The sequence below is a fragment of the Xanthomonas sp. JAI131 genome (assembly GCF_013410075.1).
Lineage (GTDB): Bacteria > Pseudomonadota > Gammaproteobacteria > Xanthomonadales > Xanthomonadaceae > Xanthomonas_A > Xanthomonas_A bonasiae.
Genome location: NZ_JACCCN010000004.1, coordinates 648,840 through 705,885, shown reverse-complemented (window position 1 = coordinate 705,885; position 57,046 = coordinate 648,840). Strand labels below are relative to the sequence as shown.

The following is a 57,046-nucleotide window of genomic DNA, read 5'->3' as shown; positions in this document are numbered from 1 at the left end:
GGTCGTAGCCGATCAGCGTGCGCAGGCTCTTGGCCGCGCGCTGGCAGGCTTCGTCGATGCTGTTGTCGGTCTCGAGCCGGCGCAGCAACGGCAATGCCTCGCGCAAGGTGGCGTCGGCCAGCGGCGCATCGCGCGGCTCCAGTTCCAGCAGCCATTGCTCCGGGTACAGATGCCAGGCGCCGACCCAGCGCTGGCGCGGAGCCGTGGCGCGGCGCGGGAAACCGACGTCGACGTACGCGAGCTGGGTGCGTTCGGAGGCGTCCGCCGACAGGCGCGGTTCCTGCAGCGTCAGCAGCGCGTCGTAGCGCTGTCCGAGCAGGTCCGCCAGCGGCACGCCGAGCAGGTCGGCGGCGCTGGTGCTGGCCTGCACGATGCGGCGGTCGCCGGGTTCGATCACCAGCAGCGCGCCGTGCGGCTGGATCGATCCGGGAATATGGATCGGCTCGCGCGCGCAGGCGTCCATGTCCAAGGGCACGGCGGTCTCGCTCATGCGACTGTCTCCAGGGCGAAGTGGGTGTGGAAGTGCGCGAACATCGCGCGTGCGCCAGCGACGGCGGCCTGCCGCGATTGCGGCGTCGGCAGGGCCTGCTCCAGGCGTTGCTGGAAACGCCGCCAGCAGGCCGGATCGGCATGGCCGAGCTCGAAATAGGTCAGCGCCGGGGCGGCGGCGGCCAGGCTCTGCCGCAGTTGCCGGGCGATCAGGCGCCCGCCCAGGCGCGAGCCTTCGACCACGTACAGCATCCCCCAGCGGCTGTCGGCGTCGGGCGCTGGCGGCACTGGCGCCGGCAGCGGCGGCGTAGCCCGCAGCGCGGCCAGGTCCTGTTCCAGCAGCGGACTGCGCGGCTGGTAGCGCCAGGTGGCGTCGCCAATGGCGTGCAGCCAGGCGCCCTCGCACTGCTCCCAGCCGGCCAGCGCGGCGTGATGGCGGCGCAGCACCTGGACGTAGTCGTGCACGGACAGGGAATCGCGCATCAGCGCGCGCATCGCCGGCAATTGTTCGACGGCCAGATGCTGTTGCGCGGTGGCTTCGCGCAACAGGCGCGAGGCGGTGAGGGGCGCGGCGGAACCGTCGGGGGGCGACATCATGGAGGGCGTGCGGTCTACAGCAGCCGGACCGGCCGCGACGGCGGAGAGGCCGCACAGCGTAGCATCGTGGGCGCACAGCGCCCGGCGCAGCGGCGGCCGCGCCGCGCGCCGCGCCGGCTCAAGCTGAGCAATTCATCCGCCGCCAGTGGTCCGCGCCCGCCATGCGGGCAGCGGTCCGCCGCAACGCGGTTCGGCGTGCTAAGCGGTGGCGCTGTCGGGCAGGCGCGCACGGCGCCAGGCCACGACCCAGCCGGCAGCCAGCAACAGCGCGGCCAGCAGCCACGGCGCGCCGGGCAGATGCGCCGGTGCGTGCGTGCCGATGAACAGCGCGAACACCCACGTGTACAGCAGCGGCCCGACGATGCCGGCCAGGCTGACCAGGCTCATCAGCGCGCCCTGCACGCGGCCTTGCGCATCGGCGCCGACGTGGCGGGTGACGATGGCCTGCGCGGACGGCGACGCCACCGCCCACAGCGCGCTGACCGGCACCCCGAGCAGGAACATCGCGCCGCTGCCGGCGACGCTGTAGATGGCGAAGCCGGCCACGCCGCAGCCCAGCCCGAACAGCAGCGCCCCGCGTTCGCCGAGCCGGCGCACCACGCGCGCGACCAGCAAGGCGTTGACCACGATGCTGCACACCCCGACCAGGGCCAGCACCCAGCTGACCTGCTTCGGTCCCCACTGGTACTGGTACTCGGCGAACAGCACGAAGATGCTCGGATACACGTAGTGCGCCAGGTTGGCCAGGAAGATCACCGCGGCCAGCGCGAATACCTGCGGGTAGCTGCGCAGCAGCCGCAGCGCGCCGAACGGATTGGCGTGCTTCCAGTCCAGGCGCGGGGTGCGCCGCTCCGGCGCCAGCGATTCGGGCAGCACCCACAGGCCATAAAGGAAATTGAGCAGCGCCAGCGCCGCGGCGAACCAGAACGGCGCGCGCAGGTGGTAGCTACCGAGCCAGCCGCCGAGCAGCGGCCCGATCACGAAGCCGAGCCCGAACGCGGCGCCGATCATGCCGTAGGCCTGGGCGCGCTTGTCCGGCGTGGTGATGTCGGCGATGTAGGCGTTGGCGGTGGTGAAGCTGGCCGAGAACACGCCCGACACCACCCGCGCCAGCAGCAGCAACGGCAGGCTCTGCGCCAGCGCCATCACCACGAAGTCCACGCCCAGGCCCAGGCACGAGGCCAGGATCACCGGGCGCCGGCCGTAGCGGTCGGACAGCGCGCCCTGCAGCGGCGAGCTGACGAACTGCAGCGCGGCGAACAGGAAGCCGAACCAGCCGACCCACTTCGCCGCCGCGGCGAAATCGCCGCCGGTGAAGCCGCGCACCAGCCCCGGCAGCACCGGAATGATGACGCCGAAGGCCAGCACGTCGATCAGCAGGGTGATGAAGATGAAGACCAGGGCGGCATTGCGCGTGCGCGCGGCAGGGGGCGAGGAATGCACGGCATGGTCTCCCGGTGGAGGCGGCAGTGTAATCGGCAGGGGTGGGATTTCGGGATGGGGCTGGACCTGTGGCGGCGCGAATGGCGGCGGTGGCGACCGGGAGACGGGTGATGGCCCGGCGCCAGGGCCTTGGACCGGCGCCGATGGCGCAGGGCTCACTGATCCCGATGGTGTCAGCCGTCGTTGCCGCGGACCCGCAGGCGCAGGCGTGCGAAGAACGCAGTTGCTGCGGGAAGGTTCGGTCCCGACGCAGCGTCGGTAGAGCGCGTCGGGACTGAAGTCCCTCCCACAGGTGGGTCGAGGCGGCCTGATGCCTGGTCGATAGAGCGGCTGGAGCCGATGGCCTGAAACCGTCGAAGCCCCTGACTGGACGCGCCGCCCGCAGAGCGTCTTTGCGAAGGGTGCGAGCGCGGCGGCGAAGATGGGTTCCGACGCATTGTCGGTACAGCGCGTCGGGACTGAAGTCCCTCCCACAGGGGGGTCGAGGCGGCCTGATGCCTGGTCGATAGAGCGGCTGGGGCCGATGGCCTGAAAACCGCCGAAGCCCCCGCCTGGACGCGCCGCCCGCAGAGCGTCTTTGCGAAGGGTGCGAGCGCGACGGCGAAGATGGGTTCCGACGCATTGTCGGTACAGCGCGTCGGGACTGAAGTCCCTCCCACAAGGGAGCGAATCGGCCTGGGCCGGTCTATTCCTTCTAGTGCCGGTCGATCTGGTACCGGTCGATGACGCGGTTGCGGCTGATGGCCTGGGGCCGCCGCCTATCCGCGGCGAACCCTCGCGGCAGCGCGCGCCGTTACAGCGGCGCGACCGCGATGGTCTGCTGCAGCACGTGCTGCGCGCCGGCGGCCAGTTCGATCACCTCGGGGCCGGCGTTGGCCGCTTCCAGGCACACGAACTGGCGCCAGTGGGCGCCGACGTCGACCATCTTCTGCGCGCCGGCTTCGCCCGGATTCCAGGCCACCAGGGTGCGGCTGCCGGCGGTGGCGATCTCGATGCGGCGCTGCAGGCCGGGATCGAGCAGCGTGTAGCGGCCGCCGGCGCCGGTGTAGATGCGGTCGCTGCGGCCGGGATCGCGCGGGTCCTGCAGGCTCCAGTCGCCGTGCTGGCGGTGCGGCGTGGCGTAGTTTTCGAACTTGTCCAGGTAGTCGAGCCCGTCCAGGCCCTGCACCCGCACCCGGGTGGCGTCGGCGACGTGGAAATAGTTGTGCAGCGCCTGGGTGAAGCGCGCCGGTTCGCGGCCGACGTTGTCGGTGATCAGGCGCTGCTCCAGGGTCGCGCCGATGCGCAGCTGCATGCGCAGGCGCAGCGGCAGGTCGTCGAAGTCCGGCGGCGCCAGGGTCAGCAGCATGCTGCCGTCGGCCTCGCGGCGCGCGTCCTGCAGCTGCCACGGCACGGTGCGCACGAAGCCGTGCGCCGGCACGTCGGCGCTCTGGTCCTGGCGGCCGAAGTACGGCCAGCACACCGGGGTGCCGCCGCGGATCGGGGTGGGCGTGGGCTGCGCGCTCGGCGACAGCCACATCACCTCGGTGCCGCCCTTGGGCACGAACGACAGCAACTGGCCGCCGAACAGGCTGATCGCGGCGGTGGAGTGCGGAGTCTCCACCAACAGCGAGGGGTAACCGTGGAAATCGCCTGTGCTCAGGCCGGGGATCTCGGACATGGGGGTGATGCTCCGTGGCGCGGGGGATTGGACGAAGGCCGGATAGCGCGCCGGCACGCGGAACGCGGTCGCGGGCTTGCCGCCGAACGGCGTGGATGGCGCAGGTGCCGGCGTGGTCGGCGTGGCGGGTGCAGCGGCGGGTGCGCCGGATGCTTCGCGGCGCAAGGCATCGAGGATGCGCTGCCCGGCACGGCCGTCGGCCGGCTGCAGGCCCAGGCGCAGCTGCTCGGCCTGGATCGCGCGGCGGCTGGCGCTGCCGATCATGCCGTCGGCCTGGCCGATGTCGTGGCCGCGCGCCAGCAGCAGGGTCTGCAGTTCGCGCCGCTCCGGACGGCCCAGGCCGGGATCGTCGGTGGGCCAGGCGGTGACCAGGCCGGGCTTGCCGCGCAGCTGGTCGGACAGCAGCGCGATCGCCAGCGCATAGCTTTCGGCGGCGTTGTAGGCGTAGATCGCGTCGTAGTTGCGGAACACCAGGAACGCCGGGCCGTTGGTGCCGGCCGGGATCAGCACCGCGGCCGGCGTCTGCGGCGCCAGCGCAGGCAGGTCGAGCGCGCTGCCGTCGATGGCGGTCACGCCGCGCGTGCGCCAGTCGGACAGCGGCCGGCGCTGGGTGCGGCCGGCCAGGGCCGGGTCGAAGCCGACCGGCAATTTGACCTCCATGCCCCACGGCTGCCCGCTCTGCCAGCCAGCCAGCTTCAGGTAGTTGGCGGTGGAGGCCAGCGCATCGGGAATGCTGGCGACCAGATCGCGGCGGCCGTCGCCATCGCCGTCCACGGCGACGCGGGCATAGGTGCTGGGCATGAACTGGGTGTGGCCGAAGGCGCCGGCCCAGGAGCCGCTCAGCCCGTCGGGCTGCAGGTCGCCGGCCTGCAGCAGTTTCAGCAGCGCGAACAGTTCGCCACGGAAGAACGGCTGGCGGCGGCCGTTGCACGACAGGGTCAGCAGCGACACCAGCAGCGGGCGCTTGCCGGAGACACGGCCGTAGTCGCTCTCCACGCCCCACACCGCGACCACGGTCGCCGCGTCCACTCCGTATTGCTGCGCCACCCGGGCGAGCAGATCGCGATGCGTGACCAGCATCGCGCGGCCGTCGGCGACGCGCTGGGTGTCCACCAGCCCGGCCAGGTAGTCCCAGATCGGCGTGGTGAATTCGGGTTGCGCGTCGAGCAGCGGCAATACGCTCATGTCCGGCTGCACGCCGGCGGTGAAGCGGTCGAACGCGGTGGCGGCCACGCCGCTCTTGGCGGCGGCGGTGCGCAGCGTGGACAGGCAACCGACGAAGGCGGGGTCCGGCGCCACGGGCGGCGCGGGCAGGGTCTGCGCGGCGGCGCAGGGCGCGGCCAGCAGCAAGGCCCAGGCGAAACGCATCATCGGAACTTCCTCGCCAACAGCAGGCCGGACATCATAAACAACCGCCGGGAATGGCTGCTCACGCGCGGTGGCGGATTCACGGGGGTCCGGCGCGTTTGTAGGAGCGGCTTCAGCCGCGACAGGCGTTACCGATAGATCCTGTCGCGGCTGAAGCCGCTCCTACACGGGTCCTGCGCCGGCTCAGTGCACGGCGACCACGCGGTTGCGGCCGCCGCTCTTGGCCGCGTACAGCGCTTCGTCGGCGCGCTGCACCAGGCCGTTGGCGTCGTCGCCGGGGCGCAGCTGGACCACGCCGATGCTCACGGTCGGCTGCAGCTCGGGAAAGGCGAGCGCGGCCTGCGCGCGGAAGCGTTCGCGGATCCGCTCGGCGATCGGGGTGGCCTGCGCCGCATCGATGCCGGGCAGCGCGATCACGAATTCCTCGCCGCCGTAGCGGCCGATCAGGTCGTCGCCGCGCAGTTCCTCGCGCAGCGCCTGGGCCAGCGCGCGCAGGCCGTCGTCGCCGGCACGGTGGCCATAGCGGTCGTTGAGCCGCTTGAAGTGGTCCACGTCCAGGAACATCAGCGCCAACGGTTGCCGCCGGCGCCGGGCGGCCTGCTTCAACGCGGTCAGGCGCTCGTGCCAGGCGCGGCGGTTGAGCAGGCCGGTCAGCGGATCCAGGTCGGCCAGCTGCCGCGCCTGGTCGCGGTCGCGGCGCAGCGAGGTGCTGCGCTCCGCCAGGCCCAGCGACAGCACCAGCGCCTCGAACGCACCGGCGGCCAGTGCCGCCTCTTCGCTCCACGTCCAGTGCGCCACCATGCCGAAGCCCTGCAGGCTGCTGAGCGCGGTGACCAGCAGCAGCGGCGTCCAGCCGAGCAGGAACAGCCCGGCATAGCGCGAGCCGCGCCATGCCGCCACCACGGCGATGCCGATCAGCAGCGGCCCGCCGAGGATCAGCAACGGGTTGACCAGCGCCCGGCCGAGCGCGTCCAGCCACGGCAGCGGCAGCAGCGCCGGCAGCGCGATCAACGCGACCAGCAGCGCATAGCCGCGCAGCCAGCGCCGCGCGCGCGGCAGGTACTGCGCCAGGTCGGCGAAGCGTTCCAGGAACAGCACCGCGGCCACGATCGACGTGGTGACCCCCAGGCGACCCCAGAACCGCGCGGCCTGGCCGATCGCTTCCAGGCCCAGCGGATGCACCACGTAACCGGTCTCCAGCGCCATCACCAGGCCGTAGCCGAGCACGTAGACGGCGTAGTACAGGAACGTCGCCTCGCGCAGCCGCCAGGCGAACACCAGCGCCATCGCCGCCATGCTCAGCATGATCGCGAAGCTCAGGCTGGCGACCACCAGCCAACGGCTGTCCTGGCGCAGGTAGTCGGACTCGCTGCGCAGCTGGAAGCGCAGCGAAGCGGCCATGACCCCGCGCTGGTCCACCCACAGCCGCAGCGGCTGCCCGGCGGCCGGTGCGGCATCGATGCGGAAACCGAGGCGGCCGTTGCCGGGCAGCGCCTGCGGGTCGTCGCGCATCAGCCCGCGCTGCTGCGGTGCCGCGCCGGCGACCGGCGCCAGCAGGGTGACCCGCTGCAACGCAGGACTGGGCACTTCCAGCACCCACGGCGCCGGCGGCCACTGCCCCTGCGCCGGCCACAACAGCACCCAGGCGCCGGCATCGCCGCCGTGCAGCTGGGTCATCCGGTTCGGATCGAAACGCTGCAGCGCCGGATCGGCGCGCGAGGGCGGCACCCCGCGGTCGGCGGCGGCGACCGGGCGCCAGGCGCCTTGCAGCGCCGGCATGGGCGCGGGCGCCGCCGCGGCAGCGTCGCAGGCGAGCAGCAGGCAGCACCACAGCAACGCCCGGGCATGGCTGCGCCAACGGCGCAACCGGGCGAAGAACGCGGCAAACACGAAAGACATCACGACTGCAGGGGCGGCGGACACTGCAACATCATCGGCCAGCGCCGCGCAAACCTGATGCCACGCCTGCCCATCGGTTCAGTCCAGCGCATCCAGGTAGTACCAGCGGCCGTCCTCGCGCACGAAGCGGCTGTGCTCGGTCATGCGCACGGCGCTGCCGCCGCCGATGCGATAGCGGGCCAGGAAGGCGACCTCGGCGCTGTCGGCGCCGCTGGCGACGACCCGCTGCACGGTCAGGCCGAGCCAGGCGGTGTGCGTATCCAGTTCCAGTTCCGCCGGGCGCGTGGACGGGTGCCAGCTGGCGCGCAGGTAGTCGGCGTCGCGGCGCACGTAGGCGCTGTAGCGCGCGCGCATCAGCGTTTCGGCGTCGGGCGCGGCGGCGCCGGCGTGGTAGAGCCCGCAGCACTGCGCGTAATCGCGCGGGCGGCCGCAAGGGCAAGGATCGGCGAGGCGCGGGGCGGACGGAGACATGCGCCGATTGTGCCGGCTGCGGCGGCGCGGCGCACGCCGGCGCTGCCGTGCGCGGCGGCCCCGGCTATGCTTGCGCGCCCATCGCCCGGAGCGCCGCCTTGCTGGAGCTGATCCCGACCGAACTGCCCTGGCTGCTGTGCATCGCCTTCGTCGCCGGGCTGGTGGATGCGGCGGTGGGCGGCGGCGGCCTGATCCAGTTGCCGGGGCTGTTCGCGACCCTGCCGCAGCAGGCGCCGGCGGTGCTGCTGGGCACCAACAAGTTCAGCGCGATGGCCGGCACCGGCGCGTCGGCCTGGCGTTATGCGCGCAACGTGCGCTTCCCGTGGCGGCCGGTGCTGTACGCCACCGCGGCGGCGTTCGCGTTCTCCTTCCTCGGCGCCACCGCGGTCAGCCTGTTGCCGAAACAGGCGGTACGGCCGCTGATCCTGGCGCTGCTGATCGCGATGCTGGTCTATACGCTGATCAAGAAGGATTTCGGCGCGCTGCACCGGCCGCGCCACATCGGCCGCCGCGAACTGGCCATCGCACTGGCGATGGGCGCGGCGATCGGTTTCTACGACGGCTTCTTCGGGCCCGGCACCGGCAGCTTCCTGATCTTCCTGTTCATCCGCTTCTTCGGCCTGGACTTCCTGCGCGCCTCGGCCGCCTCCAAGGTGGTCAACCTGGCCACCAACCTGGCCGCACTGTGCTTCTTCGTGCCCAGCGGGCAGGTGCTGCTGGCGGTGGCGGTGCCGATGGCGGTGGCCAACATCGCCGGCGCGGTGGCCGGCACGCGGCTGGCGCTGCGCGGCGGCACGCCGTTGATCCGGCAGCTGTTCCTGGTGCTGGTGGTGGTGCTGATCGGCAAGATGGGCTGGGACCTGCTGCGCTGAGGCACGGCGGTCGCTGCGCGCGCCGATCGCATCCGGCGTCGATGGAGCCGACGCCAGCGGCGCCGCTGCCGTGATCGGTGTCGGCGCGATTGACGCACGCGCGTCGACGGCGCCGTTCGTGAGCGCGATCGGCCGGCCGCGCCGGCCCGGTGCGGCCGGTCACGCTCAGCGGCGGCTGCGCGCCTTCGGCGAGGCAGGGGGCTTGGTCTTGGAGGCCGGCGGCGGTGCCTTCACGGGCGTTGCCGCGCGCTCCGGTGCCGCACGCCTGGCGGCGGAAGGCTTGGCTGCAGCAGGCTTGGTTGCCGCGGTCGCCGTGGCGGGCTTGGCCGCTGCTCTCGCCGATACCGGCTTGGTCGAGGTTGCCGCCTTGCCGCCCTTTGCCAGCATGCCGCTGGCGGCAGGCTTGGCAGAACGAGTCGGTTCCGCAGGTTTGGCGCCGGGCGCGGCGACGGCAGCAGCGGTGCCGCGCTTCGCGGCCCGGCGCTTGTCGCCATGGGGAGCGTGCACCGCATCGGCGATGTCGGTCGCCGCAGGCACGGAAGCGGCGCTCCCGACATCCGCAGCGGCACGCGCAACCGCGGTGGCAGCAACGTTCGCGACCGTCGGCGCAGCCGGTACCGTCTGCGCGTGCGCCGCCTGGGCCGGCGCCGCCTCCTGCAGCGCCGGCTCGTCGCCGCGCGTGCGTTCCGGCAACTTGAGCCGGTGCTGCTGCTCGTCGTACTCGATCAGCAACACGCCGGAGGTGTGGCGGCCGCTGATCTCGACGAAACAGGCGCCGCCGATGAACGGCTCCAGCGTCATCACCGACTTCAGCGGCGTGGCCACCACCATCTGGAAACCGAAGTTCTCGAAGATGTTCATCGCCAGCGCGGTGAACTCGTTGTCGGCCTTGTCGAACGCCTCGTCCAGCACCACCGCCGCGTAGCGCGGCAGTTCGCCGTCCTCGCCGCCGAGCTGGTAGCGCAGCGCCGCGGCCAGGCAGGTGGTGGCCAGCTTCTGCCGCTGGCCGCCGGACTTGCCGGCACCGCTGCGGTAGATCTCCACCTGCGCGCGGCTGTGCGCATCCAGCTCCACGCCGACGAACTCCACGTGCTGGCGCACGTCCAGCACCTGCTCGCGCCAGCGCCGCAGTTCCGCGTCCTGCGCGCCGAGCCGCTGCACCAGCATGCGCAAGGTGGCGAACTGGGCCTCGGCCAGCGCGCGGTCCTCGGTCTGCTGGTGGCCCAGCACCTCGCGCAGTTGCTGCTGGAATTCCTGCACCTCGAGCAGCCGGCGGTCGCTGACCTCAATGGTCAGCAGGGTGCCGCGGTTGAACGGCACCTGTTCGAGGCTGGCGTTGACCTCGTCCATGCGCTGCTTGATCGCCTTGTGCGCTTCGGCGGTATGCCGTTGCAGGGCCAGCAGGTTGTTCTTGCTCTGGGTCTGCAGCAGGTCGAAGAAGCGGCCCTCGTGGCGCGGCAGGCCGTCGCTCTCCAGCCGCTGCAGGCGCGCCAGGAAATCGTCGGCGCTGGCCAGGCTGACGGTGAAGTCGCCGCTGTCCTCCGGCCATTGCTGGCAGTAGCGGCGGAAGCAGTCGAGCAACTGCTGGCCCAGCCGCGCGTCCTGGCCCTGGCTCTGCGCCAGCTGCTCGCCAAGGCCGCGCTCGACGCTGCGCAGGTGCGCTTCCAGGTTGTCCAGGCTCAGCGGCGACAACGCCGCCAGGCGCGCGTCCAACCCCTGCGCCTGCGCCGGCGTGATCGCCGCGGTCGCCACGCGCGCGGCGCAGGTCTCGCGCTGCGCCTGCAGCCGGCTGCGCTCGCGGCCCAGCTGCGCGCGCTCCAGGCGCACGTCCTCGTAGGTGCGCCGCGCCTGGTCGCGCAGCGCCCGCGCCACGGCGATCTGCTCGCCCAGCGCGCGCAGCGCGGTGTCGCCTTCGCGCAGCTGCAGCAGCTGCTCGGCGATGTCGCTCAGGCGCTGCAGCTTGGGCGCCACATCGATCTCGTCCCAGTCGCGCTCGGCCAGGGTGTGCGCGGCCAGCTGGCGGCCCTGGTCGAGTTCGCGCTGCTTGCGCAACGCGGCGACGTCGGCGTCGCAGGCGGCGATGCGCTGCGCCAGGGCCTGGCCCTCGCGTTCGTACACCTTGAGCTTGTCGCGGTTGTCGTAGCCGAGCAGCCAGCGCTTGCGGTCGCCGACGGCGTGGCGGTCGTCCTTCTCGTAGCGGTCGCCGGGATGCTTGAGCTGGCCTTCGCGGGTGATCGCGCGCTCGGCGTTGCGCAGCTGCGCGGCGCTGTCGACGCAGGCGTAGTCGAAGCGCCGGCCCAGTTCGTGGCGCAGCCAGGTCGCATAGGGATGGTCGCGCAGCTGCAGCTTGCGCAGCAGCGAGCGCGGGTCCGGTTCGCGGCTGTGCAGGGCTTCGTTGTGGCGCACCCGATAATAGACCAGGCGGGTGCCGAGCTGGGTCTGGTTGACCCACTCGGCGACCGTGGCGTGGTGGCGCTCGTCGACCAGCAGCGACTGCGCGAAGCCGTGCAGCACGCGCTCGATCGCGCCGCGCCAGGCGGCCTGCGTCTCGTCCACCTGCATCAGCTCGCCGACGAACGGCAGCGCCGCCTCGGCCAGGCCGGTGTCGGCGCACAGCCGCGCGCGCAGCGCCTGCATCGGCGCGGGGATGCTCGACGGCGCCTTGTGCAGCGCGTCGATCTCGGTGCGGATCGCGGCGAAGCGGCGCTCGTCCTCGCGGCGCTCGGCCATGCGTTCGGCGATCGCCTCGTCCAGCGCGCTGGCCTCGCCGGCCACGCCGTCGCGCAGCGCACGCGCCTGCGCCACCTGCTCGGCGAAGCCGGCGGCGCTGCCGGCCAGGCCCATGCCGAGCTGGCGGCAGGCCTGCTCGACCTGGCTGCGCCGGCGCATGCGTTCGTCGCGTTCGCGCTCGACCCGGCCGCGTTCGCGCTCCAGCGCCTCGACCCGCTCGCCGCCCTGCGCGCGCTGCTCGGTCTCGCGTTCGGCCAGCTTCTGTTCGTGGTTGTCCAGCGCCTCGCGGCGCTGCCCTTCCTCGCCGGCCAGGCCGCGGTCCTGCGTGTCCAGTTCCTGCAGGCGCGCGTCCAGCAGCGCCAGCCGGCGCTGCTCGCGGTAGCCATCGATGCCCAACTGCAGCTCGCGCAATTCGCCGACGCTGCGGCGCAGGGCCATCAGCTCGGCGTAGTGCTGCCGCGCCGGGACCAGCGTCTCCACCTGGCGCCGCGCGGTCACCACCGCATGGTGGGCGCCGTCGAGTTCGGCGAAGTCGTCGACCAGGCGGTCGGCGGCCTCGAAGGTGCGCGGTTCGTCGAGCATGAAGCTGCGCAGGAACGCATTGAGATCGCCCAGGTTCTTCGCCGACTGGGTCTTGTGCAACAGCCGCAGCGCCATCTCGTTGCCGATGCCGAGCAGGTGGCGGAAGCGTTCGGCATAGCCGGCGAAGCTGTCGAAATGGTGCACCTCTTCGCCCAGGCGCTGCTTGAGCCGGCGCAGGTCCAGGTCGAAGCCGTCCAGCTCGACGGCCACGTCGAAGCCGCGCGGCGCCACCATGTAGTGCTTGCGCACGTCGGCCGCGGCGGTGCCGCTGCCGGCGATCCAGAACAGGCGCACCAGGCTCACCGCCTGGCCGTGCGCGTTGCGGTATTCCAGCGCCAGCGCCGACCAGGTCGCGCCCTTGCGCAGGTACTGGGTGGCGATCTCGCCCGAGGCGCTGTCCTGCTGGTCGGCCCAGGCGCCGCGCACGTACGACACCAGGCTGCGGTCGCGGCCGCTGCGCTCGGCCTCGCGCGCGGCGGCGTTGAAGTCGACGATGCTCGGCGGGGTCAGCAGCGCCGACATCGCATCGAGCAGGGTCGACTTGCCCGAGCCGGAGCGGCCGACGAACAGGAAGCCCTTGTCGGCGACCGGCACGTCGGTCAGGCCGTTGAAGGTGCCCCAGTTGTGCACCTGCAGGCGGCGCATGCGGTATTGCTGCGCGCGCTGTTCGGCCAGCGTGTCGGCGAACAGCGACGGCGCGGGGACGGATGCGGACGCGGACGGATCGGACAGGGACGTCATCGGGTGCTCATCGGAAAATCGAGATCGCCAGGGCGCCTGGCGGTGGGCTGGGCGGGCCGGCGGTGGGTCGCGGCTGAAGCCGCTCCTGCAGTCACTGCGGCGCGTCCGCGGCCGCGCCTTCGCGCAGGCCGCGGTAGGCGGCGGCCAGCGCCTGCACGTCCTCCGCGGAGAACAGCAGTTTCAGCGCCGGCGACACCTCGTAGCGGTCCTCGCTGCCGCGCAGCTTGGACAGCAGGTGGTTGTCGCGCATCTTCGCGATCGCCGCCAGCACCCGCCGCGCAAAGCCGGCACGGTCGGTGGACACGTTCTTCTCGTACACCGACAGCACTTCCAGCAGCTGCGCCTCCTGCACCACCGCGCGTTCGCCGCGGGTGTCGGCTTCGGCCAGCTGCTGGCGCAGGAACAGCAGCAACACCGACTCGATGAAGGTCAGCGGCGCGGTGCGCAGCAGCGCCGGGGTCTCCAGCTCGGCGGTCTCGGCCTGGCGGGCGAAGGCCACGCCGCCGTCGCGGTCCAGCACCAGTTCCAGGAACAGCTCGCACAGCACCCGGCGCACCGCCGCCTCGTGGCGCAGCAGCGCCGGCCACAGCGGTCCGTGGCGGTAGGCGTCGATGCTCGGCCCGGACAGCAGCTGGCACAGCGCGCGGCGCGCCTCCAGCGGCAGGGTGCCGGTGTCGCCGGCGAACAGCTCGCTGCGGCCGTCGGCCTGGGTCGCGGCGGCGGCCGCGGGGTCGAAGCCGTCGGCGTCGCCGCCGGGCACATCGTCAGACCAGTTCATTGCGTTTTTCCTTGGTGAACCACACCAGCGGGATGCGGGCGCGCCGCAGCTGGCCATCGTTGCCTTCCCACTGCACCGCTTCCCATTCGTCCGCGACCACCACGCCGTGGCGCGTGCCCAGCGCCAGGTAGCCGATCACGCTGCCCAGCCCCTGCTGCGCCGGACGCTGCCGCAAGGCCTCGCCGATGGTCAGCTGCGGGTACTGGCCGAGCAGCGCATGAAGGTCCTCGCGCAGGCCGCGCAGGTCGATCTCCGACTGCGCGACCAGGTCGCCGACGCTGTCCAGCGAGATCGTCGCCGCCTCCGCCGCCTGCACCCGGCCATCGACCTGCTGGCTGCGCGGGTCGTGCAGCCGCCACTGCGACAGCGAACGCAGCCGCGCGCTGCTCAGCGGCAGCGTGTAGCCGGTGGCGGCGGTGGCGTGCAGCCGGTCGCGCAACTGCAGCGCCTCGCCCTGCGCCTGCTTCAGCAACTGGTTGAGCCGGCGCTGCTCCAGGTAGCCGCGGCTCTGCACGAAGCCGCGCAGGCTGCGCGCGAAATGCTGCATCACCTCGTGCACCTGGCCGCCGCGCTCGAGCAGGGTGCCGGTGAGTCCGCGCAGGAATGCGCGCTCCTGGCGGTCGAGCCGGCGCGCGAACCCGCGCGCCAGCAACGTGTCCAGCGCCGCGTCCAGCTGCACGCTCTGTTCGGCGTCGTTGAGCAGGCTCCAGAACGCCTGGAAGCTGCGCCCGGCGTCGCTCTCGCCGATCACGTCGATGCCGGCGAACAGCTTCTCCAGCACGTCGCCGCGCGCCCCCTCGTCGTCGATGATGCGCTCGCGGAAATCGCGGTTGAGCTGTTCGAAATCGTCGCGAACGCGGCGGAAATCCTCGGCCAGGTCGTCGGACAGGCGGATGATGTCGCGGGTGCGCTCCAGCGCGCGCTTGCCGTCCAGCGCGGCCAGCTTGCCGGCGGCCACGCGCTCGATCTCCGCGTCCAGGCGCGCGCGTTCGGCGCGCAGCGCGGCCAGCCGCGCGTCCGGATCGGTCTCGGTCTGCCCGGCCAGCTGCACCAGCTGCTCGATCACCAGCGACAAGCGGCTCTCGGTGGCGACGCTGGCGCTGCCCTGCACCCCGGCGATGAAGCGGATCGCCTGCGCGGCCTGGCGCGACAGCTCGTACTCTTCCTCGGCATCGCCTTCGGGCAGGCGCCGCTCCAGCCAGCCCTGCGCCAGCCAGTGCGCCAGATAGGCCTGCGCGGTGCGCGGCAACTCGCGCGACAGCTCGTCGTCCTTCAGCGCATCCAGCTGGCGCTGCAGGCGCTCGTGCAGCACCGACGACGGCAGCCGCCGCTGCGCATCGCCCAGCAGGGTCTGCAGCAGGCCGATCAGTTCCGGCGCATGGTCGGCGGCGAGCAGCTTCCACAACGGCTGTTCGCGCAACTGGCGATAGCCGGCGATCCGGACACGGTGCTTCATGCAGGAACCGACGACCGCCCCATCCGCACGCTCAGCGCACGCCGCCGTCGATGAAGCGCAGGAACTCGGCGCGGGTGCGCGCGTCCTCGCGGAAGGTGCCGAGCATCTTCGAGGTGACCATGCTCACGCCGCGCTTGTGGATGCCGCGGGTGGTCATGCACTCGTGCGCGCCTTCCACCACCACGCCCACGCCCAGCGGCTGCAGCACGTCCTGGATGCACTGCGCGATCTGCGCGGTCATCTTCTCCTGCACCTGGAAGCGCCGCGCATAGGCCTCGACCACGCGCGCCAGCTTGCTGATGCCCACCACCTTGCCGCGCGGCAGGTAGCCCACATGGACCTTGCCGATGATCGGCGCCATGTGGTGCTCGCAATGGCTTTCGTATTCGATGTCGCGCAGCACGATCAGCTCGTCGTAGCCGGCCACTTCCTCGAAGGTGCGCAGCATGTACTCGCGCGGATCGGCCTTGTAGCCGCTGAACCAGTCGCCATAGGCCTCGGCCACGCGCCGCGGCGTGTCCAGCAGGCCTTCGCGGTCCGGGTCCTCGCCGGCCCAGCGCAGCAGCGTGCGCACGGCGGCTTCGGCCTGGTCCTGGGTCACAGGGGAGTCGGGGGTCTTCTTGGAGTCGGCCATGAGCGAAAACGCCCGTGAGGGGGGCTGCATGGTACCCGAGTCGCACGCGTGCCGCCGAACCCGCAGGCCGACGCCCCGCCGGGAGCGCGGCGCCTGCCGCGGCACGGGCGCGGTGGTCACGCCCGTGCCGCCGCCGGCCTCAGCCGCGTCCGGCCGCCGCCTTCGCGGCCTTGCGCTCGCGCATCGCGCGCTCGTCGTCCAGCCAGTTCGCGCCCTTGTTGGTCAGGAAGAACATGTACACCACCAGCGACACCGCGATCACCGCCGTGGCGTACCAGACGAAGGTGGTCACATGGCCGGTCTTCAGCGAGGCCTGGTACAGCAGCGGCGCGGTGCCGCCGAAGGCCGAGTTGGCCAGCGCGTAGCCCAGGCCCACGCCCAGCGCGCGGATGTGGGTCGGGAACAGCTCCGCCTTGACCACCGCATTGATCGAGGTGTAGCCGGTCAGGATCACGAAGCCGCCGGTCAGGATCGCGAACGCGGTCAGCCAATCGCTCTGCTTGGGTAGTTCCAGCACCAGGAACCAGGTGTAGAGCACGCCGCCGATGCCGAAGAACACCAGCAGGGTCTTGCGCCCGATGATGTCCGACAGCCAGCCGCCGACCGGCTGCATCAGCATCAGCACGGTCAGCGCGACCAGGTTGATGATGGTGCCGGCCATCACGTCGTCGCCGGCGAACGCGGTCTGGATCATCTTCGGCCCGGTGACCGAATAGGTGTAGAAGGCGATGGTGCCGCCCGCGGTCACCAGGAAGCACAGCAGCAGCGGCCGCCACTGGTGCACGAACAGCTCGTGCAGCGAACCGGCCGAGCGCGCCCCGCCCTTCTTGGCCTCGGCGATGGAGTCCGAGCCCAGCGACTCGTCCATCGTGCGGCGCAGCCAGAACACCACCAGCGCGCCGATGCCGCCCAGGCCGAACGCCAGGCGCCAGCCCCATTCGGACACCCAGCCCTTGTCGGCGAAATGCAGCATCAGCAGCAGCGTGGTCTGCGCCAGCACGTGGCCGCCGACCAGGGTCACGTAGTGGAACGAGGACAGGAAGCCGCGCCGGCCCGGGATCGCCGCCTCGGACATGTAGGTGGCGCTGGTACCGTACTCGCCACCGGTGGCGAAACCCTGCAGCAGCCGCGCCAGCAGCAGCACGATCGGCGCGGCGATGCCGATCGTGGCCACCGTCGGCGTCACCGCGATCACGAACGAACACAGCGCCATCAGCGACACCGAGATGGTCAGCGCCAGGCGGCGGCCGAAGCGGTCGGCGAAGCGGCCGAAGTACCACGCGCCGATCGGCCGCATCAGGAAGGTCATCGCGAAGATCGCCCACACGAACATCGTGGCGTTCTTGTCTTCCTTGGAGAAGAACTGCGATTCGAAATAGGTGGCGAACACCGAGTAGACGTAGACGTCGTACCACTCGACCAGGTTGCCGGCCGAGCCCTTGAGCGTATTGGACACCGAGCGGCGAAGGCTGCCGGGCGCGGCACCAGAAGCGGCGGCGGTCGGAGATGCGGGTGTGCTCATGCGATGAGACCCTTCAGCTGGACATCGCCGGAGTATAGGTGGCGATGTGCGAGGACGCTGTCGCGAATGGCGTCAGCCGACCCGAGCGGCACGCGCGCGCGGCGCGTGGCCGCCGCGCGTCAATCCGCCGCCTGCGGCGCGCCGAGCGACTTGCTGTACATGCCCGAGCGGTCGAAGCAGCAGGCGCGGCGCTTGCCCGAGGCGAGCATGTCGCAGGCGCTGGCGATGCGCTTGACCCGCGTCTCGGCCTTCTTGCCCGAGACGATCCAGAAGATCCAGTCGCGCCGCGCCAGCGCGGTGATGTCGTCCCAGGTCGCACGCGCAGCCGGATCCGCGGCGAGCGCGGCGGCCAGGTCAGCCGGCACCGCCGGTTCCGGCTCCACCGCCACCGGCGAGATCTCCAGCGCAACGGTCTCGCCCACCGTGAGTCCGGCTGCCACCCGCAGCGCTTCTTCGACTTTCAACCAATGGCTGCCCTGCCCATCCGGCTCCAGCGTGGCCTGGAACGGCTGGCCGGCAAGCGTGCCGTCCACGCTGACCATGCTGCGCGTCGGCAGCCTGGCGCTGGCTTCGGCGGGCAGGACCAGGAAGGTCCAGGCCGCATCCTTCGGCGCGGCCGGCCGCAGCAGCCTCGTCTTGAAGCGGATGGTGGCATTGCCCTTGGTCATGGCGCGGAAGATAGCACTGCGTGCCGGCGGGTGATTCCGGCAGCCGCCGGGCCTCTTGTCGCCGCGCTGGAGCGCCTCATCGCGCCGGTCGCGGACCGCCGTGTGGTGTTGCGGACGCTGCCCACACCGACCGCGCGCAGGCGCGGCCTGACTGGATCGCCCTGTCCTGCCAACAGCAACAGACCCTAAGCGTGCTGTCACCCGACAAATGAACGGAGCCTCGCACGCGTTACGATGGCGCCCCCACGGCCGCACCCTGCAGACCCCCCATGAAGGCCCGCACTCCCGACGCAGCCGCGGCGGCATGAGCAACGTGTCGCATCGCGCGGACCCCCGGGCCAAATCCTGGGTCGAACGCCTGGACCCGTGGATTGCCGCCATCGTCAGCGCCGTGCTGCACCTGCTGATGTTGCTGCTGTTGCTGCTGGCCGACCCGCCCACCATGAGCACGCCGCAAGGCGCGGCCAGCGGCGGCCGGACCAAGGTGGACTTCATCGGCGCCACGCGCCAGCCGGTGCATCCGGCCAAGACGCCGCCATCGCCCACCCCCGCGCAGAAGCCGGTGGCGGCCAAGAAACGGCGCGCCACTTCGCCGGTGCAATCCACGCTGGTCGCACAGTCCGACCACCCGGTGCCGCCGCCTGATCCGGCCGCCACGGCCAGCACGCCAGCGCCGCCAGCGCCCACGCCCGCCGAGCAACCGGCGCCGCCGCAGCCGGACCCCGCCGCGCAGCAGCAGGCCCAGGCCGCGGCCAGCGAACCCGAACCGACCCAGCGCCGCGAGACCTGGACCGGGCGGCCGCCGGGCGCCATCGACCAGGACCTGGGCCCCAACGAGGCCGGGCTGGTGCGCGACGGCGGCGGCCGTGGCGGGCGCCGCGGCGACCCCAGCGACGCCGGCCCCAGCATGGAACTGGGCGGCTACCTGGTCTATTACGACCTGCGCAGCGAAACCCTGCTGCGCGCGTGGATGGACCAGGGCATGAAGGAATTCTTCATCCTGCTGCCCGGCACCCAGTACCGCATGGCCTGCCCGCTGGAGATCGCGATGAAGCGCGGCTCCGGCAAATGCCGCGCGCTGCCGCCGGACTCCCCGGAACTGAAGGCCATCGGCGACGCCCGCGAGGTCATCACCATGCTGCAGGTCTACAAGCAGGGCGAACTGGTCTGGCGCGGCCCGGGGCCGTACAAGTAAGCCCCTCCCCTGGGGAGACGGGTTGGGGTGAGGGTGCGGCGCGAAAGCGACTCGCGGAGTTGGGTGCGCGAGGCTTCGCCCGTACCCTCATCCGCCCCTGCGGGGCACCTTCTCCCGATGGGAGAAGGAACAGCCAAAGCCCCTCTCCCCCCGGGAGAGGGGTTGGGGTGAGGGTCCGGCGCGAAAGCGACTCGCGGAGTCGGGTGCGCAAGGCTTCGCCCATCCCTGCATCCGGCGTTGCTGCATAGAGACGACAGCGCTTCTACCCCGATGCGCAGTGCGGCAGCTCGAAACGTTCGCTCACCTTCCGCAGCGATGCCGACACGTGAGCGCGCCAGGCAATGCGCACGCGCGTGTCGCCGCGCTCCCCGCATACCTACCGCCACTGGGCCAGTGCCTTTTCGCCACCGCCATCGATCGGCACACGCAACGTGAATGGAAGCGTGCACGAGGTCACGCGCCATCACGCTTCATTTGCAATTGCCCATCGGCCTTGTTGATAGAGTCGCCGCGCGTCCCTGGCGGGCGGCCCACCTGTGCAACGTGGCCGACCGCGACGCCGGAGCAATTCATTCAATAGGAGGTGTCACGTGCACTGGAAGTCCACTGTCGCAATGCTCGCCCTGTCCGCCGCCGCCCTGCCGGCCTTCGCCCAGCCCGATCGGCAAGTGGTCGAGGACATGCTGCTCCGCTCGGCCAATGTCTGCCCCGGCCACAGCACCGACCGCACGGCGCCCACCGTGAAAGCCGTCCCCGTTGGCGCACTGCGCGTGATGCTCGACCGCGGCCTGGTCATGTGCCCCGACCGCCGCCTCGACGCCGACGCGCCGGCCGTGTTCTACGGCAGGCTCGGCGTGTTCGCCTGGAACCCCGAAGTGAAGGCCGGCTCGACGGTGATCGTCAAGCAGATCGGCGCCATGACCCGCAACGAGGAATACCCCGCCGAGACCCTGGTGTGGGACGCCAACGGCAACGCACTCAAGCAGCAGACCGTGCCCATGTTCGAACCGAAGCCCGGTGCGGCGGTGCTGTACAAGGTGCGCTGATCCGCTGCGTCCGGCCTGCGCAGCCGCGCAGGCCACTACACCCGGCCGGCATGCCCTGATGGGGCAGCCGGCTTTTTTCTTCTACGCCGCGCGCACTGCTGGACACCTCCACGCGCGCGGCATGCGCCATGACCTACGGCGAAACCAGGCGCCCCCCGACGCCGCTGCCTCGCCGCTTCGCGCCACCCAATCGATGCGATGGCCCATTCCCGACATGCACTGCATGCCGGATTATCTTTCAGTGCGCGGCGATCACCTTTATCGCGAGATTATCGAATACCGAAAGATCCATTTTTGAATGAAGCGCGGCGCCATCTAATTTTTCCGCCATTGGCGAAACAGGCAGAAATCCATCGAAAGCATGCGGATTTCAAACGAATTTCCGCATCAGTGTGCCGCTCCGCACGCCGCCACACAGACGCGCTACAGGATTTATTTTCGCTGCGTGTCTCGATATTCGCCAGATTGCCGCGCGAATCCATACTGCAGATAAACATTGCCGCGAATTGTCAGAAAAACCATCGCAGCGCCGTAGTAGCGTTTGGCCCCCAACCCCACGGTCCCGTGCAACCGGGATTCAATTGCGAGGACGTTGTTCATGGCCACACTGCGGAATCGGCTGGCGCTGCGCGTACTGTCCACCATCGGCGTTGCGAGCGCGCTGCTGCCCCTGGCCGCCTCGGCCGCACCGGCGCGCGGCACGCTGCTCAAGAGCAATGTGCTGACCAGCTACACCCACCAGGCGATCGGAACCCTGCTGGCCAACGACCAGTCCACCGACCAGGCCAAGTGCGACGTGCGCGTCGCCGAGTTCACCTACGCCACCATCGGCGTCGACGGCGAGCCCGCCACCGCCTCCGCAGCGCTGCTGGTGCCGGGCGGCAGCCAATGCGCCGGGCCGTTCCCGCTGGTGAGCTACAGCCAGGGGACCGAGTCGCTGCGCCGCGCCGAGCAGGCCAAGGAGATCCGCGACGCCAAGGGCGACGACACCATGGTCACCCACCTCGCCACCCAGGGCTACGTGGTGGTCAGCAGCGACTACCTCGGCATCGGCCAGTCCAACTATCCGTTCCATCCCTACCTGCACGCCGCGTCCGAGGCCAGCGCCACCATCGACGCCCTGCGCGCCGCGCGCCAGGTGCTGCAGCGGCTCAACACGCCCCTGTCGGGCAAGGTCATGCTGACCGGCTACTCGCAGGGCGGGCATGCCGCCATGGCCACCCAGCGCGAGATCGAAGCGCACCTGTCCAACGAATTCCACCTGATCGCCAGCGCGCCGATCTCCGGCCCGTACGCGCTCAGCCAGACCTTCCGCGACAGCTGGAGCGGCCGCAGCGCCGTGGGCGAGAACACCTTCGGCATCGTGCTGGCCAGCTACGCCATCGTCGGCATGCAGCACACCTACCACAACCTCTACCTCGACCCGGCGCAGGTGTTCCAGGATCCGTGGGCCAAACAGGTCGAAGCGCTGTTCCCCGGCACGCAGAGCCTGACCGACCTGGTGCTCGGCGACACCCTGCCCGGCGTCGACAAGATCCGCCAGTACTTCCAGCCCGGCTTCTACAAGGACTTCGCCAGCAACGCCAACGACCCGTTCCTGCGCGACCTGGAGCGCAACGACCTGCTCGACTGGGCGCCGCGTACCCCGACCCTGCTGTGCGGCTCGGACAACGACGCCACCGTGCCGCTGAAGAACGCCACCACCGCCGTCGCCGCGTTCAAGGCCCGCGGCAGCAACCAGGCGTCCGTGCTCGACCTGGGCAGCGGCAAGCCCAGCGACAACAGCGCCGTCGAGCACCTGCTGACAGAAGACGCCTGCGCCGTCGCCGTGCGCCAGCAGCTGTTCGACAAGCTCCGCTGAGTTCGCCGCAGAGGATCGCAGGGGCAACCTCCTCCCCCATGCCCTTGCGATCGCCAGCGATCGGACGCTGCCGCGCCCGACCATCGGCGCGGCAGCGTCCGGGGCGATGGCCGCGCGGACTGCGGCGATCGCGCATCGCGGCTGGCGGGCGTAGCCGAACCAGCGTGTCGCGAACGCGGACCAACAAGGCGCGGACCTTCCGCGCAAGCGCAACGCAGCACCGCACTCCCGGCACGCGCTCCTCGATCAACCGGCATCGCCCCCGATGCAGGCAGCGCCCGCAACCGGCGCTGCCTGCATGCCACCGCGCAGCGCATGCACCACCGCGCGACCAACCGCATACAACAGCAACGGCACCATCCAACTGGCCCACAGCAACAGCGCGATCAGGCCGGGCGATGGCGTCATGCCCAACCCGATCGCCGTGGGAAGCGCCAGCCGGAACAGCACAGGTGCAAGCGTCGCCAGATAGGCGCGCACCATCCAGCGCTGGTGGCGCAGCACCTGGCCGCGCAAGATCGCCAGCAACCCCATCGACGCGGTGACCAGCCACACCAGCGCCGTCACGGAAAACGCCAGCCGGATCGACAGCGGCGCCGGCGACGTGGCGATCAAACCGACCGCCCCGACCATCGCCACCGCCATGCCGGCGAAGTAGACCCGCCCCACCCAGCGGTGCAGCCGCGGCCACCGCCGCCAACGCTGCGTCGCGAACTGCAACGCGCCGAGCAACAGGCCGACCGCACCGCCACCCAGGTGGCACCACAGCCAGCCGCGCCGGGTCAGGAACATCGCATAGGCCGGCGACTGCAGCGATGCGTATTTCGCGTACACGGAGTGCACGAACTCCCCGGCGAACACTGCCTAGGCCAGCCACAACAGCCACCAGGCCAGGCGCGCGCCTGGCTTGGTGCGCGGCGCCACCACGCGGCGCTCCACTGGCACTGACTCAATGCGCATGCCTGCCCCTTCGCACTGCCGGACCCTCGGCAGCGGCACGCTAGCACGGCGGCGCCCACCGGGCAGCCGCAGCGTCGGGCCATCGTCGGACCGACCCGACGCACAGCGGAGCACGCCGCAGCGGCCGGCCGGGCCGGTGTTCAACCGTCCATGCGCACGCCCGCGCGTGGCCGCACGCGCGTCACTCCTCCCCGGCCATGCGCACCACCAACGCGCCATCGCGCACCTCGATCCGCAAGGTGCTGCCGATGGCAAAGCCCAACTGTTCCAGCCAGCGCCCGCGCAGGCGCAGCGACGGCACTACCTGGTTGCTGGCCGGGTAATAGCCGTAACCCATCTTGCAGCGCTGCGGCGGGCGCCGGCGGCGGGGTGCGCGCGGCGTGCGGGCCGCCTCGGCGGCTAGTTCGGCGGCGATCTGCTCGGGCGTCAGCATCGGGGTGAGCGTCGGCTCCACGATGGTCCAGTCGCGGAATTGCGCTGTCTGGCGGGGCTCACGCTTGCGCGAGGTGGCGGCGGGACGGGAAGGCGGCTTACGCATGGCGCGACTCCCCGTGCGACACCGCCGCCAGGCTATCGTCACCCAGCCGCTGTGCGTGGATCTCGTCCACGATGCCGCGCACCGCGCGGGCGGCAGTGAAGATGCTCTCGCCCAGGATCGACACGCTCTTGTCGTCCAGCGGCGCCCCGCTGCACACCGCCACCATGTCGCTCTGCGCGGTGATGGTGCGCAACAGCGCGTGGAACTGGTCGAGCTGCTGCAGGGTGACGCCGAAGGTGAAGCGCTCTTCTTGCGTCTGTAGCGTGGCCGCTGATGTGGCTTGCCGCGGGGCGGCGGTGGTGCGGGCTTTCGAAGTCGTCATGGCATCCGTCCTTGACGTGGGCGGACGGGTTGTCCGCACAGCCAACGTAACGCCCGCTTTTGGATATCCAAAAAACAGATATTTCCTCGAGATTTCAGCAAAGAGACTTGTTTCCTGCTCGCGTCACCTGATTCGATGGTGCGACCCACGTCTGGCTGTTTGACGCGCACCAGCAACGCTACACATAAAGAAGCCCCCGATCCGCGGCGACAGTGCGACGTCAGATACTCTTCACGGACGCGTCGGTCATGGCTTACAACCGTTCCGGTTGATTTTTAGACTACTCAGAGGTTCCATAAACCCGCTGATTAGCTGATTTCGCTCCAGACGGGCACGCCTTCGATAGGCCAAAACGCTGCTCCCGAACTGAAGGCCAATTGAATCTAATTGATCAGAGAATCATGGACTCAGCGATTAAAGTCCCAGTGCCGACCAACTCTCATCTCGATTTCTGGATCGACAACTACCTGTACAGGGATACCATCCAGCAGGGTGGGATGCCTGTCCCAATGAGAAACGGACTCTTCCATGTCCCAAAGTTTATCAACCGTCTGATGTGCTTGAAGCATATGCACACGGACACCGACGAGCGGCTTGTCCGTCGTGAACTTCGCCAGCGTATTACCAATACGCTCAAAGCGGAGATCCTCGACATCGGGTCCATCCATCGTCTCGTAAGCGATATGTACGACAGAGAATTCGTCAACTGGAAGCTGCATCACGGCGTCGGACAGGCGCTTGCGAACGTCCCTAGCCTTTCCCGCAACTGAGCGGGGGGACATGAAGTAACGTGTGATTCCAGATGCCCAAGCTATATCATCTGCGTAGGCACCAAGTATCTCGATAGGGCTATCAACAACGTGATCGATCTTAGCCAGTGTAGCGATGCTTACGGCAGAGTCGAGTGGCGCCCAATCTGCACCGAGAAGAGTAGTTAGCGCAGGTGAGTTAAGCTTCACTTTGAACTTCGACATATGCTCCGCGACTGCTCGCCTGTCGATCGGTCGGACCTCTACTTTCGCTTCGGTCGTGTCATATATCGTTGTTTCGCCTTCTGATACAGGTAACGAACCTGCCAAGATGTCTGCGAGGAAACCGGTAGGTAGCGAACTAGCTTCAACCTTGAAGCTTGCCTTCAGCCACAACCACTGTCCGTTCTCAGATAACACCTTCGAAGTAGCATTCCACATATCTATAAAACGAGCACGCTCCCGCTCCCCATACTCCGAGGTGCGAGAAAGCTTCTTGCATTCGATGTAGAGCGTAAGGCCATCCTTCGTTACACGCATATCCGGCTGCTTCTGCAATGCTGTTGACGGAAGGAACTCGACTTCCCATCCCGTTGCTGCGTAGGAGAGTGCCACCAGTATCTCGAACAAGGTTCCGTCAGGATCTGATCGATAGCTTGTGAGCATGTCGTCGAAACGATCGTAGAGCCCAGCGACTCGGTCAGCGTAATCTAGTCTCAGGCCTATAGCAGCCAAGAACGGCAGGGCCCGAGAAGCTTGGCTCACCTCAAGGCTCAAAGGGTCTTCTAGAGCTAGTTCAGCCAGAAGCATATACCAAGCTATCTCATCCCTCTGCACTCGGATTGACACATATGGCCCATTACCCAGTCCCTTAAGAGATTCAGCAAGAAGATCGATCACTCCCTGTCTTCGTCGCACCCACTCTTCAGCGCCCAATCGCCCCAATAGGCCATCAAGCGCACGGCGCAAAGCTCTGTCCTGCTCGGCGTCCCGCCCTCCCATCGCTTCAGCCAAAGCACGCTTGGCCCGGCGCACTGCCTCAGCCCTCCGCTCATCGAAGGTTCCTCTTATTCTTGCCTGACCCATCCATATCTCCCAACGAAGAGCGAGCACACCCCGCGCTACAACTCTATCCACGCCGCGACAAGAATAAATTCTCATCTTGAGCGAGAATGCGGCGCCGCCCGGCGCACATCATATGACGGGATAATTCCCGAAGTGAACGCTAACCTGCAGGGAGCCTAGGCGTTCAAGCTCCTCAGCTTGGGAAGCGACTGCGACTGATGAAATCTAGTACACAACGGTATCCGCAAAAGCTGCTAATGGATCCGGGGCTGGCTCAAAGCAATGCTTCAAGATCATCCTACCATCCCCTGAAACCTCCCAATTAAGCTCGGTGCCTTCTCCGCTTGCATAGAGAGTTCCGATCTTTGAGATTAGAAAACCGTTCGCCTGTAGTGCAAAGCGGCGCCCTTCCTCAATATCGTCGGGCCGATGCCTCTCCGCAAGACGCTCCAGGTCATCCACAAAGACGCCGGCGATCATCGTCGACAGTCGCAGAATGTCCTTACCTAGGATATGCCCACGCCCCATCGCCACAAAGAGATTTCCGATCAGCCTTGGCTTATCGATTGGATCAGACTTCTCAAGGATGTCCAGAATTGCAAGTCCTACCCGCTCCTGAAGCTCATCGCTGCCAGCAAGTCCATCCACCATTCTTGATCGTTCGGCCCACGTTAGATTGGATACAGCACCGATGAAACTTTCGACCTTTTCAATAAATATCTGATCGCGGATGGCCAGAAAGCTACGCCCCATACCGACAACTGATGAAACGACGGGGATTTCCTTGAGCATCCCGTCTTCCAATCCCACATCTAGAATTGCCTCGACGACTCCTTCGGTAAGCGAGCCCAAATGCGCACCTTTAAGCGCCCGCATCAAATTTTTCGCAATACCCATCTGGCTCAGCTCTCCGAAAAACTGAGGCCAGTGTGCGCTTCCCAGAGCAACGGGGCTAGAGAAGATATCTATTTGAAAAGCATATTTCCTCTGCCCCCTGCATCTACCATTGTCTCGATTCGTAGACGGCGCAAGCACCCTGCGGACAACCCCCGCTGCTGGCGCTATGTTGGGTGCTGGGACGGGGGTCGCATGGGGCGCAGACGGGGAAACACGGGATTTGAGCGCGCTGGCTGCATTGCCGTGGCCGCTTGGGCTAGCGGCCGGCATCGCTGGCTTTCTTGTCGTGCGCTATGGCCTAGCATGGTGGCTCTCCCGGCACGGCGGCATGCTCGCGCAAGGCATCGCGCAGCACCCGGACAGTACGCTCGGGCCGTTTGCGTGGATCGTGCTGATCGTCTGTTGGACGGCTGCGCTCTTCTCCTTCCTCGGTGCACGCCATCGCCGCCGCCTGCTGGACACCCGCACCACACTGGAAAGCCTCGCCGACGGCGGCTGGCGCCAATTCGAACTACTGGTCGGCGAAGCCTTCCGCCGCCAAGGCTACAGCGTGGAGGAAAACGGCCTGGGCGGTGCGGATGGCGGCATCGACCTGATCCTGCGCAAGGACGGCCGCCGCACGCTGGTGCAGTGCAAACAATGGAAGCGCCAACAAGTCGGCGTCAGCGTCGTTCGCGAGATGTATGGGCTGCTAGCGCATCACCAGGCCCACGCGGTGAAGATCGTTTGCATCGGCAGCTATACGAACTATGCGGCACGGTTTGCACAGGGCAAGCCGATCGAGCTGATCGGTGGCGAGCGCTTGCTGGGGATGATCCAGGCGGCACAACGCGAAGGCGTGGCCTGGCCCTCTCTCAAGCTGCGGATCGAACCGGCGCTTGTCGCCGCGGTCGACGCTGCCGCTCAAACGCCAACCTGCCGGCAGTGCGGGAGCGCGCTAATTCAGCGGGCCAACAGACGCACGGATGAAGCCTTCCTTGGCTACAGTCAGTTCCCGCGATGCCGAGGAACCGGATAAGTGGACCTGACCCCGTTAGTCGATCTTTGCTCAATTTATCCATCTTCATTTTTTATTGGAAGACGAATATATGGAGTCAACCAACCGGCTACACCCAGAGGTAAGCCGTGCGAGCACCCTAATCTGCTCTCTACAGGCCTCAACATTTGATTCATTTGGATAGTTCATGGAGTGATCCACTTCGCCCCATAGCTCCTCCGCGAGCGTTCGCACTTGTATTTCACAGGTGAGCTTTGTAGCCGAATTTGATTCAATTACATAGTGCACACTAGTATACATCTTCTCGCTATCTTTCGTTGCTATACCAAGAGACTCATAGAATCGGCGATATTCATCGTCCCACGTCCTAGCTGTCGCGGCCTCAATTACCGAATACCTGTATTCAGCGAATACGTCGTTCAAAGCGGCATTGATCGCGCCTATCTGCCTGCTATGCAGGTGTAAAATTCGCAAGCCAGCGAGATCGTTTATTTTTTCGAATAAGTTGTCAGGAGTTATAGAAAATCCTTCGCCGGCTCTCGCCTTTAATAATTTCCTAGCCAATTTATCCTGAAGATGTGTGGGATCTTTAACGCGAAATCTAATAGAGTGAACGTGCGGCGACAAGGACCGTGCCCGCTGAACGTTGACTACCAATGACGAGAGCATTGCTTCTACCAATCCGAGGTCACCTTTAAATCGCTCGACTATTGGCTTAATAATCTTTTTCTCTTCAGAATTTAGCAACGCATAGTTGTTTTTCACAGCGTTGCCTCCACGCCCTTTATACGAGCCAGCAGCTTCTTCGCCAAGGAATTTAGCGCTGAACGCGCTTGGTCTTTCTGATATTGCTGGCCTCCGTCGACATTAAATATTGCTGTTCCTTGGACCTGAGCAAGCTGTGCAAGACCGGAGAAGTCCTTAACTTGCCCCAAGTTAAACAGGCTCTGCGAACCAGGAGCCAGCTCTGGATCGACGGCCCTTAAGACAGCGACAAGATCGCTATAGCTTTTTTTATCAAGATCTCTAGCAAAGACCTTGTTGTCCTCTGTCAAATCCCCCCCATACATCCTAAATTTCTGGAGAACATAGCCGATATATTTAGGCTTTCCAGACAAAAGAGGTACCCCTGAGGGAGCAAGCTTAGAAATAAGGTCCCAATCCTGGACCCAATTCGCAACAGAATGACCTAGAGTTTTTAAAGCTCTTGTAGAAAAATGGTCGCACGCCGCAGGTACGACGAAGTAATCAGTCCCAAGAAGCACTGCCCTGTTTAATGGGCCAATATTAGGTCCGACATCGAAAAGTATGAATTCGGCACCAACGCGCGACGCCGCTTTTCTAGCGACTATGTCAAGCGCCGACATTTCTGTGAATCCTCTTACTTTTCGCTGAAGGCAATCCATCCAAGATTGCTGCAAAGATATTTCATATTCACTAAGACGTATATCTCCTGGAAGAAGATAGACCCCCTCTGCTCTTTCAATAGGTTCAAGCTCGTTGATTGCTCCATTGAGAACAAACAATGGCCGTATAGCGGACCATATGGTTTTACCACTATCTGTCTCCGAGTCATCAAGCAGTTTATCGACTACATCGGACTCAACGAGATAGGAAGTCAGGTTACACTGCGGGTCTGCATCAACGAGCAAAACGCGCTTCCCTAAATCGGCCAATGCAAAAGCCAAATTAACCGCGAGCGTTGTCTTCCCGACGCCTCCCTTGTGATTAAACAAGGTGACAACTCTAGGCTTCTCCCCTAGCCCGTTCTCCATGTCCACCCCTTATTTTGTTTTTTTCTGAGGCCGCCTGGCCCGTACGTTCAGCATAGATGATTTAGCTGCGTCCCTGTCTGGGAGAAGCTCCACATATTTTTCGCCAACAGCGCTAAGCTGCTTATTTCCTTTTGTTGAAGCAACCAGAAACCCTCGAGCTCTTGCATTATCGACCGCGACAGCGGCATTTGAGAACTTAGGCTGAGCTGCTTCGATATTCAAACTACTTATGTCTACCGTCTTGAAATGAGGTGTAGACCTGAAATGTGCCAAGTAGTAAGCGAGGCAAGCTACGCGCTCAACATCAGTTGATGGCTGTTTATCGCGAACAAACTCTTTCGGAGACATTGTTCGATCTTCTGAAAAAGACGGACTTCTGCCAACTTGTAAATTTTTTATGTCCGGCGAGATCTCACTAAAACGTTGTGGCGGGTGCGCAACACCAAAAAAAGTGGATACGGACGCCAAAACTCGGTGCTGAGAATCAGGATCCAAGGATTTCATAATGGCTACGATTTGTGTAAGCGCTTCTGAGTCTTCCATACAACCTCCTAATCTTGGCGACTATTCTCACATGTTTTGTCGGCATCAACACCCAACCCATAGCACAAGCTGATCTCCTTATGCTATGCATCCTAAAGCTCCCTTCGACATGATGCACTTCCCCGTTGCGCATACGATGCCCCTAGACCTCAACGTCTTTGGGGAAAAATGGGAAACCGGAGTCAGAGTGCACTTCTTCCATGCCACCATAGCCTGGCGGCATGGACGTCGGCTCCAGCCCACCACCCCCGGTTGTCCGATTGACTGCTAGCCAAAGCACCCCACAGAATCCGCTCCCACCCCACAGTGGGTGCTCTTCGCCGTTGCGGCTCATGCAGCACGCTCCCCCCGGCTACGACTGTCCGTTCTGCGGTATCGCCGCCACGCTGCCCTCGCCTGCGCCGGAATCGGCCGTTGTCCTGGTGGATGCCAACGTGTACGCCCTGGTACCGACGCACCACTACGCCGGCATCCAAGGCAACTGCCTGGTGATCCCGCGTGGCCACTACGAGAACGTGCTGGACATGCCCGACGACCTGGGCCGCGAGGTCTTCCGCGCCACGCGGCGCCTGGCGCACGCGATGCTGGCCGCCTTCGGCTGCGAAGGCATCTCCACGCGCCAACACAACGGGCCGGCCGGCAATCAGGATGTGTGGCACTACCATCTGCACGTGTTCCCGCGCTACGCGAACGACGGGCTGTATGGGGGGCAGAAAGTGCGCTACGCCACCGAGCAGCGCATTGCGCTGGCCGCGCGTCTCCGGGCTGCGTTGCCGTAAGCGTGCCCTCCGGAAGGCCTGCATCCCCTGCCTGGCTGTGGCCCCGTGAATGCTCTGGGACGTAAGCACCTGGCAAGGCCCGGTGAGTCCTTGGCGCGCTTGCCCTTTCGGCACGATGGGCGCCTGATTCCTTGCCCCCTGCACTCTTGACTTTCCATACAGCCGAAGCGCCTCATCCTTGCCGCGATTTCAATACCGGAGCGCTGGAAATGACGAAGTGGATGGGGGCCGCGCTGGCCGCGGCGATGCTGATGACCGGCTGCGCCAAGGTGGAGGGCGAGAAGTTCGTCGGCCACTGGGTCAATGTGGAATCGCAGGACGACACGATGGACATCGAGCGCAATGGCGACTCCTTCATGGTGCGCAACACCACGCCGCGGTTCTTCAGCCGCAAGCCCAAGACCGAGAGCTACCCGGCCATCTACAAGGACGACGTGCTGCAGGTCTCCAACGACGGCGAAACGGTGAACTTCGCCATCGACCAGGCCAATGGCCACCTGCGCACCGGCAGCGACGAGTACCAGCGCGTTCCGGCCAAGTGAGCGCGTCGCCGGGGCGCTAGGTCTGGAAGGAACGCCGCGCCGCTGCCTCTCGGGCCGGCGCGGCGGCTCCACGCGTCGCGATGGAGCACCGTGCGACGGGCGTGCCTCGGGTAACGCGGCTAACTGCGCCGGGGCTCCATTTCTCCCCTCTGCCGTTCTTCGCTAAAGTAGGCCTGTCCCTGTAGCGGAGCACACCCATGCCCAACAGCATGAAAACCGAAGCCGAACAGCTAGTGCGCAGCCTGCCGGAACAGGCCAGTTGGGACGACCTGATGTACGAAATCTACGTTCGCCAGAAGATCGAACAAGGCTTGCGTGCAGCCGAAGAAGGTCGTGTGGTACCGCATGATGAAGTCAGAAGGCGCTTCGCTCTCGACCGATGAACATCGTCTGGACCGAACCTGCCGTCGATTCCCTGCAAGCCATCCGCGACTATGTCGCCCACGACAGCGTTTTCTACGCCGACCTCTTCGTCAATCGCCTCATCGACGCAGAGGAGTCGCTGCAAGCGTTCCCCGAGCGCGGCCGAGAAGTGCCTGAGGCCGGCAATTCTGCAGTGCGCGAGTTGCTTTTCCAGAATTACCGCATCATCTATCGCTCGCACGCGGCAGTTGTCGAAATTCTCGCCATCGTGCATGGCGCGCGCGACCTGTCGCTGATGCCCCGTCCGCCGTGGGAAGCCGGCTGATCTGTGCGATGAGAGTGTTTCCATAACGCTTGCGGCACGCGGATCAGATCAACGTTGTGGCTCGTCCGAATAGGTTAGAACAATGCGCCTTGGAGGGGGAACGGCTGGCCTTCTGTTTGAAGTGTTGACGACGGCGGTGCAGAAACCTGTTCCACCCCACCCAACCGCCACGCCAACCCCGAGATCCGCGCCGCATGCCTTGCCAGCGCTCCACGCAACACGGTTTCGCTGGCGGCCAGGTGCAACGTGCGCCGCGCGCGGGTGATGCCGGTGTAGACCAGTTCGCGGCTGAGCACGCGGGCGTCGCGGGTGGGCAGTTGCAGCCAGACGTCGTCGAACTCGCTGCCCTGCGCCTTGTGCACGGTCATGGCGAAGGCGCTTTCGTGCGCGGGCAGTGCGGCGGGGTGGAAGCCGCGGACCTGGCCGTCGCCCTCGCCTTCGAACCAGGCCACCAGGGCGCCCTGCGCATCTCTCAAACAAATGCCGACGTCGCCGTTGAACAGGCCGTGGCGGTAGCTGTTCTCGGTGATCAGCAGCAGGCGGCCGTGGAACCAGGGCGAGGCCGCGCCGAGGCGGCGCGCGCCGGCGCCGCTGTCGGCCAGCAGTTGTTCGATGCGGGCGTTGAGGCCGCGCGCGCCTTGCGCGCCGGCGCGTACGGCGGTGAGCAGGCGCAGGCGGGCGGCGTCGCGCAGGGAGGCCGCCGGATCTTCGGCGTCGGCCAGGGCGCGCCAGTGCGCGAGCAGGGCGTCGCGGCGGGCGGCGAGCGGGTCCTCGCTGTCTTCGTGGAAGTGCACGCCGGCCAGTTCGCCGCTGCGCAATAGGGCGAGCGCGGTGTCGGCGTCGCCGGCGCGTACGGCGTCGGCCAGTGGCGCGAGTTCGAAGCCCTGCGCCTGGCGGTAGCCGCGCAGCAGGTGCACGCGGTGGCCGGCGAGGCCGCCAGTATGCGTGTCGCTGGGGGTATGGCCGAGCAGCGGGTGCAGCGCTTGCGCGTCGTCCGGCTGCAGGGCGTCGCCGGGGCCGGCGGCCTGCAGGATGGCGGCGAGCACGTCGCCGGCTTCGACCGAGGGCAGCTGGTCGGCGTCGCCGAGCAGGATCAGTTGGGTGCCGTCGGCGACGGCTTCGACCAGTTTGCACATCAGCGGCAGGTCGACCATGGAGGCTTCGTCGACCACGATCAGGTCGAACGGCAGCGGGTTGTCGGCGTCGTGGCGGAAGCGCGGCAGGTCGGGGATGACGCCGAGCAGGCGGTGCAGGGTGCTGGCGCCGGCGGGTAGCGCGGCGGCCAGGGCCGGGTCGATGCCGTGGTCGAGCGCGCGTGTCACCGCCGCGCGCAGGCTCTCGGCCATGCGTTCGGCGGCGCGGCCGGTGGGGGCGGCCAGGGCGATACGCGGGGCGGTGGCCGCGCTGGCCTGCGCCTGCGCGATGCGCAGCAGCAGCAGGCGCGCGATGGTGGTGGTCTTGCCGGTGCCGGGGCCGCCGGTGACCAGCAGCAGGGCGCGGCGCAGGGCGAGTGCGGCGGCTTGGGCTTGGCGGTCGGTGGGGTGGTCGGGGGCGGACGTACCCTCGCCCGCGCTTCGGGCACCCTCTCTCCCACGGGGACTTCCTTCGGTCGCCGATGGGAGAGGGGAAGCGGCTGCGTTTGGAAACAGCTGCGCGAACAGCGGAGCGAGCGTAGCGACGTCGAAGGCGGGCAGCGGTTGCGCGGCGAGGCGGCGCAGGCCCTGCGCCAGGCGGCGCTCGTATTCGCGGTAGCGGCGCAGGTAGAGCAGGCCGTGTTCCAGGACCAGCGGGCAGTCGGCGGCCGCCGGCTCCTCCGGCGCGGGCTGGGCGATCCAGCGCGAGGCGGCGAGGGCGCGTTGCCAGTCGGTGGGATCCGGGAGTTGCGGCGGCGGGCCGTCGCGTGGGTCGAGCAGGACGTTGGCGTGGGCGGGATCCAGGCCGGCGTGGCCGCTGGCGACGGCCAGGGAGGCCAGGGCGGCGCCGGCCAGGACCAGGTCGGGGGTTTCTGCGTCCAGGCGGCTCAGGGTTTGGGCGAAGGCGTGGTCGAGCGTGCGCAGGGTGCCGCTGCGGTGGAGGGCGGCCAGAAGGTTGGGTTGGTTCACGGGGTGGGGGTTCCGTGGGCTGACCTACCCTCACCCCAACCCCTCTCCCGGGGGGAGAGGGGCTCAAGCGCGGCGCCGGCGGACAGGGCGTCGACGGCTTTGAAGGCGTGGTCGAGGGGAATTAGCGTGCCGCTGCGATGGAGGGCGGCTAGGAGGTTGGGTCGGTTCACGGGGTGGGCGCTCCGTGGGCGGACGTACCCTCACCCCAACCCCTCTCCCGGGGGGAGAGGGGCTCGAGCGGGGCGCCGGCGAACAGGGCATCTACGGCTTCGACCAGCGCGGGGTCGAAGCGCCAGGCGTGGACGCCCGGCGAGGGATCGCGGGTGGCGTCCAGGCCGCGGCAGAACAGGTAGCGCACGCCGCCGAAGTCGCGGGCGTAGTCGTAGGCCTCGCCCAGGCGGAAACGCAGCCAGCGGTGCAGCGCCACGGTGTAGATCAGCGCCTGCAGTTCGTATTCGCTGTGCGCCATCGCCCGCGCCAACGCGTCGGCGTCGTAGCTGGGCAGGCGGTTGGATTTGTAGTCGAGCACGTACCAGCGCCCGTCGTGCTGGTAGGTGAGATCGATCAGGCCGGTCATCAGGCCTTCCAGGCGCTGGCGCGCGCCGAACGCCTGGCGTTCGCCGACCACGCCGAAGCGGTGCAGCAGCGCCAGCAGCGCATCGACCCGGGTGGGGCGCATGGCGAAGTGGAATTCCATTTCGTTGCGGCGTTGCGGTTCGGGCACCGCGGCCAGGTGGGTGCCTTCGGGCAACGCGACGGTCAGGGTGTGGCCGACCAGGGCGGTGAGCATGGCCGCGCCATCCTCCAGTTCGTCCTGGGCGTAGCCGCCGCGTTGCAGGGCTTCGAGCAGTGCCGCGGTCTGCCCGTCCGGCGCCGGCTGGCCGGGATGCCAATCGCGCCAGGCGGCGAAGTCGCAGCGTTCGAACACGTCGTGCATGGCCACGCCGAAGCGGTTGCCGGTGAAGCGGCGGTCGAACGCTTCCACGTCCAGCGTCGTCGCGACCGCCTCGCTGGTGGACGGCTCGTCGCTGCCGCCGCTGCCGACCACGGTGGCGCTGGCCATCGGGTCGGCGGCGGCGCCGGCATCGGCATTGGCCAGCTGGGTGAAGCTGTACACCCACCACTCCGGCACAACATGCCGCTGCGGCACGCGTGCCGGCGGCACCTGGATTTCGTCGGCCAGCGGCAGGCGCGGCAGGGTGGCCGGCGGCGGCGTGGTGTCGATGGCGATCGCGCCCTCGCCTGCGGCCGCCTGCAACGCGTCCAGGTCGCCGACCATCGCCGCCAGCGCGGTGCGCTCGTGCTGGTGGAACGGGCCGGTGGCGATCCACAGCGCGTGCTCGGCGCGGGTCAGGCCGACGTAGAGCAGGCGCGCGTCCTCGGCGCGCTGTTCCTGTTTCCACGCGGCCTCGGCGGCGCTCCAGGCCGGGTCGTCCTTGCCCGTGTTCCAGTGCAGCTGGCGGCCGAGCGGCGGCGCGTGCACGACGCAGTGGCGGCCGGCGCCGCGGTCGCTGCGGCCGATGCCGATGTAGGGCAGGAACACCAGCGGATATTCCAGGCCCTTGCTCTTGTGCAGGGTCACGATCTGCACCCGGCGCGCGTCCGATTCCAGGCGCAGCTGCTGGGTCTCGTCGTTGTCGTCGGCATTGGCGATGCGCCGCGACAGCCAATCGACCAGGCCGTGCGGGCCGAGCGCGCGGGAGTCGGCTTCCTGCAGGGTTTCGGCCAGCTGCAGGTAGTTGGTCAGGCGGCGCTCGCCATCGACCAGCGCCAGCAGGCGTTGCGCGTGCGCGGCGCCGAGGTCGCCGATCAGCGCCAGCGGCCCGCCGCGCTGCCAGCGTTCGCGCCAGTCCAGCGCCTGCTGTTGCCAGCTGCGGTAGCGGTCGCCGTTGTGTTCGAGTGCGGCGATCGCGGCGGCGTCTTCGCCGATCAGCACCGTCGCCAGCGCCGCGCGCAGGCGGCTGTCGTCGCCCGGGTCGAGCAGCGCCTGCAGCAGGGTCAGCAGTTCCAGCGCTTCGTCGGTGGCGAACAGGCTCTGCCTGCCGGCGGCCACCGCGGGAATGCCGACTGCGCCCAGCGCCTGCTGGATGCGGGTGGCCTCGCCATGGCTGCGCACCAGCACCGCGATGTCGCCGGCCTGCACCGCGCGGCCGCCAAGCGTGGCGGTGCCGGCGCGGCCGCCGGCCAGCCAGTCGCGGATCGCGGCGACACAGGCGGCGGTGCACAGCGCGCGGGCGCGGCCGGCGCTCCACGGTTTGGGCTTGCCTGCGGATGTGTTTTTGGCCGCAGACGCGGCCGGCGGCGGCGGCGGTTGCGGCGCGCGCCACAGCGTGAGCGCCGGGGCGGTGGCGCCGTCGCGCTGCAGCTCGGCATCGTGGCGCTTGCTGCCGGGCTGCACCGGATGGAAGGCGATGCCGGCGGTCAGGAACGCCTGCGCATAGCCGGCCTGCGCGTACAGCGCGTCGATCGCCGCCAGCAGCGCGGGGCGCGAGCGGAAGTTGTGGCCGAGCGGCGGCGCCGGTTCGGCGTCGGCGGCCGCGGCCAGGTAGGTCTGCACGTCGCCGCCGCGGAAGCCGTAGATGGCCTGCTTGGGATCGCCGATCACGAACAGCGCCGGTTCCAGCCTCGCCTCGCGCGCCAGCGCGCCTTCGCCGAACACGTTGGAGAAGATCGCCCACTGGCGGTCGTCGGTGTCCTGGAATTCGTCCACCAGCGCGATGGCGTATTGCGCGCGCAGCCGCCGCGCCAGCGCTTCGGCTTGCGCACTGTCGGGCCGCAACGCGTGTGCGACGCCATCGACCAGGTCGTCGTAGGTCTGCACGCGGCGCTGGCGCTTGAGCAAGGCCAGCCGCTTCACTGCATCGCCGCGCAGCGCGTGCAGCAGGCGGATGCGGCGCCTGGCGCGCGCTTCCTCCAACCGCGCCAGTGCGGCCAGATAGCCGTCGATCTCGTGACTCATCGGCGAGGCCGGCGTGCGCCCGACGAATTTCTTGTTGGTGCCGGACGCCAGTTCCGCTGCCGTGAGCTTGATCAGCTTGGCGTGCGGCGCGAGGCCCGCCGCAGGCGCGGCGGCGAAGCCGTCGCACCAATGCCAGAGCGATGCCAGCCATTCCGGCTTGTAGCTGACCTTGCTCAGCACGCCGTCTTCGATGGCGGCGGCGATCGCGTCGAAGAATGCGGTGCCGTGCGCGTGGAACGCGGCGGCGAGCGCGGCGGCCGCGTCCTGCACGTGCTGCGTGGCCGCGGCGACATCGTCGGCCAGCACCGGTGCCGCCGGCAGCAGGTGCGGATGCCGCACCAGTTCGCGCAGGTCGCTGGCCAGCGCGTCGGGTCCGCCCGGCCATAGCGCGACCAGGTCGTCGGCCATCGCCGCGTCGGCGGCACGCTGGCGCCACAGGTCGGCGGCGACTTCGCCGAGCAGGTCGCGGTCGTTGGCCAGCAGTTCGGGCGCGGCGAAGGTCTGGCCGCTCTCCAGCGCGTGCTCGCGCAGCACCCGCGCGCAGAAGCCGTGGATGGTGAAGATGGCGGCGAGGTCGATTTCCTCCACCGCTTGTTGCAGGCGGCGGCGCAGGGCGGCGGAAGTTTCGTCGCTGGCGGCCAGGTGCGCGTCGAGGATCGCGCGGGTGAGAACGGCGTCCGGCGCTTCCTGTAGGAGCGGCTTCAGCCGCGACGGGGTGTCTGCGCTCCGGGACGGCGACAGGTCGTCCATGCTCTCTGTCGCGGCTGAAGCCGCTCCTACAGGAAGCGGGGCAGCGTCGGGCACCAGCGTCGCCGCGAGCGCCAGGCGCTCGCGGATGCGCCGGCGCAGTTCCTGGGTGGCGGCTTCGGTGAAGGTGACCGCGAGGATCTGGCCGATGCGCAGGCCGCGCTCGACCACCAGCCGGGTGAACAGGGTGGCCAGGGTGAAGGTCTTGCCGGTGCCGGCGCTGGCCTCGATCAGGCGCACGCCGTGCAACGGCAGGGTCAGGTAGGGGTCGTGTGCGGGGACGCTCATTCGGCGTCCTCCTGCGCGCCGCGCCACTGCCGCCAGCTTTCGGCCAGCCGTGCAGGATCGAGCGCGCTTCCGGCGCTGCCGCGTTCCAGCAGGGAGTACAACGTGTGGCTGGTGGCGGCGAAGTCGGCGAAGCGCTGCGCATCGGCGAACGGATCGCGACCGCGGTGCACCAGGCGCAATTCCGGCGTGGCCGCTTCGCTCCAGCCGAAGCTGGCCTGCCATTGCGCGGCGGCGTCCTTGATCGCCTTGTCGAGGTCGTCGTTGCGCGCGGCCTGGTAGTACTTCCAGCTGCTGTAAGGCGCGAACGCCAGCGGCGCCTGCAGTCCCTGCCGATACAGCCGCAGCAGGTCGGCCAGCGCCGCCTGCGCCTGCGCTGGCGGCAGCGGTTCGGCCGCGGTCGCGTCCATCGGATGCGGGCCGAGGCCGTCGTCGGCTTCGAAGAAACGCACGAACGGCGCGCGCTCGCCGGCGGCGCGCAGCAGCAGCCATTCCAGGCCGTGGCGGATCGCGGCGCGGCCGCCGATCGCACCGACCTGCACCCGGCCCACGCCGTTCGCATACCAGCCGGGCAGGCGACCATGCAGATCGACGCCGTCGAGGCGCAGCTGCAGCCGCTGCGATTGCGCCGGCGCGTCGCCACGCCACTGCGCGAACGCTTCCGCGTACGGGCGCAGCTGGCGCAGGCGTTCGTCTAGCAGGCGCCGGCCCAGCGGCCCGGACGGCAGCAGCGCGCGCGCGCGCAGGCGGGCGTATAGCGCATCGGTGGCGCCGCTCAGCACCGCCTCCAGCACCTGTTGCTGCAAGTCGTGTTGCTCCAGCCCGCTGCCCGGCGCCAGCAACGGTTCCAGATCGTTGTCCTCGCCGGCCGGGTCGGGCAGGCGCATGCCCAGGCGATGGCGCAGGAACTGCCCGGCCGGATCGGCGAACAGGCGGCGCAGGTCGTCGATCGAAACGCTGGTCGGCACGGCCATGTCATCCGCGGGCAATGCCGCGGCGACCCACGGCAGCAGCGCCTGGCGCTGTCCGGCCAGGCTGTCCACCGCCGGCCGCCACTGCCGGCGATAGCTGAAGCGGCGCGGATCGGCGCCGTCCTCGCCGAGCGCGCCGAACGCGGCGGCGGCGAACGGCTGCAGCGGGTGGCGCACCACGAGGGTTTCGCTGGCCTTCGGGTCGGCGTGGTACTGCGCGGCGCTGGCCAGCAGTTCGCTGACCAGCACCGACGGCTCGCGCACGCTGCCGTCGCGCGCATCGGCGCCGAGATAGCTGAGGTAGAACACGTCCTGCGCCGAGGCGAACAGCTGCAGGAACAGGAAGCGGTCGTCCTCGCGGGTGGAGCGGTCGCCGTGGCGGCGGCGCGCGCTGCCCAGTTCGGCGGTGAGGCGGTTGAGCCCGGCGGCCGGGTCGCGGCGCGGGAAGTCGCCGTCGTTCATGCCGAGCAGGCAGATGACGCGGAACGGCAGCAGCCGCATCGGCACCATGCGGCCGAAGCTGATGCCGCCGGTGAGCAGCGGCGCGCGTGTGTCCGATTCGCCCAGCACCGCGGCGAAATGCGCGCGCACCACCTCGGCCGGCACCTTGCCGGCGTATTCGGCGCGGGCGGCGTCGCGAGCGAACTGGTCGATCACGCTGCGCAGCCGGTCCAGCGCGCGTTGCGCACGCGGTGCCGACGGCGCCTGTGGGATCAACGCATCGAGCAGGCCGAGCAGGCATTCGCGCCAGTCGGCCGGGGCCATCGGCTCGGCCAGCATGGCCTGGTGACGGTCCAGCACGCGCAGCAGCCGCAGCAGCGTATCCAGCGCGACCAGCGCGCTGCCTTCCAGCTGCGGCCATGGCGCGACGCCGGCGATATCGTCCTCGGCGCCGCTGGCGTGGCCGAGCAGCAGCCGGTCCAGCGCGAAGCGCCAGGTGTAGGCGTCGTCGGCAGGCGCCTGGTGGTGGAACCGGTGCGCCGCATCCAGGCCCCAGCGCACGCCGGCGGCATGCAGCCAGCCGCGCAGGCGCTCCAGCCCGGTCTCGTCCAGCCCGGCGGCCTCGGCGATCGGCGCGCTGGCCAGCAGGTCGAGGATCTCGTGCAGGCCGAAGCGCGACAACGGCAGGCCGAGCAGGCTCAGGAACACTTCGGCCAGCGGCTCGCTGGCCAGCGGGCTGGCGTCGGCCAGCGCGTACGGCAGCGCGTCGTCGCGGCCGTGGCCGCCGAACACCGCGTCCAGGTAAGGCACGTAGGGATCGATGTCCGGCGACAGCACCGCGATCTCGCGCGGCTGCAGCGGTGGGTCGAAGCGCGGGTCGTCGAGCAGCGCGCGCAGCTGGTCGTGCAGCACCTGCAGTTCGCGCAGGCGGGTATGGCAGGCGTGGATCTGCAGGCTGGGATCGGCCAGGTCCACCTGCGGCAACGGTGGCGGCACGGCCGGCGCGCGGCGGTGGAACAGGTCGCTCTGCATGCGCCGCAACAGGCTGTCGCCGAGGCCGCCGTCGGCGAGCGGGCGCTGGCCGGAGGCCAGCGGATCGGCGTAGACCGCGATCTCGGCCAGCGGATGCACCACTTCGTAGTCGCCGACCAGCGCCATGAAATCGCGCCCGGCCGCGCCCCAGGCCTGCAGCAGCGGGTTTTCCTGCACCTGCGCGGCGAACAGATCGACGGCGCCGTCCTCGCGGCGGCGCTGCCACAGCGTCTGCAGGTCGCCCCAGTAGCCCTGGGTCGGCGTGGGCAGGTAGAAGTGCAGCGTGCCCACCCGCGCCTGGGTGGCGAGCACGCGCAGCACGTCGGGCGAGATGTTGAGGATGGCGAAGGCGAACAGCCGTTTCGGCAGGCCCTGCGGCAACGGGCCGTCGGGTCGCGCGTAGCGGTCCAGGTACTGGCCGATGCGGCGCGCGCGGTACTGGCGGCCGCTGGCGATCCTGCGCCACAAGCGCGCCTGTGGGTCGTCGGCGTCGGCGCCGCCTTCCCAGCGCAGCAGCCAGTCGCGGCGCCAGGCCTGGTATTTCTCGAACACGTTGCCCAGTTCGCCGGCCAGCGCCCAGGGCTTGAGCACGTCGCCGTCGGCCAGGTAGCCGGCCAGCGGTGCCAGTGCCGCGTCGCTGCCGAGATCGGCCTGCAACGCCGCGTACAGCCGCCACTGCGTGGTGGCCATGTCCAGATCGTCGGCGGCCGCGCCGAGGTTGGCGTCCAGCGCGCGCGCGACGAATTCGCCGGGGGTGAGGAATTCCAGATTGGCGGCGACGCCGTGCGCGGCGGCCAGCGTGGACTGCAGCCAGCGCCGCATCGCCACCTGCGGGATCAGCACTACCTCCGGCGCCAGCAGGGGCTGCTCCGGCACCGGCCGGCGCAGTTCCTCGGCGAGCAGGGCAGCCAGGGTATCCAGCGCGTTGGACGGGTACAGGCGGAAATCGGGCGCGGAAGGGGCGTGCATGCGTGCGGCATTGTGCCGGATGCGCGGGTGCGGCGTCGTTGCGGGATGCGAGATGCGGGTTGGCTGATAGCCGTAGTCGTAAGTGGAGCTCAGGCGGGCGCTGCCTTGTGCGCCCGACTCCGCGAGATGCTTTCGCGCCGGACCCTCACCCCAACCCCTCTCCCGGGAGGAGAGGGGCTAGTCGGCTGTTCCCTTCTCCCATCGGGAGAAGGTGCCCGAAGGGGCGGATGAGGGTACGGGCGCAGCCTCGTGTACCCAAACTCCGCGAGACGCTTCGCGCCTTACCCTCACCCCAACCCCTCTCCCGAGGGGAGAGGGGCTAGTCGGCTGTTCCTTCTCCCCTCGGGAGAAGTTGCCCCGAAGGGGCGGATGAGGGTACGGGCGCAGCCTCGTGTACCCGAACTCCGCGAGACGCTTCGCGCCGGACCCTCACCCCAACCCCTCTCCCGGTGGGAGAGGGGCTAGAGCCGTTCCCTTCTCCCATCGGGAGAAGGTGCCCCGCAGGGGCGGATGAGGGTACGGGCGCAGCCTCGTGCACCCAAACTCCGCGAGTCGCTCCGCGCCGGACCCTCACCCCAACCCCTCTCCCGACGGGAGAGGGGCTATAGGTCAGTACTTCTTCTCGACGTTGAACATCCAGGTCTGGTCGTTGCCGCTGTCGCCGTCGGTGACGCCGCGGTATTCGACGCGGGTGGACAGGCCCTGCTCGGTGGTGAACACCGCGTCCAGCCCCAGCATCAGCCGGTTGCGATCGAACACGCTCAGCCCGGTGCGGTACAGCAGGCCAGCGTCGACGATGTCGGCATAGCTCAGCGTGGCGTCGCCGCGGCCCTGGAAGTCGCGCTGGTATTCCACGCGCAGCTGCGGGGTGAACTGGCCCCAGCTCATCTCGCGACGCCACTCCAGGCGCAGGCCGAGGTTGCCGGTGGTGGTGGACACGTCCATGTCCGCGTAATGCAGCGCGTACGGCGCCATCGCCGCTTCGCTGTACGCGTCCAGCGTGGCGCGGGCCATGTCCACGCGGGCATACGGCGTGATCTGCCAATCGCCATGCTGCAGGTCGGCGCCGGTGGACACCGAGCCGATCCACTGGCTGCCGTCGCGGCGGCCTTCGGCCAGTTCGCCGTTGCCGGTCACGTAGCGGCGCAGGTCGTAGGACAGCAGCTGGTAGCCGACCAACGTGTCGAAGAAGAAATGCCGGCCCGGGTGGAAGCTGGCATACAGCGCCAGCGTGTACGCGGTGGCCTTGCTGCGGCTGCCGTTGTTGCCGACATCGCTGTCGTCGCGGCCCCAGCCCACGCCCGCACCCAGCGCCAGCGCATCCGACGCGCGATAGTCGGCGCCCATGCTCAGGCCGTCGGTCTGGAAGTCCACGCCGGCACGCTGGCTCTGCTTGTCCAGGCTGCCGGAGCGGATCGCACCGCCCACCCACAGGCCGAGTTCGCCGTTGACCGCGGTCTTGCCGGTCGACGGCGCCGCCGCCGCATCGCCGGTGTCGGTATCCGCATCCCAGGTAGGCTGGCTGCACGGCTGTGCGCCCACGCCGCGTTCGGCTTCACGGCAATGCGACCGCGAGGTGGACTGGAAGCTCAGGTTGTTGTCGAAGCCGCGATCGCCGCGATGGGTCGCCTCCAGCCGGCGCTGGAAGTTGTCGATCTGCGCCTTGGCGAAGCGCCGGGTCGATTCGGCCTGCGCATCGATCAGGCCGCGCACTTCCGCATCCAGGCTCGGATCCGGACGCGGCGCGACCACGAACACGATGGCCGCTTCGGCCGACGTCGCATACGCGTTGGACAGGGTGAAGCGCACCGTCGCCTGGCCGGAGAACGCCGGGTTCGGGGTGAAGGTCATCACGAAGCTGGGGCCATCGGCCGCCGCCGCGGTCGGAACGCCCGCCGCCGCCGCGCCACCGCTGCGGGTGATGGTCGCGCTACCGGCATTGGCCGGCATGATCGCCACCAGCGCGGCGGCCACGAATGGCCCGCCGGTCGCGTTGCGGGTCAGGTCGACCGCTTGCGCTTCGCCGGGTACCGCCTGCGCCGTCGCCGAGACCGCAACCGGGCGCGCATTGACGGTGATGGTGACCGTGGCCGGCGCCGACGTGCCGCCGGCGCCGGTGGCGGTATAGCTCAGGGTGTCGGCGCCGACATAGCCGGCCGCCGGCGTGTAGACCAACTGCACGCCACTGACCACCGCGGTGCCGTGGGTCGGCGCGGTGGTCACCGCGATCGTGTCGATGCTGCCGGTGTCGTTGCCGGTCACCGCCAGCGTCAGCGCGGTATCGACCAGCGTACCGCCAGTGTCGTTCACCGCCACCGGTGCCGGCACCGCCGCGGCGATCGCCAGGGTGTAGGCCTGCGCGGCGCCGAAGCCATGCGCGTCGGTCACGCTGACGGTAAAGGCGGCGTTGCCGGCGGCGGTCGGCGTGCCCGCGAGCACGCCGGCGGCGGTCAGGGTGAGGCCGGCCGGCAGCGTGCCGGCGCTGACGCTGTAGCTGTACGGCGCAGTGCCGCCACTGGCGCTCAGGGTCTGGCTGTAGCCGGTGCCCACCGTGCCGGCGGCCAACGTCGGCGGCGCGATGACCAGCGTCGGCGCGGCGACGCTCAAGGTGTAGGCGTAGCTCACCTGTGCGGCCACGCCGGCCGTGCTGTCGGTCGCGGTCACGGTGAAGGCGAAGCTGCCGGCCACGGTCGGGGTGCCGGACAGCACGCCGCCCGTGGTCAGGGTCAGCCCGGCCGGCAGCGCGCCGGCGCTGATCGTGTAGCTGTACGGCGCAGTGCCGCCGCTCGCGCTCAGGGTCTGGCTGTACGCGGTGCCGGCGATGCCGGCGGGCAAGGTCGGCGGGGTGATGGTCAGCGTCGGCGAAGCGATGCTCAAGGTGTAGCTGCGGCTCGCCTGCGCGGCCACGCCGGCCGTGCTGTCGGTCGCGGTCACGGTGAAGGCGAAGCTGCCGGCCACGGTCGGGGTGCCGGACAGCGCGCCGCCCGCGGTCAGGGTCAGCCCGGTCGGCAGCGCGCCGGCGCTGATCGCGTAGCTGTACGGCGCGGTGCCGCCGCTCGCGCTCAGGGTCTGGCTATACGCGGTGCCGATGGCGCCGGCCGGCAGCGTCGGCGGCGCGATGGTCAGCGTCGGCGAGGCGATCGACAGCGTATAGGCCTGCGCGGCGCCGAAGCCGTGCGCGTCGGTGACGCTGACGGTGAAGGCGAAGTTGCCGGCCACGGTCGGGGTGCCGGACAGGACGCCGCCCGTGGTCAGGGTCAGGCCCGTCGGCGCTACACCGGCGCTGATCACGTAGCCGTACGGCGCGGTGCCGCCGCTGGTGCTCAGGGTCTGGCTGTAGGCCGTGCCGATGGCGCCGGCCGGCAAGGTCGGCGGCGCGATGGCCAGCGTCGGCGACACGATGCTCAGGCTGTAGCTCTGGCTCGCCTGCCCGGCGGTGCCGGTAGTGCTGTCGGTCGCGGTCAGGCTGAAGTTGAAATTGCCGGCCACCGTCGGCGTGCCGCTGAGCGCACCGGTCGCGCCGTTGACCGTGACGCCGGCCGGCAACGCGCCGGCGCTGAGCGTGTAGGTGTACGGCGCGATGCCGCCGGTCGCCGGGTTGATCGCGGCCGTATACGCCTGGCCGGCGGTGCCGCCGGCCAGGGTGGTGGCCGGCAGGGTGATCGTCGGGCTGGCCACGGTCAACGTGTAGGCGCGGCTGCCGCTGGTGGGGCTGCCGCCGCTGTCGGTGGCGGTCACGGTGAAGTTGAAGCTGCCGCTGGACGTCGGGGTGCCGGACAGCACGCCGCCCGGGCTCAACTGCACTCCGACCGGCAACGTACCGGCGCTGACGGCGAAGCTGTACGGCGCAGTGCCGCCGCTGGCGCTCAGGGTCTGGCTGTAGGCACTGCCTGCGGTCGCCGCCGGCAGCGATGCCGGACTGACCGTCACCACCGCATCGTCGTTGAGGATGGTGCCGGTGCCGGTGGCGCGGGCGATGCTCGCGTTGCTGGCGCCGGACAGGCCGACGTTGAAGGTTTCGTTGGGTTCGACCGCGGTGTCGCCGTTGACGGTGATGGCCACGCCCTGCGCGGTGACGCCCGGCGCGAAGGTCAGCGTGCCGGAGCGCGCGACGTAGTCGCTGCCCGCGGTGGCGGTACCGTCGGCGGTGGCGTAGTTGACCGACACGGTCTGGCCGCTGGCCGCGCTCAGGCTCACCGTGAAGGTGGCCGTGGTGGTGCCGCTGTTGCCTTCGTTGACGCTGACGTCGTCGATCGACAACGCGGGCTGCGCATCGTCGTTGACGATGGTGCCCTGGCCCTGCGCATCGGCGACGGTGGCGCCGGTGACGTTGCTGACGTTGACGAAGAAGGTCTCGTTGGGTTCGTTGAGCGTGTCGCCGTTGACCAGCACGGTGAAGGTCGCGCTGCTGCTGCCGGCGGGGATGGTCTGCCCGGTCAGGCTGGACGCGACATAGTCCACGCCCGCGGTGGCGGTGCCGTCGGCGGTGGCGATGTCGAAGCTGACGCCGCCGGCACCGGCCGGCTGGCTCAGCGAAATGGTGAAGGTGGCGTTGCTGGTGCCGGCATCGCCTTCGCTCAGGGAGACGTCGTTTATCGACAGCGACGGCTGGTCGTCGTTGAGGATGGTGCCGGTGGCGCTGTTCGGCGAACCCACGCTGTAGCCGCTGCCCGCGGCGAGGCTGATCACCACGGTCTCGTCGGGTTCGACGGTGCTGTCGGCGGTCGGATTGATGGTGATGGTGCCGCTGGTCTGGCCGGCGGCGATCACCAGCGGCGAACTCACGGCCGCGTAGTCGGTACCCGATGTGGCGGTGCCGCCGACGCTGAAGGCGACCGACACCGCACTCTGCGCGGCCTGGTCGAGGCTGACGGTGTAGGTGAGATTGGTGGCGCCGTCCTCGGATACGCTGGAGGGGGACACCGTGATCGACGCGGTGGGCAGGTCGTCGTTGAGGATGGTCGCGGTCGCGCTGGACGGATTGCCGATGCCATAACCGCTGCCGCTGGCCACATTGAACACGACCGTCTCGTCGGCCTCCACCGTGGTGTCGGCGACCGGAGTGACATTGAAGCTGACCGAAGCGGTATTGGCGGGCACCACGACGCTGGTCACCGCACCCGTGTAGTCGGTACCGCTGGTGGCGGTGCCGCTGCGGGTGAGGTTCACCGTGGTCGCCGAGCTGCTGGTCTGGCTCAGGGTCACCGTGTAGGTGAAGACGGTGCCGCTGTCTTCGTTGGCGCTCGACGGACTCACCGCGATGCTGGCCGACAGCGCCGGGGTGATGGTGATGTTGACGGTGATGGTGTCGCCGGCGCCATCCTCCAGCGGGAAGGTATCGCTGGTGGCGCTATCGCCATTGTGGGTATAGGTGATGATCTGCGTGCCCTGCGCTCCGCTCGGATTGGGCACGACGAGCGTGCCATGCGGAGGCTGTACGCCATTCCAGCCGATACCGATATCGTCCGCTCCTGTGCCATCGCAGGTGGTGACATCGATCTGTACCGATCCGCCTTGCACAACGGTGGCATTCACCGTTGGGCAATATTGGGATGCCGCCGCTGCGGCCGTGCCGGAATGCAGCGCGCTCAACAGCAGCAGCGCAAAAACCAGCGGCCAACGCAAAGCGACGCGCATGTTCGCGAACATAATGGTGCAATTCGTAGACATATTCCATTTCCCCGGAAGATCGCGCCACCCCACTGGCGCCGGCAACGCTCCTGGTGCCTCAGACAGCGCGGATATAGGCCTGAAAAGGCGTATTCCCCTCCACGCTGCGGCGGCATTTGAACAGAAAATTCACATATTGGTAAAGCAACAAATGCGCTCAGGCTGTCTGATTCAGCATTATCAAGACTTGCATCGCGCAAAAGACGTGATTAAGTATTCTGGCGCCAGACACGATGTCCGTCGCTAAACAATCGGGGGGAGATCCGCATGAGCGAGTTCTTCGTCGGTCAGATCATGCTGACCGGTTTCGTTTTCGCGCCCAAATATTTTGCGCAGTGCAACGGCCAGCTGCTGCCGGTCAACCAGAACCAGGCGCTGTTCAGCCTGCTCGGCAACCGTTTCGGCGGCAATGGCAGCACCAACTTCGCGCTGCCCGACATGCGCGGACGCACGCCCATCGGCTATTCGCCTTCGGCCGATCCGAACTGGCAACCTTCGCCACCGCCGCTGGGCCAAAGCGGCGGCGCGGAGAACGTTTCGCTGCTGCCCAGCAACCTGCCGGCGCACAACCATTTGCTGGAATGCACCAACACCGCAGGTAACAATCGCAATCCTGCCGGCCGCTCGTTCGCCAACAACGCCAGCACCTCGGGGCCGGCCACAGCGCTGTATGCGGCGCCTGGCACATTGATGGCGCTGAATCCGGCAACCGCCAGCCCGGCGGGCGGCAGCCAGCCGCATCCGAACCTGCAGCCGTACACCACGATCAATTTCTGCATCGCACTGTCCGGCATCTTCCCTTCGCGCAGCTAGGCAATCGCACCCCAGGCGCGCGGCGCACCACGACCAGGAAGGACACCATGGCCACTCCATTCATCGGCGAAATCCGTTTGTTCGGCTTCGGCCGCACCCCGCAGGGCTGGCAGGCATGCGACGGCACCCTGCTGTCGATCTCCGAATACGAAACCCTGTTCGTGCTGATCGGCACGCTCTACGGCGGCGATGGGCAGAATACGTTCGCGGTACCGGACCTGCGCGGGCGCGTGCCGCTGCACCAGGGCCAGGGACCGGGCCTGAGCAACTATGTCATCGCCCAGCGCGCGGGCACCGAGACGGTGGCGCTGACCGAATTGCAGATGCCGGCGCACACGCACACGGTGGTCGCCACCACCGCCGCGGCGACGGCGACCGCGCCGTCCGGCCTGTTGCCCGGCACGGTCGCCGGCGATGTGTTCTACGTGAGCGACGGCACCGGCGCCACCGCGACGCCGATGGCCACGCAGTCGACCACGATCACCGGCGGCGGGCAACCGCACGAGAACACCATGCCCACGTTGACGGTGCAGTACTGCATCGCCACTGCCGGCATCTTCCCGCAGCAGAGCTGATCCCATTCGCCGCGCCGCGCTGGCCGCGGCGCCTGCCCGTTCCACCGGAGGAATGCATCCATGACCGAACCCTACATCGGCGAAATCCAGCTGTTCGGCTTCGATTTCAATCCCGTCGGCTGGGCATTGTGCAATGGCGCCACGCTGCCGATCGCACAGAACACAGTGCTGTACTCGCTGCTGGGCGTGGCCTACGGCGGCAACGGCTCCAGCACTTTCCAGCTGCCGAATTTCTGCGCGCGCGCCGGCTGCGAGCAGGGCCAGGGCGGCGGGTTGACCAACCGCCAGCGTGGCGATGCCTTCGGCAGCGTCGGGGTCAGCCTGCTGAGCACGCAGATCCCGCCGCACGATCACGGCATCGTCTCGTTCTCGCAGACGGATCGAACCAAGAAAAGCGGCACGCCCGCCAACGGCGCGGGCTTGTCCGCGCTGGGCAGCAGCACGGCACGTCCCTTCGCGACGGTACAGCAGCCCGAGACGCAATTTTCGCCGACCGCGCTGCTGCCCACCGGCAATGGCGTGGCGCACGAGAACCGGCAGCCCTACCTGGCGGTGAACTTCTGCATCGCGCTGTCCGGAGACTATCCGGCGTTCGGCTGAGGCCAGCGCCGTGACCGCGGCCGGCTTCCCGGATCGGGGCGATCGCCTCGTCGCGCCGGCGGCGCTGCGTGCGCGCGGCATCGCCCTGCGCGCCGCGCGCGATGCCGACCTGCCCTGGCTGCGCGACCTGTACGCCAGCACCCGCAGCGCGGAACTGGCGGCGGTGCCATGGCCCGAGGCGGCCAAGCGCGCATTCCTCGACCAGCAGTTCGCGCTGCAGCACGCGCACTACCTGCGCCACTTCGCCGACGCCGACTTCCTGATCGTGGAAACCGCGCAGGCGCCGCTGGGCCGGCTCTACCTGCAGCGCGGCGCGGCGCAACACGTGCTGGTCGATATCAGCCTGTTGCCGGCCTGGCGCGGGCAAGGCGTGGGCACGGCGCTGATCGCGCAGGCGCAGGCACTGGCGGCCGCGGCCGGATGCGCGCTGTCGCTGCACGTGCTGCATGCCAATCCCGACGCGCAGCGCCTGTATGCGCGACTGGGCTTCGTCGCCGGCGAGGCCAGCGACACCCACCTGGAGATGCATTGGCGCGCCGCCTGCGCGGCGCCGGCGCTCAGTTGAAGACCGCCTGGTACAGGAAGCCGTCGCGTTCGCGCGCCACCGGCACCAGGAAGATCCCCAGTTCGCCCAGCCGCGCGTGCCGCATCCGGTAGGTCTGCTGCGGGAACAGGAACGAGGAGGTATTGCGGAACAGCAGCGAGAACGGCGCGCGCGGCGCGGCCGTCTTGATCGGCAGGGGCCGGGCTTCGACCAGCACGAACGAAATCTCGCCCTCGTTCAACTCCGCCGCGAAGGTCTCGTTCACGCTCCCGGCGAAATGTTCCAACGTCAGCAATTCCATGCACGACTCCCTGTCGCGGCGCCATCGCCGCCCTGCATCGTGGCGCGACCCGGCACTGCATACAAGACCGGCACCGCGACGGCACCCGGATCCAGCGATTCGGCGATGGAGGCGGCCTCGCTTGAGCGGCACCGGACCGCGCGCAGCGGCGGCGGCGACGGCCATGCGGTTCCTGCCGCGACGCGTGATCGTAAGGCCTGCGGACACCCGCGCCGGAGCCGCCGGCGCTGTGTCACCCGCACCGGCAAACCGGACAGCCCCAGGCCCAATACACGCTGTTGCATGTACGGCATCCCCGGACCACGCGCACACGGGCTTCACGGATGCGACAATACTGCACGGCCCAGTTCGGTTAAGTTCAGCGGACTGGTTCAATCCTGTGTTGATTTTTCGTTAAAGGCCGCGATGGCGTCTTCCGAATCCAATGTGGTGCAGCTGTCGGGCGTGCGCATCGACCGTGGCGGCCGCGCGATCCTGCGCGATGTCTCGCTGGCGGTGCCGCGCGGCAGCATCACCGCCGTGCTCGGCCCGTCGGGCAGCGGCAAGTCGACCCTGTTGGCGGCGCTGACCGGCGAGCTGGTGCCGGTCGCAGGCACGGTCGAGGTCTTCGGCCAGCCCTTGCCGCGCGGCAGCCGCGCGCTGCGCGAGACGCGCAAGAGCATCGGCGTGCTGCTGCAGGGCAACGGCCTGCTCACCGACCTGAGCGTGGCCGAGAACGTGGCGCTGCCGCTGCGCGCCCACACCCGCCTGCCCGAGCCGGTGCTGCAACGGCTGGTGGCGCTGAAGCTGCATGCGGTGGGCCTGCTCGCCGCCGCCGACGCCTGGCCGCGCGAGCTGTCCGGCGGCATGGCGCGGCGCGTGGCGCTGGCCCGCGCGCTGGCCCTGGACCCACCGCTGATGATCTACGACGAACCGCTGACCGGCCTGGACCCGATCGCCTCCGGGGTGATCATGAGCCTGATCCAGCGCCTCAACGACACCCTCGGCCTGACCAGCATCATCGTCAGCCACCACGTCCACGAGACCCTGCCGATCTGCGACCAGGCGGTGGCCATCGCCAATGGCGGCGTGGTCTTCGCCGGCACTCCGGACGCGCTGCAGGCCAGCGCCGACCCGCTGCTGCAGCAGTTCCTGCACGGCCGCCCGGACGGCCCGATCCCGTTCGATGCGCCGGCGCGCCCGCGGAGTGCCGCCTGATGGGCGCCGTCGCCTCGATCCGTGCGCTGGGCCGCGCCGGGCTGTTCTCGATCACCGTGCTGCGCGGTTCGCTGCCGACCCGCGATTTCCTGGCCGAACTGGTCCGCGAGATCTACAAGGTCGGCGCGCGCTCGCTGCCGATCATCGCCGTCGGCGGCGCCTTCGTCGGCCTGGTGCTGACCCTGCAGGGCTACCGCACGCTGCAGACCTACGGCGCCTCCGATGCGCTGTCCACGCTGCTCGGGCTGTCGCTGTACCGCGAGCTGGCGCCGGTGCTGACCGCGCTGCTGTTCATCGGCCGCGCCGGCAGCTCGATCGCCGCCGAACTGGGGCTGATGCGCGCGACCGACCAGATCAAGGCGCTGGAGCTGATGGCGATCGACCCGGTGGCCAAGGCGGTGGCGCCGCGCTTCTGGGCGGCGGTGCTGACCGTGCCGCTGCTGACCGGCATCTTCTGCTCGCTGGCGATCAGCGCCAGTTACTTCGAAGCGGTGCACGTGCTGGGCCTGGACAAGGGCACGTTCTGGTCGGCGCTGTCGAGCAGCGTGGATTTCTGGGACGACTTCGGCGTGGCGATGCTGAAGTCGGCGGTGTTCGGCGGCACCGCGGCGCTGGTGGCCTCGTATGTGGGCTTCCACGCCGAGCCGACCATCGAGGGCACCTCGGTGGCCACCACCCGCGCGGTGGTGAACGCCTCGCTGCTGGTGCTGATGTTCAATTTCGTCCTGTCGGCGCTGCTGTTCCAGTAGGGACCGCGCGCCACCGTCCGCCCTCGCCGGCGGGCGCTTGCGCAACACCGGCCGCGGCACTGTCGCCGCGGCCCAGATGAATCAACAAGGTAGACACGTTATGGCTATCCGTGGTCCCCGTCTCGAGTTCGCCGTCGGCGCCTTCCTGCTGCTGGGTCTGGCCTCGCTGCTGGTGCTGGCGCTCGCTTCCACCAACCGCCAGTGGGGTTTCGGCGGCGGGCGCTACGAGCTGACCGCCCGTTTCTCGCAGATCGGCCAGCTGCGCCAGCAGGCGCCGGTGAAGATCGGCGGGGTGATCATCGGCCAGGTGGCCAAGATCGAGCTGGACCCGGCCAAGTTCGACTCGGTGGTGACCCTGGCCATCGACGACCGCTACAAGGACCTGCCGGCCGACACCTCGGCCGGGATCCTGACCAGCGGCCTGCTCGGCGAGAGCTATGTCGGCCTGCAGCCCGGCGGCGACCCCGACACGCTCAAGCCCGGCCAGGAGATCGCCTTCACCCAGCCGGCGGTGGACCTGATCCAGCTGGTCGGCAAGTACATGTTCGGCGGCGGCAGCAGCAGCGGCGGTAACGCCGGCGCGACGCCCGCTGCCGCATCCTCCGCGAACACCGCCACTCCCTCTACGGAAACGGAACCCAAGCCATGACCAACAAACTGCTTTCCGCCGCTCTCGCCGCCGCCCTGGCCGTCGCCGCACCCGCCATCGCGCTGGCCCAGGCCGCGCCTGCCGCTGCCGCCGCCCAGCAGGGTTCGGCCAGCAAGGTCGTGCTCGACAACAGCACCCGCATCCTGACCACGCTGGAACAGCGCCGCGCCGAGTTCAAGAACAACAACGCCGCGCTCAAGCAGTTCATCGACAGCGAGATGAACAAGTCCTTCGACCGCGACTACGCCGCGCGCCTGGTGCTCGGCGTGCACGGCCGCGGCGCCTCCGATGCCGACGTCAAGCTGTTCGCCGACGCGATGGCCGACAACCTGATGCAGCGCTACGGCACCTCGCTGCTGACCTTCGAAGGCAAGCCGCAGGTGCGGGTGAAGTCGGAAACCCCGCTGCCGGGCGGCCGCGGCGCCAAGGTCTCCACCGAACTGCTGCGCAGCGGCGGCGACCCGATCCCGGTCGATTACCTGGTGCGCAACGTCGGCGGCAGCTGGAAGATCTTCGACGTGATGGTGGAAGGCGTGTCGTACGTGCAGACCTTCCGCAACCAGTTCGACACGCCGCTGCGCACCAAGTCGATCCCGCAGGTCGCGGCCGATCTGCGCAACGGCGCGCTGCAAGTGGCACCGGCGAGCAACAGTGGCAAGTGAGCCACGCCTGCGTCGCGACGGCGACACGCTCGCGCTGAGCGGCGTGCTCGACCGCGCCGCGGCCACCGCGCTGTGGCCGGCGGCGCTGCCGCTGCTGGCCGGCGCGCGCGCGCTGGACCTGCGCGAGGTGGCGCAGGTGGACAGCGCCGGCCTGGCGCTGCTCGCCGAACTGGCCGCACGCCTGCGTGCGCAGGGCCAGGCCGAGGTCGCCATCCATGGCGCCCCGGCCGGCCTGACCGAATTGAGCGCCGCCTACCGGCTGGCGCCGACCCTGGATTTCCAATCTCCCCTGGCGGCGAGCTGACCCCATGAACGTGCTGCGTATCCTCACTTCCCTGGCCCTGGCCGCCGCCCTGGGCGCCTGCGCCGGTGCCCCCAAGCGTTCCCCGCCGCCGCCGGCCGCGACCGCGGTGCAGGCCGCGCCGGCCGACGCGGCCGTGGCCGATAGCGGCGCCATGGACGCGGCGCCAGCGGCCGATGCGCAGGCCGCGCCGGCCGCCGTCGCCGGCGACACGCTGGCCGCACCGGCGAGCGTGCCGCCGACCGCTGGCGCAGCCACCACGGCCGAAGACGACTACGCCGCGCTGTACGGCGGCGACCCGTACAACCCGGTGGCCGATCCGACCCTGCCGGCCGGCGTCGCCGTGCCGCAGAGCTACGATCCGTGGGAGAAGTTCAACCGCAAGGTGCACAAGTTCAACAACGTGGTCGACCGCACCGTGGCGCGGCCGCTGGCGCGCGCCTACGTCAACGTGGTGCCGCGGCCGGTGCGGCTGGGGGTGACCAACTTCTTCGACAACCTCAGTTCGCCGCTGACCATGGTCAATCAGTTGCTGCAGGGCCGTCCGCTGCAGGCCGGGCAGACCCTGGGCCGGTTCGTGATGAACAGTACGCTGGGCATCGGCGGCATCTTCGACCCGGCCAGCGACGCCAAGCTGCCGCGGCGCAGCGAGGACTTCGGCCAGACCCTGGGCGCCTGGGGCTGGCGCCGTTCGCGTTACGTGGAGCTGCCGCTGTTCGGGCCGCGCACGGTCCGCGACGTGTTCGGCCTGGCCGGCGACGCGCCGCTGTCGCCGCTGCGGCAGATCGAGGAAGACACCGTGCGCATCGGCCTGCAGGGCCTGCAGTTGGTGGATACGCGCGCGCAGTTGCTGTCGCTGGACAGCATGCGCGACAACGCGCCGGACGAGTACCAGCTGACCCGCGACGCGTGGATGCAGCGCCGTGCCTACCAGATCGAAGGCGACCTGCGCAGCCACAACAAGCGCCAGGACAACGACCTGCCCGACTATCTGCGCGAGGAAGAGACCAATCCGACCGTCCCGGTGGACGCGATGCCGATCCCGGAATGGCGCGGCGGCAGCCGCTGAGTCGCGCCGATTCGGGCGACCCTGAAGAAACCCGGCTTCGGCCGGGTTTTTTGTGGCTGGATTTTTCCCGCCACCGCCAAGGTAGGAACATCGCGCTCGCAAGCGGTTATTGGTGCACGCCACGTAGCGCAGCACGCGATGGGCACGACGAATGTCCCGCACCCCAACGTACTTGCTGTTGCTCCTGCTGTTGCTCCTGCTGTTGCTGTTGCTGTTGCTCTGCTTTTGATCTACCGGGTCCCCTCAGCGCGGCAGGTCCGGCGGGCGAATACCCGAAGGGCGGCGCGCAGGATGCGCGACGTTTTTCGTTGGCACATGGGTGAGCCGGATAAAGGCGAAGCACTGCTTCGCCCCGGCGAACGGGCAGGCGCCGCGAGGCGCCTGCCCCGGGCTTGGCCGCGTAGCGGACAAGTGCCATCGAAAAATGCCCGTCGGGCCTGCGGACCTGGAGCGCGCAGCGCGGACGGCGCGCTGCGGGGTGTGCTTGACCAGCCTTCGGCTGTGGTGAAGCGCTTCTTTTGGTTACTTTTCTTTGCACAAGCAAAGAAAAGTGACCCGCGCCAGCGGAAGCTCTTGCTCTTGCTCTTGCTCTTGCTTCAAAGCCTCAATGCCTCAATGCCTCAATGCCAGAACCAAGATAACGGCAACCGCAAAGGCAAAAGCTTTCGCCTTGCGGCGAGTCACTTTTCTTTGCTCGCGCAAAGAAAAGTAACCAAAAGAAAGCGCGCCCTGCCTCGCGCCCTCCGCGCTGCGCGCTCCGGGTCCGCGGATGCACCGGGGATTCGCGGAAGGGGCATCCTGCCCCTGCCGCGAACGGCGCACATCCATGTGCGCCGCCCCTTCGGGGTTTTTCCCCGGTCCATCCGCCGCTGCGGAAGGGAACCCGGCAAGTCAAAAGCAACAGCAACAGCAATAGCCAAAGCAACTGCAACTGCAACTGCAACTGCAAAGGCAGAAGCAAAGACGGCGGCGGCGAAAGTGCCGGCAAGAACCGCAGCAGACTGAGCGCCATCGCGGCAACCATCGGGACGCCTTCGCATCAGATCGCTGGCCGTAATGCTGCCGCCGTGAGACGACTCCGAATGCGTTCGGCCTTCCGAAGCGATGAACGCATGGAAGCAGCTCCGACCTCCGTCGATCCCGGAGCCGATGACCAGCGTCCCTCCTATCGTGCACTCAGCAAGCCAGCCGCGCTCCTGTAGGAGCGGCTTCAGCCGCGACGAACGGAGCCAGGAATCGTTACGCGCTCGGCGAATTGTCGGAGCTGAAGCCCCTCCTGCAGTGCATCCGGATAGCCAGCAGCGCCTGCGGCATCCAGCAGGCTGCGGACACCGCGGGCGTTTAGGCGGCCAGCGCCGCCTCAAGCGCCGTGCGCAGGCGCGGGTCCTCGGCGGTCACGTCCGGGGCGAAGCGGCCCAGCACCTGGCCATCGCGGCCGATCAGGAACTTCTCGAAGTTCCACAGCACGCCCGGCGCCGGATTGGGCTCGATGCCATAGCCGACCAGCTTCTCGCGCATCGGGCCTTCGCCCTCGGTGCGCGGCTGCGCCTGGATCAGCGCGCGGTACAGCGGATGCGTGGCCTCGCCGGTGACCGCGATCTTGGCGAACATCGGGAAGGTTACGTCGTAGGTGAGCTGGCAGAACTGCTGGATCTCCGCCTCGCTGCCCGGCTCCTGGCCCTTGAAGTCGTTGGCCGGGAAACCGAGCACGTCCAGCCCGGCGGCGTGCTTTTCGCGGTACAGCGCTTCCAGCCCTTCGTACTGCTTGGTCAGGCCGCACTTGGAGGCGACGTTGACGACCAGCAGCACCTTGCCGCGATGCGCGGCCAGGGATGCGGGCTGGCCATCGATGGTGGTCAACGGGATCTCGTAGATCGATTGGTTCACGTGCGACTCCTGCAGCAAGATGGAGCGCAAGCATAGGCGCCTGGCCGCGCAGCGGCTATCGCGCGTCGACCTGGGCGTGTGCTTCATCCGGGCAAACCGTGCCGCTCCTGTCCGTGCACGGGGCAGGAGCGCGCATGCGTCCACGCCGGTCATGACGCTGCCCCGCGCGCAGAGCGGCCCTGCGGGTTGGTGATGGCAGACCCAGCGCGCCCCGCTCGGCGCTGGAGCGCGCGCCGCCCTCAGTCGATGCAGACCTGCGATCCGCCCACGCCGCCTTGCACGGCCTGCCGGCAGCCGTAGTTCTCGCTGATGTCGCGCTGGCATACACCCTGCGCGGCGGCGCCGGTGGGCACCGGCGTGACCGCCAGGCAGTCGCCGCGGCACTGGCTCTTGTCGCTGCACGTCTTGCCGGCATCGGCGAACGGGATCACGCACTTGAGCAGCCCGCGCCGGCCGAGCGGGCGCAGGCTGCCGCCCTGTGCCGTGCACGCCGCGGCGTCGGCCGCAGCGGCGCCATCGCCGCCCGCCTGCGGCGCGGATGCCGCGGGGGTCGCCTGCGGGCGTGGACCGCTACTGCAGGCAGCCAGCAACAGGCAGGACAAGAGGGGCAGGTACCATCGCATCGACATCGGCGTCTCCATTCGGCCAGGTTTCGG

49 protein-coding genes (1 of these 49 running past the window's edge) are annotated in these 57,046 nt (G+C 68.8%); 21 read left to right on the top strand and 28 right to left on the bottom strand.

Annotated features, from left to right (window positions below; translation table 11 throughout):
- From bphP to HDC36_RS19465, 6 genes are all read right to left on the bottom strand, one after another.
- Positions 1–490: the 5' portion of a bacteriophytochrome BphP gene (bphP, locus tag HDC36_RS19490; protein WP_179570526.1), read on the bottom strand. 1,415 nt of this gene lie to the left of the window's left edge; only the first 490 of its 1,905 coding nucleotides appear in the window; it begins with the start codon at positions 488–490; the stop codon falls past the left edge of the window.
- Positions 487–1,086 carry a biliverdin-producing heme oxygenase gene (locus tag HDC36_RS19485; RefSeq protein WP_179570525.1) on the bottom strand — a complete coding sequence of 200 codons (600 nt, stop codon included), beginning with the start codon at positions 1,084–1,086 and terminating at the stop codon, positions 487–489. Before HDC36_RS19485 ends, bphP begins: the two co-directional genes overlap by 4 nt.
- Positions 1,087–1,284: 198 nt before the next feature.
- A complete protein-coding gene (locus HDC36_RS19480) occupies positions 1,285–2,529 on the bottom strand; it encodes a TCR/Tet family MFS transporter (RefSeq protein ID WP_338123769.1) in 1,245 nt (414 codons plus the stop codon).
- 793 nt (positions 2,530–3,322) lie between these two features.
- Positions 3,323–5,557 carry a lytic murein transglycosylase gene (locus HDC36_RS19475; protein WP_255432833.1) on the bottom strand — a complete coding sequence of 745 codons (2,235 nt, stop codon included), beginning with the start codon at positions 5,555–5,557 and terminating at the stop codon, positions 3,323–3,325.
- 183 nt (positions 5,558–5,740) lie between these two features.
- Positions 5,741–7,456, bottom strand: coding sequence for a diguanylate cyclase (locus HDC36_RS19470; protein ID WP_179570524.1), 1,716 nt, complete (start codon positions 7,454–7,456; stop codon positions 5,741–5,743).
- Positions 7,457–7,534: 78 nt separating this feature from the next.
- On the bottom strand, positions 7,535–7,927 hold the full coding sequence (locus HDC36_RS19465) for a YchJ family metal-binding protein (protein WP_179570523.1): 393 nt from the start codon (positions 7,925–7,927) through the stop codon (positions 7,535–7,537).
- A 98-nt stretch (positions 7,928–8,025) separates the two neighbouring features.
- Between HDC36_RS19465 and HDC36_RS19460 the strand changes: the two genes are divergently transcribed.
- Positions 8,026–8,799, top strand: coding sequence for a TSUP family transporter (locus tag HDC36_RS19460; protein ID WP_179570522.1), 774 nt, complete (start codon positions 8,026–8,028; stop codon positions 8,797–8,799).
- Positions 8,800–8,964: 165 nt separating this feature from the next.
- On the opposite strand, the gene HDC36_RS19455 is transcribed toward HDC36_RS19460, so the two are convergent.
- The 6 genes from HDC36_RS19455 to HDC36_RS19430 all read right to left on the bottom strand — a co-directional run bounded on the left by HDC36_RS19455 (position 8,965) and on the right by HDC36_RS19430 (position 17,910).
- On the bottom strand, positions 8,965–12,852 hold the full coding sequence (locus HDC36_RS19455) for an SbcC/MukB-like Walker B domain-containing protein (protein ID WP_179570521.1): 3,888 nt from the start codon (positions 12,850–12,852) through the stop codon (positions 8,965–8,967).
- A gap of 91 nt (positions 12,853–12,943) precedes the next feature.
- Positions 12,944–13,630, bottom strand: coding sequence for a DUF4194 domain-containing protein (locus HDC36_RS19450; protein WP_179570520.1), 687 nt, complete (start codon positions 13,628–13,630; stop codon positions 12,944–12,946).
- The gene (locus HDC36_RS19445; RefSeq protein ID WP_179570519.1) at positions 13,617–15,086 is read right to left on the bottom strand and encodes a DUF3375 domain-containing protein; all 1,470 of its coding nucleotides are present in this window, start codon (positions 15,084–15,086) and stop codon (positions 13,617–13,619) included. The genes HDC36_RS19450 and HDC36_RS19445 overlap by 14 nt, the downstream gene beginning before the upstream one ends.
- 31 nt (positions 15,087–15,117) lie before the next feature.
- Entirely contained in the window at positions 15,118–15,720 is a 603-nt protein-coding gene (gene folE, locus HDC36_RS19440; protein ID WP_179570518.1) for a GTP cyclohydrolase I FolE, read from the bottom strand.
- Positions 15,721–15,859: 139 nt separating this feature from the next.
- A complete protein-coding gene (locus tag HDC36_RS19435) occupies positions 15,860–17,242 on the bottom strand; it encodes an MFS transporter (protein ID WP_179570517.1) in 1,383 nt (460 codons plus the stop codon).
- 119 nt (positions 17,243–17,361) lie between these two features.
- Entirely contained in the window at positions 17,362–17,910 is a 549-nt protein-coding gene (locus HDC36_RS19430) for a YdeI/OmpD-associated family protein (RefSeq protein WP_179570516.1), read from the bottom strand.
- Positions 17,911–18,214: 304 nt separating this feature from the next.
- On the opposite strand from HDC36_RS19430, the gene HDC36_RS19425 reads away from it, so the two are divergent.
- Entirely contained in the window at positions 18,215–19,105 is an 891-nt protein-coding gene (locus HDC36_RS19425) for a type II toxin-antitoxin system RelE/ParE family toxin (RefSeq protein ID WP_179570515.1), read from the top strand.
- 614 nt (positions 19,106–19,719) lie between these two features.
- The gene (locus tag HDC36_RS19420; RefSeq protein WP_179570567.1) at positions 19,720–20,151 is read left to right on the top strand and encodes a hypothetical protein; all 432 of its coding nucleotides are present in this window, start codon (positions 19,720–19,722) and stop codon (positions 20,149–20,151) included.
- Between the two features lie 432 nt (positions 20,152–20,583).
- Here HDC36_RS19420 and HDC36_RS19415 read toward each other — a convergent pair whose 3' ends face one another.
- Positions 20,584–20,751, bottom strand: a complete 168-nt coding sequence (locus HDC36_RS19415; RefSeq protein ID WP_179570514.1) for a hypothetical protein — start codon at positions 20,749–20,751, stop codon at positions 20,584–20,586.
- Here HDC36_RS19415 and HDC36_RS19410 point away from each other — a divergent pair.
- A complete protein-coding gene (locus HDC36_RS19410; protein ID WP_179570513.1) occupies positions 20,750–22,012 on the top strand; it encodes a lipase family protein in 1,263 nt (420 codons plus the stop codon). The genes HDC36_RS19415 and HDC36_RS19410 overlap by 2 nt on opposite strands.
- A 246-nt stretch (positions 22,013–22,258) precedes the next feature.
- Here the strand turns inward: HDC36_RS19410 and HDC36_RS19405 are convergent, their stop codons facing one another.
- From HDC36_RS19405 to HDC36_RS19385, 5 genes are all read right to left on the bottom strand, one after another.
- Positions 22,259–22,873, bottom strand: a complete 615-nt coding sequence (locus HDC36_RS19405; RefSeq protein WP_343204360.1) for a DUF2306 domain-containing protein — start codon at positions 22,871–22,873, stop codon at positions 22,259–22,261.
- A 280-nt stretch (positions 22,874–23,153) separates the two neighbouring features.
- Positions 23,154–23,510, bottom strand: coding sequence for a SymE family type I addiction module toxin (locus tag HDC36_RS19400; RefSeq protein WP_179570512.1), 357 nt, complete (start codon positions 23,508–23,510; stop codon positions 23,154–23,156).
- A complete protein-coding gene (locus tag HDC36_RS19395) occupies positions 23,503–23,832 on the bottom strand; it encodes a hypothetical protein (RefSeq protein ID WP_179570511.1) in 330 nt (109 codons plus the stop codon). The genes HDC36_RS19400 and HDC36_RS19395 overlap by 8 nt, the downstream gene beginning before the upstream one ends.
- A gap of 407 nt (positions 23,833–24,239) precedes the next feature.
- Positions 24,240–25,481, bottom strand: coding sequence for a hypothetical protein (locus HDC36_RS19390; protein ID WP_179570510.1), 1,242 nt, complete (start codon positions 25,479–25,481; stop codon positions 24,240–24,242).
- 390 nt (positions 25,482–25,871) lie between these two features.
- Positions 25,872–26,543, bottom strand: a complete 672-nt coding sequence (locus HDC36_RS19385) for a hypothetical protein (RefSeq protein WP_179570509.1) — start codon at positions 26,541–26,543, stop codon at positions 25,872–25,874.
- 286 nt (positions 26,544–26,829) lie between these two features.
- Between HDC36_RS19385 and HDC36_RS19380 the strand changes: the two genes are divergently transcribed.
- Positions 26,830–27,561 carry a restriction endonuclease gene (locus tag HDC36_RS19380; protein ID WP_179570566.1) on the top strand — a complete coding sequence of 244 codons (732 nt, stop codon included), beginning with the start codon at positions 26,830–26,832 and terminating at the stop codon, positions 27,559–27,561.
- 45 nt (positions 27,562–27,606) lie between these two features.
- Here the strand turns inward: HDC36_RS19380 and HDC36_RS19375 are convergent, their stop codons facing one another.
- The 3 genes from HDC36_RS19375 to HDC36_RS19365 are packed head-to-tail and all read right to left on the bottom strand — an operon-like array spanning position 27,607 to position 29,858.
- Positions 27,607–28,305, bottom strand: coding sequence for a (p)ppGpp synthetase (locus HDC36_RS19375; protein ID WP_179570508.1), 699 nt, complete (start codon positions 28,303–28,305; stop codon positions 27,607–27,609).
- Positions 28,302–29,315, bottom strand: a complete 1,014-nt coding sequence (locus tag HDC36_RS19370) for an AAA family ATPase (protein ID WP_218848607.1) — start codon at positions 29,313–29,315, stop codon at positions 28,302–28,304. Before HDC36_RS19370 ends, HDC36_RS19375 begins: the two co-directional genes overlap by 4 nt.
- 9 nt (positions 29,316–29,324) lie before the next feature.
- Positions 29,325–29,858: a hypothetical protein gene (locus tag HDC36_RS19365; RefSeq protein ID WP_179570495.1), complete on the bottom strand. Its 534-nt coding sequence runs from the start codon at positions 29,856–29,858 to the stop codon at positions 29,325–29,327.
- A 332-nt stretch (positions 29,859–30,190) separates the two neighbouring features.
- Here HDC36_RS19365 and HDC36_RS19360 point away from each other — a divergent pair, with 332 nt between their 5' ends.
- The 4 genes from HDC36_RS19360 (at position 30,191) to HDC36_RS19345 (ending at position 31,867) form a co-directional block, all read left to right on the top strand.
- Positions 30,191–30,637 carry an HIT family protein gene (locus HDC36_RS19360; RefSeq protein ID WP_255432818.1) on the top strand — a complete coding sequence of 149 codons (447 nt, stop codon included), beginning with the start codon at positions 30,191–30,193 and terminating at the stop codon, positions 30,635–30,637.
- Positions 30,638–30,846: 209 nt separating this feature from the next.
- Positions 30,847–31,179, top strand: coding sequence for a hypothetical protein (locus tag HDC36_RS19355; RefSeq protein ID WP_179570493.1), 333 nt, complete (start codon positions 30,847–30,849; stop codon positions 31,177–31,179).
- A gap of 197 nt (positions 31,180–31,376) precedes the next feature.
- Complete coding sequence (locus tag HDC36_RS19350) at positions 31,377–31,562, top strand: hypothetical protein (RefSeq protein WP_080627620.1); 186 nt, start codon at positions 31,377–31,379, stop codon at positions 31,560–31,562.
- A complete protein-coding gene (locus tag HDC36_RS19345) occupies positions 31,559–31,867 on the top strand; it encodes a type II toxin-antitoxin system RelE/ParE family toxin (RefSeq protein WP_179570491.1) in 309 nt (102 codons plus the stop codon). The genes HDC36_RS19350 and HDC36_RS19345 overlap by 4 nt, the downstream gene beginning before the upstream one ends.
- A 74-nt stretch (positions 31,868–31,941) precedes the next feature.
- Here HDC36_RS19345 and recD read toward each other — a convergent pair whose 3' ends face one another.
- The 4 genes from recD to HDC36_RS19325 form a co-directional block, all read right to left on the bottom strand.
- Complete coding sequence (gene recD / locus HDC36_RS19340) at positions 31,942–33,969, bottom strand: exodeoxyribonuclease V subunit alpha (RefSeq protein ID WP_179570490.1); 2,028 nt, start codon at positions 33,967–33,969, stop codon at positions 31,942–31,944.
- Positions 33,970–34,135: 166 nt separating this feature from the next.
- Positions 34,136–37,963: an exodeoxyribonuclease V subunit beta gene (gene recB / locus HDC36_RS19335; protein WP_179570488.1), complete on the bottom strand. Its 3,828-nt coding sequence runs from the start codon at positions 37,961–37,963 to the stop codon at positions 34,136–34,138.
- Positions 37,960–41,373, bottom strand: a complete 3,414-nt coding sequence (gene recC / locus HDC36_RS19330; RefSeq protein ID WP_179570486.1) for an exodeoxyribonuclease V subunit gamma — start codon at positions 41,371–41,373, stop codon at positions 37,960–37,962. Before recC ends, recB begins: the two co-directional genes overlap by 4 nt.
- A 609-nt stretch (positions 41,374–41,982) precedes the next feature.
- Positions 41,983–47,010: a putative Ig domain-containing protein gene (locus HDC36_RS19325; protein WP_179570485.1), complete on the bottom strand. Its 5,028-nt coding sequence runs from the start codon at positions 47,008–47,010 to the stop codon at positions 41,983–41,985.
- On the opposite strand from HDC36_RS19325, the gene HDC36_RS19320 reads away from it, so the two are divergent.
- From HDC36_RS19320 to HDC36_RS19300, 5 genes are all read left to right on the top strand, one after another.
- The gene (locus HDC36_RS19320; RefSeq protein WP_179569492.1) at positions 46,898–47,290 is read left to right on the top strand and encodes a hypothetical protein; all 393 of its coding nucleotides are present in this window, start codon (positions 46,898–46,900) and stop codon (positions 47,288–47,290) included. The genes HDC36_RS19325 and HDC36_RS19320 overlap by 113 nt on opposite strands.
- 20 nt (positions 47,291–47,310) lie before the next feature.
- The gene (locus HDC36_RS19315) at positions 47,311–47,856 is read left to right on the top strand and encodes a tail fiber protein (RefSeq protein WP_179570484.1); all 546 of its coding nucleotides are present in this window, start codon (positions 47,311–47,313) and stop codon (positions 47,854–47,856) included.
- A gap of 47 nt (positions 47,857–47,903) precedes the next feature.
- The gene (locus tag HDC36_RS19310; RefSeq protein WP_179570483.1) at positions 47,904–48,431 is read left to right on the top strand and encodes a tail fiber protein; all 528 of its coding nucleotides are present in this window, start codon (positions 47,904–47,906) and stop codon (positions 48,429–48,431) included.
- Between the two features lie 60 nt (positions 48,432–48,491).
- Entirely contained in the window at positions 48,492–49,031 is a 540-nt protein-coding gene (locus HDC36_RS19305; protein WP_179570482.1) for a tail fiber protein, read from the top strand.
- A gap of 64 nt (positions 49,032–49,095) precedes the next feature.
- On the top strand, positions 49,096–49,596 hold the full coding sequence (locus HDC36_RS19300) for a GNAT family N-acetyltransferase (protein ID WP_218848604.1): 501 nt from the start codon (positions 49,096–49,098) through the stop codon (positions 49,594–49,596).
- Here HDC36_RS19300 and HDC36_RS19295 read toward each other — a convergent pair.
- Positions 49,589–49,876 carry a hypothetical protein gene (locus HDC36_RS19295; RefSeq protein ID WP_179570480.1) on the bottom strand — a complete coding sequence of 96 codons (288 nt, stop codon included), beginning with the start codon at positions 49,874–49,876 and terminating at the stop codon, positions 49,589–49,591. The two genes, HDC36_RS19300 and HDC36_RS19295, sit on opposite strands and share 8 nt — an antisense overlap.
- 405 nt (positions 49,877–50,281) lie before the next feature.
- On the opposite strand from HDC36_RS19295, the gene HDC36_RS19290 reads away from it, so the two are divergent.
- The 7 genes from HDC36_RS19290 to HDC36_RS19260 all read left to right on the top strand — a co-directional run bounded on the left by HDC36_RS19290 (position 50,282) and on the right by HDC36_RS19260 (position 55,508).
- On the top strand, positions 50,282–51,073 hold the full coding sequence (locus tag HDC36_RS19290) for an ATP-binding cassette domain-containing protein (protein WP_179570478.1): 792 nt from the start codon (positions 50,282–50,284) through the stop codon (positions 51,071–51,073).
- Entirely contained in the window at positions 51,073–51,822 is a 750-nt protein-coding gene (locus tag HDC36_RS19285) for an MlaE family lipid ABC transporter permease subunit (protein ID WP_003466288.1), read from the top strand. Before HDC36_RS19290 ends, HDC36_RS19285 begins: the two co-directional genes overlap by 1 nt.
- 100 nt (positions 51,823–51,922) lie before the next feature.
- A complete protein-coding gene (gene mlaD, locus HDC36_RS19280) occupies positions 51,923–52,471 on the top strand; it encodes an outer membrane lipid asymmetry maintenance protein MlaD (RefSeq protein WP_179570476.1) in 549 nt (182 codons plus the stop codon).
- Complete coding sequence (locus HDC36_RS19275; protein ID WP_179570475.1) at positions 52,468–53,133, top strand: ABC transporter substrate-binding protein; 666 nt, start codon at positions 52,468–52,470, stop codon at positions 53,131–53,133. Before mlaD ends, HDC36_RS19275 begins: the two co-directional genes overlap by 4 nt.
- Positions 53,123–53,437, top strand: coding sequence for an STAS domain-containing protein (locus tag HDC36_RS19270; protein WP_179570474.1), 315 nt, complete (start codon positions 53,123–53,125; stop codon positions 53,435–53,437). The genes HDC36_RS19275 and HDC36_RS19270 overlap by 11 nt, the downstream gene beginning before the upstream one ends.
- Positions 53,438–53,441: 4 nt before the next feature.
- Positions 53,442–54,503, top strand: coding sequence for a VacJ family lipoprotein (locus tag HDC36_RS19265; RefSeq protein ID WP_179570473.1), 1,062 nt, complete (start codon positions 53,442–53,444; stop codon positions 54,501–54,503).
- 504 nt (positions 54,504–55,007) lie between these two features.
- Positions 55,008–55,508 carry a hypothetical protein gene (locus HDC36_RS19260; protein WP_179570472.1) on the top strand — a complete coding sequence of 167 codons (501 nt, stop codon included), beginning with the start codon at positions 55,008–55,010 and terminating at the stop codon, positions 55,506–55,508.
- Positions 55,509–55,844: 336 nt separating this feature from the next.
- Here the strand turns inward: HDC36_RS19260 and HDC36_RS19255 are convergent, their stop codons facing one another.
- Both HDC36_RS19255 and HDC36_RS19250 read right to left on the bottom strand, forming a co-directional pair.
- Complete coding sequence (locus HDC36_RS19255; protein ID WP_179570471.1) at positions 55,845–56,390, bottom strand: glutathione peroxidase; 546 nt, start codon at positions 56,388–56,390, stop codon at positions 55,845–55,847.
- A gap of 239 nt (positions 56,391–56,629) precedes the next feature.
- Positions 56,630–57,019, bottom strand: coding sequence for a hypothetical protein (locus HDC36_RS19250; protein WP_179570564.1), 390 nt, complete (start codon positions 57,017–57,019; stop codon positions 56,630–56,632).
- Positions 57,020–57,046 lie beyond the last annotated feature (27 nt).

What these genes read in the sequence shown, in the direction of transcription:
- HDC36_RS19485 (WP_179570525.1), bottom strand. Translation starts at nt 1,086, where the DNA reads ATGATGTCGCCCCCCGACGGTTCCGCCGCGCCCCTCACCGCCTCGCGC.
- HDC36_RS19475 (WP_255432833.1), bottom strand. Translation starts at nt 5,557, where the DNA reads ATGCGTTTCGCCTGGGCCTTGCTGCTGGCCGCGCCCTGCGCCGCCGCG.
- HDC36_RS19470 (WP_179570524.1), bottom strand. Translation starts at nt 7,456, where the DNA reads ATGTCTTTCGTGTTTGCCGCGTTCTTCGCCCGGTTGCGCCGTTGGCGC.
- HDC36_RS19465 (WP_179570523.1), bottom strand. Translation starts at nt 7,927, where the DNA reads ATGTCTCCGTCCGCCCCGCGCCTCGCCGATCCTTGCCCTTGCGGCCGC.
- HDC36_RS19455 (WP_179570521.1), bottom strand. Translation starts at nt 12,852, where the DNA reads ATGACGTCCCTGTCCGATCCGTCCGCGTCCGCATCCGTCCCCGCGCCG.
- HDC36_RS19450 (WP_179570520.1), bottom strand. Translation starts at nt 13,630, where the DNA reads ATGAACTGGTCTGACGATGTGCCCGGCGGCGACGCCGACGGCTTCGAC.
- HDC36_RS19445 (WP_179570519.1), bottom strand. Translation starts at nt 15,086, where the DNA reads ATGAAGCACCGTGTCCGGATCGCCGGCTATCGCCAGTTGCGCGAACAG.
- folE (WP_179570518.1), bottom strand. Translation starts at nt 15,720, where the DNA reads ATGGCCGACTCCAAGAAGACCCCCGACTCCCCTGTGACCCAGGACCAG.
- HDC36_RS19435 (WP_179570517.1), bottom strand. Translation starts at nt 17,242, where the DNA reads ATGAGCACACCCGCATCTCCGACCGCCGCCGCTTCTGGTGCCGCGCCC.
- HDC36_RS19430 (WP_179570516.1), bottom strand. Translation starts at nt 17,910, where the DNA reads ATGACCAAGGGCAATGCCACCATCCGCTTCAAGACGAGGCTGCTGCGG.
- HDC36_RS19425 (WP_179570515.1), top strand. Translation starts at nt 18,215, where the DNA reads ATGAGCAACGTGTCGCATCGCGCGGACCCCCGGGCCAAATCCTGGGTC.
- HDC36_RS19420 (WP_179570567.1), top strand. Translation starts at nt 19,720, where the DNA reads ATGCTCGCCCTGTCCGCCGCCGCCCTGCCGGCCTTCGCCCAGCCCGAT.
- HDC36_RS19410 (WP_179570513.1), top strand. Translation starts at nt 20,750, where the DNA reads ATGGCCACACTGCGGAATCGGCTGGCGCTGCGCGTACTGTCCACCATC.
- HDC36_RS19415 (WP_179570514.1), bottom strand. Translation starts at nt 20,751, where the DNA reads ATGAACAACGTCCTCGCAATTGAATCCCGGTTGCACGGGACCGTGGGG.
- HDC36_RS19400 (WP_179570512.1), bottom strand. Translation starts at nt 23,510, where the DNA reads ATGCGTAAGCCGCCTTCCCGTCCCGCCGCCACCTCGCGCAAGCGTGAG.
- HDC36_RS19395 (WP_179570511.1), bottom strand. Translation starts at nt 23,832, where the DNA reads ATGACGACTTCGAAAGCCCGCACCACCGCCGCCCCGCGGCAAGCCACA.
- HDC36_RS19385 (WP_179570509.1), bottom strand. Translation starts at nt 26,543, where the DNA reads ATGGGTATTGCGAAAAATTTGATGCGGGCGCTTAAAGGTGCGCATTTG.
- HDC36_RS19370 (WP_218848607.1), bottom strand. Translation starts at nt 29,315, where the DNA reads ATGGAGAACGGGCTAGGGGAGAAGCCTAGAGTTGTCACCTTGTTTAAT.
- HDC36_RS19365 (WP_179570495.1), bottom strand. Translation starts at nt 29,858, where the DNA reads ATGGAAGACTCAGAAGCGCTTACACAAATCGTAGCCATTATGAAATCC.
- HDC36_RS19360 (WP_255432818.1), top strand. Translation starts at nt 30,191, where the DNA reads ATGCAGCACGCTCCCCCCGGCTACGACTGTCCGTTCTGCGGTATCGCC.
- HDC36_RS19355 (WP_179570493.1), top strand. Translation starts at nt 30,847, where the DNA reads ATGACGAAGTGGATGGGGGCCGCGCTGGCCGCGGCGATGCTGATGACC.
- HDC36_RS19350 (WP_080627620.1), top strand. Translation starts at nt 31,377, where the DNA reads ATGCCCAACAGCATGAAAACCGAAGCCGAACAGCTAGTGCGCAGCCTG.
- HDC36_RS19345 (WP_179570491.1), top strand. Translation starts at nt 31,559, where the DNA reads ATGAACATCGTCTGGACCGAACCTGCCGTCGATTCCCTGCAAGCCATC.
- recB (WP_179570488.1), bottom strand. Translation starts at nt 37,963, where the DNA reads ATGAGCGTCCCCGCACACGACCCCTACCTGACCCTGCCGTTGCACGGC.
- recC (WP_179570486.1), bottom strand. Translation starts at nt 41,373, where the DNA reads ATGCACGCCCCTTCCGCGCCCGATTTCCGCCTGTACCCGTCCAACGCG.
- HDC36_RS19325 (WP_179570485.1), bottom strand. Translation starts at nt 47,010, where the DNA reads ATGCGCGTCGCTTTGCGTTGGCCGCTGGTTTTTGCGCTGCTGCTGTTG.
- HDC36_RS19315 (WP_179570484.1), top strand. Translation starts at nt 47,311, where the DNA reads ATGAGCGAGTTCTTCGTCGGTCAGATCATGCTGACCGGTTTCGTTTTC.
- HDC36_RS19310 (WP_179570483.1), top strand. Translation starts at nt 47,904, where the DNA reads ATGGCCACTCCATTCATCGGCGAAATCCGTTTGTTCGGCTTCGGCCGC.
- HDC36_RS19305 (WP_179570482.1), top strand. Translation starts at nt 48,492, where the DNA reads ATGACCGAACCCTACATCGGCGAAATCCAGCTGTTCGGCTTCGATTTC.
- HDC36_RS19295 (WP_179570480.1), bottom strand. Translation starts at nt 49,876, where the DNA reads ATGGAATTGCTGACGTTGGAACATTTCGCCGGGAGCGTGAACGAGACC.
- HDC36_RS19290 (WP_179570478.1), top strand. Translation starts at nt 50,282, where the DNA reads ATGGCGTCTTCCGAATCCAATGTGGTGCAGCTGTCGGGCGTGCGCATC.
- HDC36_RS19285 (WP_003466288.1), top strand. Translation starts at nt 51,073, where the DNA reads ATGGGCGCCGTCGCCTCGATCCGTGCGCTGGGCCGCGCCGGGCTGTTC.
- mlaD (WP_179570476.1), top strand. Translation starts at nt 51,923, where the DNA reads ATGGCTATCCGTGGTCCCCGTCTCGAGTTCGCCGTCGGCGCCTTCCTG.
- HDC36_RS19275 (WP_179570475.1), top strand. Translation starts at nt 52,468, where the DNA reads ATGACCAACAAACTGCTTTCCGCCGCTCTCGCCGCCGCCCTGGCCGTC.
- HDC36_RS19265 (WP_179570473.1), top strand. Translation starts at nt 53,442, where the DNA reads ATGAACGTGCTGCGTATCCTCACTTCCCTGGCCCTGGCCGCCGCCCTG.
- HDC36_RS19250 (WP_179570564.1), bottom strand. Translation starts at nt 57,019, where the DNA reads ATGTCGATGCGATGGTACCTGCCCCTCTTGTCCTGCCTGTTGCTGGCT.